Source organism: Paraburkholderia humisilvae (genome assembly GCF_902859855.1).
GTDB lineage: Bacteria > Pseudomonadota > Gammaproteobacteria > Burkholderiales > Burkholderiaceae > Paraburkholderia > Paraburkholderia humisilvae.
In genome coordinates, this window is record NZ_CADIKH010000011.1 from 1 (window position 1) to 57,531 (window position 57,531).

55 protein-coding genes and 1 pseudogene (1 of these 56 only partly in view) are annotated in these 57,531 nt (G+C 60.8%); 8 read left to right on the forward strand and 48 right to left on the reverse strand.

Features of this window, described 5'->3' with window-relative positions; all coding sequences use genetic code 11:
• Positions 1-198: 198 nt before the first annotated feature.
• From HV796_RS13230 to trbB, 18 genes are all read right to left on the reverse strand, one after another.
• Positions 199-2,151 (reverse strand): phospholipase effector Tle1 domain-containing protein, encoded by a 1,953-nt coding sequence (locus HV796_RS13230; protein WP_175226954.1) that lies wholly within the window; start codon positions 2,149-2,151, stop codon positions 199-201.
• 4 nt (positions 2,152-2,155) lie between these two features.
• Positions 2,156-2,644 (reverse strand): hypothetical protein, encoded by a 489-nt coding sequence (locus HV796_RS13235; protein ID WP_175226955.1) that lies wholly within the window; start codon positions 2,642-2,644, stop codon positions 2,156-2,158.
• A 118-nt stretch (positions 2,645-2,762) separates the two neighbouring features.
• Positions 2,763-3,905: a KfrB domain-containing protein gene (locus HV796_RS13240; RefSeq protein WP_175226956.1), complete on the reverse strand. Its 1,143-nt coding sequence runs from the start codon at positions 3,903-3,905 to the stop codon at positions 2,763-2,765.
• A 95-nt stretch (positions 3,906-4,000) separates the two neighbouring features.
• Positions 4,001-4,543, reverse strand: a complete 543-nt coding sequence (locus HV796_RS13245; protein WP_175226957.1) for a KfrB domain-containing protein — start codon at positions 4,541-4,543, stop codon at positions 4,001-4,003.
• Between the two features lie 49 nt (positions 4,544-4,592).
• On the reverse strand, positions 4,593-4,883 hold the full coding sequence (locus HV796_RS13250; protein WP_175226958.1) for a hypothetical protein: 291 nt from the start codon (positions 4,881-4,883) through the stop codon (positions 4,593-4,595).
• A 574-nt stretch (positions 4,884-5,457) separates the two neighbouring features.
• On the reverse strand, positions 5,458-6,588 hold the full coding sequence (locus tag HV796_RS13255; RefSeq protein WP_175226959.1) for a ParB/RepB/Spo0J family partition protein: 1,131 nt from the start codon (positions 6,586-6,588) through the stop codon (positions 5,458-5,460).
• A gap of 20 nt (positions 6,589-6,608) precedes the next feature.
• Complete coding sequence (locus tag HV796_RS13260; protein ID WP_175226960.1) at positions 6,609-6,866, reverse strand: hypothetical protein; 258 nt, start codon at positions 6,864-6,866, stop codon at positions 6,609-6,611.
• A gap of 253 nt (positions 6,867-7,119) precedes the next feature.
• Complete coding sequence (locus HV796_RS13265; RefSeq protein WP_175226961.1) at positions 7,120-7,836, reverse strand: hypothetical protein; 717 nt, start codon at positions 7,834-7,836, stop codon at positions 7,120-7,122.
• A gap of 285 nt (positions 7,837-8,121) precedes the next feature.
• Positions 8,122-9,570: a TraB/TrbI/VirB10 family type IV secretion system protein gene (locus HV796_RS13270; protein ID WP_175226962.1), complete on the reverse strand. Its 1,449-nt coding sequence runs from the start codon at positions 9,568-9,570 to the stop codon at positions 8,122-8,124.
• A gap of 2 nt (positions 9,571-9,572) precedes the next feature.
• A complete protein-coding gene (gene trbG, locus HV796_RS13275) occupies positions 9,573-10,475 on the reverse strand; it encodes a P-type conjugative transfer protein TrbG (RefSeq protein WP_175226963.1) in 903 nt (300 codons plus the stop codon).
• Positions 10,476-10,508: 33 nt separating this feature from the next.
• Positions 10,509-11,114 carry a VirB8 family type IV secretion system protein gene (locus tag HV796_RS13280; RefSeq protein ID WP_175226964.1) on the reverse strand — a complete coding sequence of 202 codons (606 nt, stop codon included), beginning with the start codon at positions 11,112-11,114 and terminating at the stop codon, positions 10,509-10,511.
• Positions 11,115-11,271: 157 nt separating this feature from the next.
• Positions 11,272-12,777, reverse strand: coding sequence for a P-type conjugative transfer protein TrbL (trbL, locus tag HV796_RS13285; protein ID WP_175226965.1), 1,506 nt, complete (start codon positions 12,775-12,777; stop codon positions 11,272-11,274).
• Positions 12,778-13,030: 253 nt separating this feature from the next.
• The gene (locus HV796_RS13290) at positions 13,031-13,705 is read right to left on the reverse strand and encodes a TrbJ/VirB5 family protein (RefSeq protein WP_175226966.1); all 675 of its coding nucleotides are present in this window, start codon (positions 13,703-13,705) and stop codon (positions 13,031-13,033) included.
• A 113-nt stretch (positions 13,706-13,818) separates the two neighbouring features.
• Positions 13,819-14,487, reverse strand: a complete 669-nt coding sequence (locus HV796_RS13295; RefSeq protein ID WP_175226967.1) for a hypothetical protein — start codon at positions 14,485-14,487, stop codon at positions 13,819-13,821.
• 69 nt (positions 14,488-14,556) lie between these two features.
• On the reverse strand, positions 14,557-17,148 hold the full coding sequence (locus HV796_RS13300; RefSeq protein WP_175226968.1) for a VirB4 family type IV secretion/conjugal transfer ATPase: 2,592 nt from the start codon (positions 17,146-17,148) through the stop codon (positions 14,557-14,559).
• Between the two features lie 10 nt (positions 17,149-17,158).
• A complete protein-coding gene (trbD, locus tag HV796_RS13305; RefSeq protein ID WP_175226969.1) occupies positions 17,159-17,494 on the reverse strand; it encodes a conjugal transfer protein TrbD in 336 nt (111 codons plus the stop codon).
• A 12-nt stretch (positions 17,495-17,506) separates the two neighbouring features.
• Positions 17,507-17,947, reverse strand: coding sequence for a TrbC/VirB2 family protein (locus HV796_RS13310; RefSeq protein WP_175226970.1), 441 nt, complete (start codon positions 17,945-17,947; stop codon positions 17,507-17,509).
• 19 nt (positions 17,948-17,966) lie between these two features.
• A complete protein-coding gene (gene trbB / locus HV796_RS13315) occupies positions 17,967-19,052 on the reverse strand; it encodes a P-type conjugative transfer ATPase TrbB (RefSeq protein ID WP_217477908.1) in 1,086 nt (361 codons plus the stop codon).
• 179 nt (positions 19,053-19,231) lie between these two features.
• On the opposite strand from trbB, the gene HV796_RS13320 reads away from it, so the two are divergent.
• A complete protein-coding gene (locus tag HV796_RS13320) occupies positions 19,232-20,245 on the forward strand; it encodes a TcpQ domain-containing protein (RefSeq protein WP_175226971.1) in 1,014 nt (337 codons plus the stop codon).
• A gap of 12 nt (positions 20,246-20,257) precedes the next feature.
• Positions 20,258-20,698 carry a type IV pilus biogenesis protein PilM gene (pilM, locus tag HV796_RS13325; protein WP_175226972.1) on the forward strand — a complete coding sequence of 147 codons (441 nt, stop codon included), beginning with the start codon at positions 20,258-20,260 and terminating at the stop codon, positions 20,696-20,698.
• Positions 20,699-20,769: 71 nt separating this feature from the next.
• Here the strand turns inward: pilM and HV796_RS13330 are convergent, their stop codons facing one another.
• The 17 genes from HV796_RS13330 to HV796_RS13410 form a co-directional block, all read right to left on the reverse strand.
• Positions 20,770-22,782 (reverse strand): acyltransferase family protein, encoded by a 2,013-nt coding sequence (locus HV796_RS13330; RefSeq protein ID WP_175226973.1) that lies wholly within the window; start codon positions 22,780-22,782, stop codon positions 20,770-20,772.
• 199 nt (positions 22,783-22,981) lie between these two features.
• Entirely contained in the window at positions 22,982-24,358 is a 1,377-nt protein-coding gene (gene pilV, locus HV796_RS13335; RefSeq protein WP_175226974.1) for a shufflon system plasmid conjugative transfer pilus tip adhesin PilV, read from the reverse strand.
• Entirely contained in the window at positions 24,355-25,320 is a 966-nt protein-coding gene (locus HV796_RS13340; RefSeq protein WP_175226975.1) for an ATPase, T2SS/T4P/T4SS family, read from the reverse strand. The genes pilV and HV796_RS13340 overlap by 4 nt, the downstream gene beginning before the upstream one ends.
• Before the next feature lie 6 nt (positions 25,321-25,326).
• Complete coding sequence (locus tag HV796_RS13345; RefSeq protein WP_175226976.1) at positions 25,327-25,947, reverse strand: type 4 pilus major pilin; 621 nt, start codon at positions 25,945-25,947, stop codon at positions 25,327-25,329.
• Between the two features lie 63 nt (positions 25,948-26,010).
• A complete protein-coding gene (locus tag HV796_RS13350) occupies positions 26,011-27,087 on the reverse strand; it encodes a type II secretion system F family protein (protein ID WP_343052887.1) in 1,077 nt (358 codons plus the stop codon).
• A gap of 6 nt (positions 27,088-27,093) precedes the next feature.
• The gene (locus tag HV796_RS13355; RefSeq protein WP_175226978.1) at positions 27,094-28,632 is read right to left on the reverse strand and encodes an ATPase, T2SS/T4P/T4SS family; all 1,539 of its coding nucleotides are present in this window, start codon (positions 28,630-28,632) and stop codon (positions 27,094-27,096) included.
• Positions 28,633-28,643: 11 nt separating this feature from the next.
• Positions 28,644-29,150 carry a type IV pilus biogenesis protein PilP gene (gene pilP / locus HV796_RS13360; protein WP_175226979.1) on the reverse strand — a complete coding sequence of 169 codons (507 nt, stop codon included), beginning with the start codon at positions 29,148-29,150 and terminating at the stop codon, positions 28,644-28,646.
• Positions 29,151-29,175: 25 nt separating this feature from the next.
• Positions 29,176-30,549, reverse strand: a complete 1,374-nt coding sequence (gene pilO2, locus HV796_RS13365) for a type 4b pilus protein PilO2 (RefSeq protein ID WP_175226980.1) — start codon at positions 30,547-30,549, stop codon at positions 29,176-29,178.
• A gap of 1 nt (position 30,550) precedes the next feature.
• Entirely contained in the window at positions 30,551-32,248 is a 1,698-nt protein-coding gene (gene pilN, locus HV796_RS13370; RefSeq protein WP_175226981.1) for a PilN family type IVB pilus formation outer membrane protein, read from the reverse strand.
• 2 nt (positions 32,249-32,250) lie between these two features.
• Positions 32,251-32,724, reverse strand: a complete 474-nt coding sequence (locus HV796_RS13375; RefSeq protein WP_175226982.1) for a TcpQ domain-containing protein — start codon at positions 32,722-32,724, stop codon at positions 32,251-32,253.
• Between the two features lie 106 nt (positions 32,725-32,830).
• Entirely contained in the window at positions 32,831-33,814 is a 984-nt protein-coding gene (locus HV796_RS13380) for a nitrilase-related carbon-nitrogen hydrolase (RefSeq protein WP_175226983.1), read from the reverse strand.
• A gap of 251 nt (positions 33,815-34,065) precedes the next feature.
• Positions 34,066-34,914, reverse strand: a complete 849-nt coding sequence (locus HV796_RS13385; RefSeq protein ID WP_175226984.1) for a hypothetical protein — start codon at positions 34,912-34,914, stop codon at positions 34,066-34,068.
• A gap of 82 nt (positions 34,915-34,996) precedes the next feature.
• Positions 34,997-35,644 (reverse strand): DUF6753 family protein, encoded by a 648-nt coding sequence (locus tag HV796_RS13390; protein WP_175226985.1) that lies wholly within the window; start codon positions 35,642-35,644, stop codon positions 34,997-34,999.
• Between the two features lie 3 nt (positions 35,645-35,647).
• On the reverse strand, positions 35,648-36,352 hold the full coding sequence (locus tag HV796_RS13395; RefSeq protein WP_175226986.1) for a nucleotide-binding protein: 705 nt from the start codon (positions 36,350-36,352) through the stop codon (positions 35,648-35,650).
• Between the two features lie 94 nt (positions 36,353-36,446).
• On the reverse strand, positions 36,447-36,968 hold the full coding sequence (locus HV796_RS13400) for a hypothetical protein (protein WP_175226987.1): 522 nt from the start codon (positions 36,966-36,968) through the stop codon (positions 36,447-36,449).
• 234 nt (positions 36,969-37,202) lie between these two features.
• Positions 37,203-37,679 (reverse strand): nuclear transport factor 2 family protein, encoded by a 477-nt coding sequence (locus tag HV796_RS13405; RefSeq protein ID WP_175226988.1) that lies wholly within the window; start codon positions 37,677-37,679, stop codon positions 37,203-37,205.
• A gap of 9 nt (positions 37,680-37,688) precedes the next feature.
• Positions 37,689-38,363 carry a TetR/AcrR family transcriptional regulator gene (locus tag HV796_RS13410; RefSeq protein WP_175226989.1) on the reverse strand — a complete coding sequence of 225 codons (675 nt, stop codon included), beginning with the start codon at positions 38,361-38,363 and terminating at the stop codon, positions 37,689-37,691.
• Positions 38,364-38,498: 135 nt separating this feature from the next.
• Between HV796_RS13410 and HV796_RS13415 the strand changes: the two genes are divergently transcribed.
• Positions 38,499-39,161 carry a YceI family protein gene (locus HV796_RS13415; RefSeq protein ID WP_175226990.1) on the forward strand — a complete coding sequence of 221 codons (663 nt, stop codon included), beginning with the start codon at positions 38,499-38,501 and terminating at the stop codon, positions 39,159-39,161.
• A gap of 29 nt (positions 39,162-39,190) precedes the next feature.
• On the opposite strand, the gene tdh is transcribed toward HV796_RS13415, so the two are convergent.
• Both tdh and HV796_RS13425 read right to left on the reverse strand, forming a co-directional pair.
• Entirely contained in the window at positions 39,191-40,219 is a 1,029-nt protein-coding gene (tdh, locus tag HV796_RS13420; protein WP_175226991.1) for an L-threonine 3-dehydrogenase, read from the reverse strand.
• 39 nt (positions 40,220-40,258) lie between these two features.
• Positions 40,259-41,458 (reverse strand): glycine C-acetyltransferase, encoded by a 1,200-nt coding sequence (locus HV796_RS13425; RefSeq protein WP_175226992.1) that lies wholly within the window; start codon positions 41,456-41,458, stop codon positions 40,259-40,261.
• A gap of 161 nt (positions 41,459-41,619) precedes the next feature.
• Between HV796_RS13425 and HV796_RS13430 the strand changes: the two genes are divergently transcribed.
• Positions 41,620-42,249 (forward strand): helix-turn-helix domain-containing protein, encoded by a 630-nt coding sequence (locus tag HV796_RS13430; protein ID WP_377695208.1) that lies wholly within the window; start codon positions 41,620-41,622, stop codon positions 42,247-42,249.
• A 187-nt stretch (positions 42,250-42,436) separates the two neighbouring features.
• On the opposite strand, the pseudogene HV796_RS13435 reads toward HV796_RS13430, so the two are convergent.
• The 4 genes and pseudogenes from HV796_RS13435 to HV796_RS13450 form a co-directional block, all read right to left on the reverse strand.
• Positions 42,437-44,044, reverse strand: a pseudogene (locus HV796_RS13435) (phage integrase family protein); the annotation flags it as partial.
• 12 nt (positions 44,045-44,056) lie between these two features.
• The gene (locus HV796_RS13440; RefSeq protein ID WP_175226993.1) at positions 44,057-44,461 is read right to left on the reverse strand and encodes a heme-binding protein; all 405 of its coding nucleotides are present in this window, start codon (positions 44,459-44,461) and stop codon (positions 44,057-44,059) included.
• A 48-nt stretch (positions 44,462-44,509) separates the two neighbouring features.
• Positions 44,510-45,121, reverse strand: a complete 612-nt coding sequence (gstA, locus tag HV796_RS13445) for a glutathione transferase GstA (protein WP_175226994.1) — start codon at positions 45,119-45,121, stop codon at positions 44,510-44,512.
• A 137-nt stretch (positions 45,122-45,258) separates the two neighbouring features.
• A complete protein-coding gene (locus HV796_RS13450) occupies positions 45,259-46,245 on the reverse strand; it encodes a LysR family transcriptional regulator (protein WP_246355849.1) in 987 nt (328 codons plus the stop codon).
• 122 nt (positions 46,246-46,367) lie between these two features.
• Between HV796_RS13450 and HV796_RS13455 the strand changes: the two genes are divergently transcribed.
• Positions 46,368-47,762, forward strand: coding sequence for an MFS transporter (locus tag HV796_RS13455; RefSeq protein ID WP_175226996.1), 1,395 nt, complete (start codon positions 46,368-46,370; stop codon positions 47,760-47,762).
• Between the two features lie 50 nt (positions 47,763-47,812).
• Here HV796_RS13455 and HV796_RS13460 read toward each other — a convergent pair whose 3' ends face one another.
• From HV796_RS13460 to HV796_RS13485, 6 genes are all read right to left on the reverse strand, one after another.
• Positions 47,813-48,388, reverse strand: coding sequence for a UbiX family flavin prenyltransferase (locus HV796_RS13460; RefSeq protein ID WP_281369779.1), 576 nt, complete (start codon positions 48,386-48,388; stop codon positions 47,813-47,815).
• The gene (locus HV796_RS13465; RefSeq protein ID WP_175226997.1) at positions 48,385-49,890 is read right to left on the reverse strand and encodes a UbiD family decarboxylase; all 1,506 of its coding nucleotides are present in this window, start codon (positions 49,888-49,890) and stop codon (positions 48,385-48,387) included. Before HV796_RS13465 ends, HV796_RS13460 begins: the two co-directional genes overlap by 4 nt.
• 84 nt (positions 49,891-49,974) lie before the next feature.
• Positions 49,975-50,400: a DoxX family protein gene (locus tag HV796_RS13470; RefSeq protein WP_175226998.1), complete on the reverse strand. Its 426-nt coding sequence runs from the start codon at positions 50,398-50,400 to the stop codon at positions 49,975-49,977.
• A gap of 58 nt (positions 50,401-50,458) precedes the next feature.
• Positions 50,459-51,484 carry a hydroxyacid dehydrogenase gene (locus HV796_RS13475; RefSeq protein ID WP_175226999.1) on the reverse strand — a complete coding sequence of 342 codons (1,026 nt, stop codon included), beginning with the start codon at positions 51,482-51,484 and terminating at the stop codon, positions 50,459-50,461.
• Positions 51,481-52,365, reverse strand: coding sequence for a TauD/TfdA dioxygenase family protein (locus HV796_RS13480; RefSeq protein WP_175227000.1), 885 nt, complete (start codon positions 52,363-52,365; stop codon positions 51,481-51,483). The genes HV796_RS13475 and HV796_RS13480 overlap by 4 nt, the downstream gene beginning before the upstream one ends.
• A gap of 25 nt (positions 52,366-52,390) precedes the next feature.
• Positions 52,391-53,821 carry an aminotransferase class I/II-fold pyridoxal phosphate-dependent enzyme gene (locus tag HV796_RS13485; RefSeq protein WP_175227001.1) on the reverse strand — a complete coding sequence of 477 codons (1,431 nt, stop codon included), beginning with the start codon at positions 53,819-53,821 and terminating at the stop codon, positions 52,391-52,393.
• Between the two features lie 166 nt (positions 53,822-53,987).
• Here HV796_RS13485 and HV796_RS13490 point away from each other — a divergent pair, with 166 nt between their 5' ends.
• From HV796_RS13490 to HV796_RS13500, 3 genes are all read left to right on the forward strand, one after another.
• Positions 53,988-54,902, forward strand: coding sequence for a transcriptional regulator GcvA (locus HV796_RS13490; protein ID WP_175227002.1), 915 nt, complete (start codon positions 53,988-53,990; stop codon positions 54,900-54,902).
• 256 nt (positions 54,903-55,158) lie between these two features.
• A complete protein-coding gene (locus HV796_RS13495; RefSeq protein WP_175227003.1) occupies positions 55,159-55,563 on the forward strand; it encodes a DUF2471 family protein in 405 nt (134 codons plus the stop codon).
• A 107-nt stretch (positions 55,564-55,670) separates the two neighbouring features.
• Positions 55,671-56,681 (forward strand): tyrosine-type recombinase/integrase, encoded by a 1,011-nt coding sequence (locus tag HV796_RS13500; protein ID WP_175227004.1) that lies wholly within the window; start codon positions 55,671-55,673, stop codon positions 56,679-56,681.
• 113 nt (positions 56,682-56,794) lie between these two features.
• Here HV796_RS13500 and HV796_RS13505 read toward each other — a convergent pair whose 3' ends face one another.
• A protein-coding gene (locus HV796_RS13505; RefSeq protein WP_175227005.1) for a DNA-binding protein crosses the window boundary here: on the reverse strand, positions 56,795-57,531 show its 3' portion. The gene runs 469 nt beyond the window's last position; 737 of the gene's 1,206 nt are visible here — the last part of the coding sequence; its start codon lies beyond the right edge, outside the window; its stop codon occupies positions 56,795-56,797.

The following is a 57,531-nucleotide window of genomic DNA, read 5'->3' on the forward strand; positions in this document are numbered from 1 at the left end:
CCGTCGCTCGCAACAAGCTCAAAAGCGCTCAGCACCGACCTTCGATCATCGCCGCGTGCTGGATTCAGGCAACCTTGTGGTGACGTCATGATTTATGGAAAGGTCAATAGTTACTGCTGTTGCGTGTGGCGGTGCCCCTTCCTTTCCTGCCTGGCTCGCACAGCTCAATTTCTTCCACGGAGGCGCAAACAGCGCTGCCTACCGTGTACGACCTTGCGACAGGCTTCTGGTCGCGTCGATCGAAGCTCTGCCTTCGTTGTATTGAACGCGAACGTTATCGCCGCGCTCGATCGCCTGCTTCAGATCGGCAACATTGAATCGCGACTTCTCGTGGACCACTGCCGTTTTCATTCCAATGTCCTGCACGACGTGGTGATCCGTCTCGTGCAGAACCTTGCCCGCGTATCGTCCGGCCTGCACGTTCAACGGCTGCGTCACGCCACCTGACTTCAGCGCCAGATCGTTCGCCTCTTTCAGCGATCGCTCAGCCGCGGCTACCGGCGGGCCGTGTTGTGGAGGCAGCATGCGTTCATCACGGCCGGCTCGCAGTTGTTCATCGCGGGTCCTGCCGGTGTCTGCCACGGCAACGCCAAGCGCGTACTGTCGCCGGACGTCGTCCGGAACCGCCGGCATCTGTGCATGCAGGATAAAGGACGCCTCCGGCCTGGACTTTCCGATCAGGTCCCGGAGCGCTTTCTCCGAGTGGATTCGTCCGTCGGAAGTTGCCGGGGTCAACGAAGCATCGCCGCGTGCGCCTGCTCGTTCACGATCGGGCCTGGATGTTTGCAAGTCGGCGTCAAACTTCTCCAGCCAAGCCGGGAGGCGGTTGACCCAAGGCACGTCCGTGTGTCTGCCAAAGTCCGCTATTTCGCGCGACATCGCGTCGCCGATCTTTCTCATGCTCGCAAGATCCAGCAACGCGTCGAGCGCGCCGATTCTGGCTAGCGTGTTGTCCCGTTCTGCAATGACGCCGCGGCTCTCGACCTCCCTTTGAAAGCTATGGGTCTGAAGCGCCCATTCATTCGGAAAAGGCATCCAGGGGAAGATGCCCTCCGCTGACTTTCCCTGCGGTACGCGCTGATCGAAGTCCCCGACCACTCGCCCTTGCGCCTTCAAGTCCTGAGTTCGCGCCAGCTCCCCATCCTTGATTCTCGAATCGATCAACTGATACCGAACCTTCTGCGCCGCGTCCGCGGCCTCAGCCGGATCCCGGCTGGCAAGCTGATGCTGGATCTGGTCATACTTGTGCAGGCGATCCTGTGTTTCCGCATCCATGGGCCCGAGCTCGACGCCGGATCGCCGCATGTCGGAATACATGCGCGCAAGAGGACCGCTCGCCAGGATATCGTGTCGATACCCTCCGCCAATCTGGCTGTGCGCTCCGATAAAACCGTATTCCCTGATTCCATCGTGAACGTTTCCTCCTAACACCGTCGTGAGCGGAAAGTTCTTCCTGTACTCGTTGAGCGCAACACATTGGGTACTGGTCTCGATTCCCGGCCCGACCCGCAGATCCATGCCGTAGTGGCTATTGCTCACCACGTCATACGAGGCGACGGTGTCGAAAAGCCCAAGGAAGTGGATCTTCGCCTGAGGCTCACCTGAACGATTGGCTCCCGGTTCATCCTGCCGGATCTTCTCGAGATTCGGATACTGCAGGTACGCGTGGGTAGCCTGTCCGTGGGCGTCTAGAACGGGAATGCCTTGCACCAGAATCCGGTTTGCGAGCGCGCGACTTTGCGCCGCACCGCGGCTAAAACCGACGATGTTGATATCGATGTCGCCACGTTTTGCCGCCTCGGGGTTCGCATTGCAAAACTGCACGACCGCATCGTAGGCCTTGTCGATTCGCGCGCCGGCGCCATAGCCGAACGCACCCTCCAGTATCTGATCCGGGCGGTATGAGTGCGGGCTGCTGCCCACTCCGTCGAGATAGACCTTCGCTGATTCACCCTTTTGATACTGTGCCGCATCGAACCGCTCCTGCCCGTCCGGCGAGTTGAAAGCGAGACTGGTTCCTTTGGCCGCGTCGTAGTCGTAAAGACGCGCAACATTGGTTTGGCCGTCTTGGGGTTTCGCATTCTCCTTGTTATTGCCGGTGCCATCGAAATAGATGCAAATGCGCGGGTGCGCAGATGTTTTCGCGGACATCCGGTCACTCCTTCCTGTCCGGATAGGTCTTGAGTCCGGCGAGGTGTTTCCCCAACGCCGTCGCCGCTGTCACGGCTAGCTGGATACGAAACGGTTTCCCCTCGCTCATCAACGGAGAGTCTTGAACCGTCTCGATGACGGCCTTTCCAACCTTCTCTTCGAGGTCTTGAATACGAAAGTCGATTCGAGCGAGCCGGTCTGTCTCGTCGGGAAATTTCTTGCGATCAACAAAATTCGTGATAACCCATTCCGTGAGATCTTTTTCAAACACACGGTTAACCGCCACGACAATGCCATACACCGTCTCGCGTGCAAGCGCATCGTCAATCTTGTGTTCCTGGAGATACTTGCCGGCGGCTTCACCCACCACGCCGCACATGGCCATATTGGTGTACTCGTCCAACGGTGGATTGATATGCGGAGGCAGTTGGGTAACGCCCTTCCGGTAATACGGGTAGTCCGGGTTGGCACCGAATTCGGGAATGGTGTTCATATACGAGCTCCTCGTCAGCGTCTGCGTATGGGCCGGCTGATGGACAGGGATAACGACAGGGAAAGGAATGATGATGGGCATGGCAGGCGCGGCCTCTTTGTAATTAGATCATGCGTTATTAAACGATTTCACGACAGGTCGAACGTTCCGGTTGCGGCTCGCTCACACGCCCGCGACCGTTCTGATAGGCAATTCGCGCGCGATGCCCGACTTTGGGGACTGCGCCCAGATTGCACACGCGGTGCAGCGCAACGTGATCCTTGCCGACGTGCTGCAGCACGTACCGGCCGTTGGCCGCAAGCACGCGTCCGGAGTACGCTTTTCCGTCCGACACATCTGCGTCATGTACCTTCGCGCCGTCGACCCCGTTTACGATCGACTGCATCTGCTCGCGGTCGGCGCGGTCGGCGATAAATTCCTTGCGCATGTCGTCGACGGCGCGCGCCACGAGTGACTTCACGTTCGCGTCAGCCACGTGGACCTTCCGCTCGCGATCGAAGGATGTCCCATCCACACGCTGGATAAGGTCGGAGAGGACCGGATTGAAGTCAAAGCTGATCGTATACGTGTCGCCCTCCCGCATGACGGTCACACCGTCGACGGACTGCCCAAGCGATGAGTCCAGCTTTTCCCCGATCGTCTGCATCGGGCTCACCGTCGCGCGGCCGTCTTCGCCGTAGACGATGCACACCTTGTCGCCTCGGAATACCCGTTCCCCCAGTTCGGCGAGCCGGTGAAGCGTCACGAACGCCGCACCGTCCCGACCATCGAAGCGCGTCAGTTGTTGTGCCGCGTACCGGTCATTCACCGCGATGATCTCGCCGCGTAAAGCTTCGCCGACAGGATGGTAGTCGCTCATACGCGGCAGCAGAGCCGAGTCGACGCCGACTGCCCCTCGACCCTGCGCACCCAAAGCCGCTACGAGCCGTTCGATGTCACTGCGCGATGCCCCATCCAGAACGTATTCCGACCGCATGCCAACCACCGCCTCCAAGAGCGCGTCGTACTGCGAGACCGGCACTTTCCATACATCCGCATCGCGATCGAATCTCGCACCGGCTATCTTGCGTATTTGCGCCGCGAGCGCGGGCTCGTAACTGAAACTGACCGAATAGGTGCCGCGGACATCGAAAACTATCCTCACGCCGTTCTGGTCGCTATCTAGCGGCTTCAACCGTTGCCGCTTCACCTGCGGGTTCACGCGCGCGAGCGAGCGCCGCGGTTTGCCTGTCGGCGCGCCGTTCGACGTTTGGCTGCTCATGATGTTCTCCCGTATCAATTTAAAAAAACCACAATAGAGCGGTTCGCTGTGCAATCAGCGACCGGGCCGGTCCGCACGGCGCGGCGCTGGGTCTACTACCTTGAAATTGATCCGCGATTGACCTCATGACCGCGATCGGCAACGACACCGCGACCATCCGAATAAGTAATTGCAACGCTCCGGCCGACGGGCGGAACGCGATCGAGCTTGGCCAGTTCGTGAATAACGACGCTGCCACGGCCGGTCGACTGCACAAGGTGAAAGTCAGTGCGCGAAATGACCTCGCCGACGGTCTTGACATTCGGTCCGGGCGCCTGGATGTGCGCGTCATCACCATGCTGTTCACGCGCGGACTTGACCGCGATCGCGTAGCTGGCCTCGAGTGCAGCGACGCTTTCAGATACCGCGGGGCGCGCCACGCCCTGCCGCAGTCGGGCCAACTCGGCTTCTTCCATTCGCCGTTCGTCAGCCTGCCGAACTACCTTGACGATCTGGTTCATCCGCTGCTTTGAGATGCCGACTTCGGCCGCCGCAGCAACCTGCTGCATTTCTTCAACAAACACAAGCCGGGCAGCTTCACGACTCACTGCCGACAACCCAGTCTCCCGAATCAGCTCGGCGAACTCTGCTTCTGTCATACCCTTTCCGAATTAGCAAAACCCTTTCGGAATATATACCACCAACTCGTCACTCGGCGGCGCTGACAGTGAATGCGTGTACTACCTTGAGTTTCTCCGACTGCACGACGACGAAAGAGGACTGTTCTTCAAACGCATCCATTCCTTCTTTCCATATGCTTTCAAGCCATGCACGATAAACATCCAGATCTACCGAGCCATCAGGGTTGGTTGCGAACGGCAGCGGCTGACCTGCGAAAACGCGCGCGAGAACGCTGGGAGCGACGACCGCACCAACCGGCGGGACATGACGGCTTTCCTCTTCAGATACCTCTCTCACAACCGACGACGAACCCTTCATCACACGACTCCCATTAGGCAGAACTGCATTCCACACGCCACCTTGCAAGCGACATGATACGCGAAAAATTCCTGAAGTAAATAGCAGTCGCTATTTACTTCTATTTACCCGAATGCCGTGCTTCTGACGTTGGAAGACGGCCGCGAAGGTTGCCCCTCTCGAACACACTTTCTTACTGCAGTTACATTCAGTTACATTGAATGTGGAATTCTAACTTAAATATAAGATGATTAGCTGGTGGACCGCTAACACCAATGCGAACTCTGCCATTGCTTCCAAGGCTAGATATCCGGACAACGGCAAAATCGAGTTAAAGCTTGAGCAGCAAAAATCGTTCAGATACCGAAATTACGGTCGTCGGTCATACGGACATCGATCTGTCTTGTGGCCTGCATTAAACGGCAATGACTAAAGATTGATATATGCCACTTGCATTTCGTTCATCGACCCAATTCACCAACGTCCTGATTGTTGGGTAGTGCGGTCCATCAAACCTGCCAATTCATTTAAATCACGGTAACCAAAAGCAAAAGGCCGGAGGGATACTCCGGCCCGGGACACACCGGCCTGTCGCTTAGCGCGCCGAGCGGTTGATCGCCTCGGCAAGCGCCATCGGTAAGTGCGCGTCATCGGCTGGCAGACCCATGCCTAGCTCCGTGATCGCGTGTTTGATTTCTTCGACAGGCAGCATCAGAGAGACCAGATGCGCCTTGCTCACCAGCGCGCCACGCATCAGTAGCAACTCGATTTGCTGAAGAGTCAGGCGAGCCTCGCGCTTTTCAAGAATAGCGGGGTTCAGAGCGCCCACGCCGGCCGGAATGACAGCGTCACCACCGCTGTCGAAGATCTGCCGCTTCGGAGCCGGCGCACTCATCGCCACCTCACTCGGTTGATATGTCTCGCCCTTCGGAGCCTGCTTCGCAACGAACTCCTGCACTTGCCGCGCGAGAATCGGATCGAACTGCTGTACAGCACGAGCGGGCACTTGTGGCGCCTGCACGGGAGCAACGGCGCCCTTCTTCACCGCGGACTTCGCGGAGCGAATGTCGCCGGATGTCAGCGCGCGATTCTCGCGCTGCGCCGTCTCTTTCAACTCCCGCTGCTTGCTCCTCGGAAGAGCCCGATACTGTTCGAGGAGCGACGCATACGTAATGATTCCCGAGTCGACGACATCGGCCCACTGCGGATCCAGAAGCGCCAGAATGCGAGAGATGTACTGGCTGCTCTGGTTGATCAGCTTCGCAAGCTGCTGCTTCTGCAAGCCGGGGAATTTCTCCAGCGTTTCCTTTAGAAACTTCGCGGTTTCGCGGTCCGATAAATCCTTGCGCTGCAAGTTTTCCGCCAGCTGAGCCAACGCCAGTTGCTCAGCCGTGAGGTCGTTGCGGATCATCGATGGAATCCTGTCCGACCCACGCACGCCGCGCTCATTGTTCAATCTGAACGCTCGCCACCGCCGCTCGCCGATACTGATTTTGTAGCGACCGCCCTCTTTCTCCCGGATCGTGATCGGTTGTAACAGCCCTACCTGTGTGATGCTGTCGGCCAGTTCCACCAACGCTTGCTGCGTCGCCTCGTCAATCACTCCATCGACTGGATAGAACTCTTGCCGCGGCTGATCCGGGTCCGGGTCGATAAGATCAATGTCCACCAAAACAGGCGGCGCCGTCGATGCCTCGAGACTCTGAAGAAGATCCAGCGTGCTCATGTTCACATTCCCTTATGCGTTCAGTTCCAGTACGCGAGCGGAAAACTTCTCCGCTCAACGTTGAAGTTCTCGCCGTGCACGCGCTTCCCCCAAGTCGGCTCGGGTTTCTCCGGCACATATGACACGCCGCTGCTGAGCCGTTTGCGCGAAATCCGCCGGCATCCGCATTTGCGTAGCGGACGAACACGCGAACAGGTCGACCCCATCGGCATGGCAAAGCACGGATTGTCGTGCTGCACGGCTTCGACGGCATCGAAGGTCGAGTGGAGCCCTGTCATTGACGCTGGTTTGAGCAGAATTGTCACCCGCGCGAGGTCCAACCAGAAAAGCGGTGCGGCGATCCCCGGCCCGATTGACCGGGAAGCGACGAAGCTTACGTAGTCGGCGTGATAGGATGATATCAATCCGGCAAATCGGATTCAATATAAGTATTATTTATATAACTTTTCATCTGCAAACAGGCCGCGCGACCATTGCGCGGCCCACTTCAGTCGTCGGAAAGATTACATTCGCCGATGTCGCCGTGCGCTATCAAGCATGCGCGGGCGGTGCGCCTAGCATCTTCGCAGGCGGGTAAATGTACTGAACCCACCAGAAGATCGAGGTGTAACAGAACGCGGCGCGCGATACGCCGCAGGTCGCCGCCGCAGCCTCCACTTCGGCAGCCACATCAGCGGGAAGCTGCATGTTCACCTGCTCCCACCCCGTACGCCCGGTCACCCCACCGGCAAGCGTCACAGCCGTCTTCGGCTTGCGCCAGTGAAGCCCATGCTCCCACGGACGCTCCGCGAGGAACCGGCGCATCATGTCCTCGAACATCGCAGTCAGCGAGCTATACAGGAAAGGCGTGATGCCTTTGAGGTACGTGTAAATCTGCGTCGGACAGCGCGTGGGAACAGCCTTCAGGCCCTCGATGCGCGTCTTGGGCCTTCCAATTCGCCGACCGTGGCTCGAACGCGGCCTTGTTTCCGGCGATGATGCGGTCGCACCGTCGCCGCCTCGCGCTTTCGCGTGAGCCGCGCGTGCGCCGCTGTCGCTTCCTCCAGCGACAACAGGTTTCGTCCGCTTCTGCGCCTTCTTCGATGCAGGCGGTGCAGGCTTGGACGCCTTGACCACCGCCTTGACCTGCTTTAGCGCGCCCGTCCGCCCCTTCGCCGGCGGCTTTGCTTTTGCTGCCGGCTTGACGGATGACTGCGCGCTCTTCCGCGCCGCGGTGGCTTTCGGAGGCGTAGTTTTTTTTGCGTTCATGAATGGATGAACCTGCATTTGCCTTAGTAGAAATTTGCTTCTTAGCCTTCTGCCTATGTTATTTGACTATGAGGCCAACAGCAACGCAGTTCTGACTATAGTCGACAACAAAATGCATTACAGCAACAACACGTGTTCGTATGGAACCCGCTGTCAGCAGCATTCTACAGGTGGTGCAACCGTTCGTGCACTGGGTCGATCGTCGCGACTTCTGACGTTGGAAATGACATAAACGTTGCAATAAAAAAAGGGCACTTTCGTGCCCTCCTTCCCGCGAAACGGTCCTCAGTCACCGTTCGCAGTGAGCGGCTGGGGCCTGTATGCGCTTGGGAACACGATGTCGCGCGTTGCGACGATGTTGAACTTGTAGCCTGGCGAGCGCGTCAGCGTCGGCTGGATGTTCATGCCCTTCTGGATGTATGCCGCACCGGTCTGGCCAAGCTGCTGACCGACCGATTGCGAAAGGACCTGCGAGTTGGTCGGCACGCCATCAGGGTTGACGGTCGTCTTTTGCGTCAGCTGGATCCCGGCACTGAACAGCGCCATAAAGGTCGCGCTGCCGAGCACCTTCAGATAGTGATTGTTGACATCGGCGTCGAAACCGGCATTTCCCGCCTTGTCCTCACCGGGCATGCCGTCGAGACTGATACTGCTGCCATCGGGAAAAATGAGCCGCGTCCACACGACGAGGATCCGCTCCTGGCCGTACGAGATCTGGCTATCGTACGCGCCGATCAGCTTGCTACCCTGAGGGATCAGCAGATACTTCCCGGTTGCGGTGTCGTACACGTTCTCAATCACACGCGCACATGTCTGTCCCGGCAAATCCGAATTGAGTCCGCACTCGAGCGCTGCGGGAATGACCCAGCCAGCCTTGATTTCAAAGGGCGTAGCCGCCGGCATTTTCACTTCGTTCAAGCGCGTTCTGGTGAGGCTGTCGCCGCTCGCGAGGAACTGCTCCTTACGTACCTGCTTGTTCTGATCGTCCTGCGGCAGGCCGCCGATCGCGGGTATCAACGGACTGCCCGCAGCACCGCCGGCACCCTGTGCAGCCGTTGCCGCTTTTGCCGCCTGCGCGAGTTGCGCCAGCAACGGATTGCTCGAGCCGGACGCGGCCAGGCCGCCCGCGGCCGCCCCCATCCCGCCCAACGCGCCCATCCCGCCGTCGCCACCTCCCGCATCAAGCGCCGAGTTGATCGCCTGATTACGTTTCTCATCCTGGTCACGACGATGCCGGTCGGCCTCCTGCTGCTCCGGCGTCTGATATTGCGGCTGTGGTTCCGCGCCCGCCGCGCCGCGTGAACCGAGCGAGACCTTCCCGGCACCCGCGGCGCCGATCGCCGGGACAGCCGGTGACGGCGCGGCAAGCACGGGCGCACCCACGCCGCTTGCCCCAACAGCAAAGGTAGGCCCCAGCGCACTGGTCGCCGCTGCTGCCGAGGCCTCTTGCGCCAGCACAACCGCTTGCCCGGACCCGACATTGCCGAAGTTTGGCGACGCGGGAGCAGTGCCCGTGTCAGCCTGCCGCGCCGCGACATCCGCCCCGCCGTCTTTGGCAACGGCGCCGGATCCGTCGTCATCTGCGCCAAAGATCGCGAACAACACATACCCGACCACCGCCATCAGGATGATCGCCGCGAGCGCTTTGACCTTGCGCGAAACCCTGGTAAGGCCCGACAACTTGCCCTTTAACTGAACCGAGTCGGGCGAGTCAAACGGATCTGCAACCGCCATGCTCAGTTCCCTCCCAAACGCGACCAGAAGGAACGCCTGTTTTTCATCCAGGTAATCGTGACCTTCTTCTCATCGCCGTCGGCCCCGACCACCAGCATCGCCTTGTCGAACAGTTTGTCGACCTGGTACAGCGTCGGGTCCGAAGCGGTGGGACGCCAGTTCACCAGCGCCGGCTTGTCGTCCTTGTCGAGCAAAACGAGCACCGGTGCTTCCGACGTCGTAATCGCGTCAGGCATCTTGATATAGACCTTGAGCCCGTCGTTATAGACACGCTCAGGCCTGAGCGGCGCGTCACCGTCGATCGAATAGGCAAAATCGAGCTTGTCGGCCGATCCCGGCGCCAGTTCGGCAGCAACCAGCCTGTCGTGGGCGCGCTGATCGCGGTCCTTTATTTTTGTTGTCTCATCCCATTCGGCCGCAATCTCGTCCGGGTAGTAAAAGCCGATCATGTTCAGGTAGTCCTTCTCGTTCGGACTCGAATACAGATCGATCTGATAGGTGCGCCGATCGGTCGTAATAATTAAATTGGTTTCGATGTTCGTATCGACCGGCTTGACGATGATATGCGTGACCGCGCTGTCACCGCTGCCGGAGACTCGCTTGCTGAATTTCCATCGAGCGGAGTCCCCCGCGATCGGCTGGCCGGTGGTCAGTTCGCCGGCCTCCAGTTGGATATCGCACGCACGGATAATCGTGCAGGTGAGCTTCGGCATGTACTGCCCGAAGGGATAGTTAATCCGCCCATCATCGGAAATGATCGGCTTCGCGACGCCCGTCTGCCGCCACTTTTGCGCCTGCGCTACCGCGGCATCTTCCAACGTCAGAAACTTCTTTCCGGATTCCGCAACCGCGGCATGGCTGACCACAAGAAAGAGGCAAGCGTTCAAAGCCGCCAACATCTTCATACCGATGCACTCCCGAATAACGCGCATATCGATTTAACCCACGACCTTGGACCACGTGAAGTCCGTGATGAAGAAGCCGGCTCCGTTGCGTTGAATGTCCTCGTCCTTGTCCAGCACCATCGTCTTGAACGTGAACAGGCCCTTCCAGCGTTCTTCGCCGAACACATCGCCGTTCGGCGCGTGCCGGATCTCCGTCCATTCGACCTGATAGGAGTGGTCCGAAACCGGCAGCGCGACCGTCACGTGCGTCTCCACCGTGTGATCGGCAGCCGTTGTAAATGGTTTGCGCTCGTTGTGATAGAAGTTATCGATTTTCTTGTACGCTGCACTGCCTGCCTCGACCCGCGCGTAGACGTAGCGCATGAACGTCTTCTGCGCATCCTGATCGCCGACGACGATCCGCGACCACTCGACCCAACGGATCACCTGCTCCCGCATGGCACGGCGCGAGTCGACCGGATTGGCGCGCGAAGGCTGCCCCACGGACACCACCGTTCCAAGCTTGTCGACAGCCACAACATAAGGAACGACCTTGCTGGTCACCATGTAGTACCCGTTAAACGCGATCGACACGGCAAGCAAAGCCGTCGTGATTCGCCAGGCGACCTGCCAGTTGTACTTCTCCACCGCGAGATTCATGTACCGATCGTCGCGCCTTCCATCTGGCTCCTGAAGGTGCAGCGATCTTTCTTGCTCCACGCTACCCTTCGGGGATTTCGCGCCCCCTGCCGCGGCCTCGTCACCGCCCTTCTTTTTGCGCCCGAACATGTGTGGTTTGCCTTATGCAATACATATATTAGTTACCGGCGTGCTTCGCATCGATACGGACCGAAGCGGGATGCGCAGCATCGTTCGGTACGTATCCCTGAAGATCTCGGATCCGGTTCTGCAGCGAGGTGCCGCCGTTAGCCGGCGGCGGGGCATTTTTGCTTCCCGAAGCCGACGCTGTAGCCGCGGGCGGCGGGGCAGCCGAACTCGAGTCCGCCGACGTTGCGTTGCTATCGGCAGCGTCCTGCTGCGCGCCGGCACCACCATCGCTTTCATTCGACCCAGTCTGAGCCGCATCTGCGCCGCCTTGCGCAGCCGGCGCGTTAGGCGGCGCGGATGGAGGAACAGGAATTCCCGCCGCGCCGCTGCCGCGCGATGCCTCGATGCTGGACGCGATCTTTCCGCCCATGGAGCCGTCCACTTTCTGTGCGAAGGCCGTTTTTGCGCCTTTTATCGCGTCCCCTACCGCACCCTTCGCCAGGCCCAGACCGTGGCCCCCTACTTCTCCAAGTGTGTGCGCCGCCAGGGCCGTGCCGCTCTTGCCCAGGTCGAGCCCGGAGTTCAGCCCGGCGCCCAATGCCTTCGCGAGCCCGGTTGCGCCCGCCGCCGCTCCGGCTGCGCCCTTCGCCGTGCCCATCGCGCCCGACATCGCAGCGCCGCCTACCCCAGCTGCGGCGGCACCGACAGTCATTGCCGCTCCCAGCATGCCGCCCGCGGTCAGGCTCGGACTGCCCGACATCATTGCGCTCGCTATTTGGGGAACCGAGATCGCGAGGTATGCGTAGACGACCGCTTCCCCCATCGCGACGAGCGTGGTATCGAACAGGTGCGCCGTATCGATCCTGAGATTGTCGAATAGCGTCTGGCCGGCCCCTACGATCATGTATAGAACCATCAGCTTGATGCCGGTCGCCACCGCGTATTGCAGGTATTTCGTCGCCATGTCCGTCGTCCACCGCGACCCACCGAAGCCCAGCAGAATCACGCCTCCGCCGATAGCGATGTACGACTCGATCTGGATAATCAGGAGTTGCGCGGCGACGAACAGGAAAGATAAAAAAATGATCAGCGACAGCACCGTGATAGGGATAACGACAGCGATCTTTTCCAGCACTCCCAGCCTCATCATCGCCTCGAAAGCGGCCATCGCGGCATCGTAGCCCGTCGATACGATTCCGTCGGGCGTCACGGCGGAAGGATCGGTCTTAGCCGCAGCCTTTCCAGCGTCAATGCCGGCCGACTTGAACATACCGATGATCGTGGGAATATACGTGTCCGACATCTTCAAAAGCTGCCAGAAAAAACAGATTGTCATTACCTTCTTGATGAGGCTCTTCAGTATGTCCGCAAACTCCAGCTTGTCCAGAACGTAGGTGACGGTCGTCCACCCAAAATCGATCGAGACCAGCAACCAGAACAGGCGCTGCGCATAATCCTTGACCACACGGCCCCACTCGGCTTTGAAGCCCGAAAACTTGTGGTCTATTTCATTCAGGAAGCTGAATTGATAGCCGGCGATGTTGCTCTGTGCCATAGCGGAGATCGACAGACACCACAAGACGGTAACGACAGCGAGAACGGCGGCAAATCTGAGCCACCGCCGTGGCGATGACGGTTTCCGGAATGTCAACTTCAATATGGCGAGCATGACCGGGCTTCCTTCAGTGCTTGATGTACGGTGCTGATGTGCTATGCCTTGTCGGCATCACGCTTCCCGCAAGTGGCAACCGCGGCAACAAGCGCAGCGGCAAACGGGCAAATCACGACGATGGCCATGCATGACTCCCTTAGTTGGACGGCGGCGACGCCTGGGCCGGAGCCGAGGCCGGGCTCGAAGGCGGGGTGTAGGCGGTAATCCGTTTTGCGTGGATGTTGCCGAACACCTGGTCAAGTCCCGACTTGCCGCTGTCGTTCATGGAGGTTTGCATCGAAAGATAGTGATCCTGCGATTGTCCCTGTGCCAGCATGAGTTCGCGCAGCTTCTGGAACTGGCCGATCATTGCAACGCCAATATCGTTAGCGGCCTTTAGCGCCTGCAATTGACCTGTTGCGCTTTGCGAACGCTGCTGCAATTGCTGAACCATCGATTGCTCATTCGCAAAGTCGCTTGTCTGTGCATTGATTACTGCGAGCGAGTTCCCAATCGCATTCAATGTGGTGTCCGACAAGTCCCGATAGCCATGCTGGAAATCAAGCAGCGACCCGTAACCTGGATGAAGATTGCGAAAAAACTGATCGGCGTTCTGAAGCGTGTAATCGATCTTCTGCCCGGCCACGACGATGGTCTGCAAGCTCTTGAACGCCTGCACCATGTTCTGGTCCCTCCAGAGCACTTGCGCCGCTTCCCCGAGCAGTTCACTCGGGGTGATGTCCATCAGGTTTTGCAGCATTGTCTGGTACTGATTGACCTGCGTGACTGCCTGTTGAACCAGCGTTGAGTATGACGCGACGAGTTGCAGCATATTGACAATCTGCGTGGGCTCCGTAGCGCCGGCAACCGCACCCGCATGAGCTCGCGATGCAATCGTGAAGCCGACGAAGAGCGCGATACCCGATCGTTTCAGGATCTTCATTCTCAACCTCCTCCGCCCCGTTGGGGATCACATGCATATGGGTTGGTTTCAACACCGGTCTGGACGTATGCGTACTTGCCGTTCTTCGTCATGTCGGTCTGGATCAACGTACGGCGGTAGTGATCCGGATCAATCGCGGCAACCACCGCGCTCACGCCCAGCGCCGCCGCCGCGCTCGCACTGAGCGACTTCGCCGCATCGATCGCGTTGATCGCATCCTGCACCTGCGACTCATCGGCATCCGATAGCGCACCGTAACCCGCGTACAGGTGCCAGCCGCCGCCCGCCAGCGCGTAGGGCAGCGGCAAAGTGATCGTGGTGCTGAACAGCCCGTTCGTCACTATTGCGTAGACCGGAAACATCCCGTCGGTCCAGTTGCTCCAGGCATTGCCCGTGAGAAACGCCGCGTGCGACATCGACGGATCGTGCATGCCGATGTAGACCAGGCCCGGCCGGCCCTGGTCGGCGCCGTTGATGGGCAGCGTGAACGTGACGTAGGGTTGCAGTCCTCGGCAACTGACCTGTACGCCGGTTACCGCGATGGTCGAGCGGGGTCCAACCTGAGCATGCACGCAGCTGCAACACAGCAAGACCGCCGTCGCCAGACCGTTGAAGATCTTTCGTCGCATCACTGGCCGCCCGATCACCGCGGCCTTCGGAAACACGCCCATGGCATCTTCCATCGAATATAATTGAGTTAATTATATTATTATATTTTATAAATAGATATTGCAGTATCGTCAGGCTGCCTGCGCTACGATTCCGAGCTGGCGCTCGTGGTACGCAATCCAGTCGGTGAGTTGCCCTTTGCCCCATTCCTTGTTCGTGTTGCAATGCCGGAGCCATTCGACAGTCCACCGCTCTCCATACTGCTTGATAAGCTGACGAGCTCGCGCAACATCATCCTTTCCCGATGCGCCGACGAACGCGAGGCACACCGGACCCAACCCCAGCTGGTACTTGCGGCGCCCCAACGGCGACATGTAGTAGTAGTCGAGCTTCTTCGCCATACGGCCGACGATGTCGATCTGACGCTCGTTCAAACCAATCGCACGATACTGCGCTGCCGACTCGTCGTTACCCCGAATCTCCGGATTGGCAAGCAGAATCTTCGTCGGGCAGCTCTCAAATAGCACGTCGCGAATCGCGCTCTTTCCAACGTCAGAAATCGATTGCGTGGCAAACATCACGACGCAGTTCGCCTTGCGCAACACCTTCAGCCATTCCCGGATTTTTTCCTGGAACAGCGGATGACTGAGCATCAGCCACGCCTCGTCGAGCACGAGCAGCGTCGGCGAACCGTCGAGGCCGCGCTCCACACAGCGGAACAGGTACAACAGGATCGGTATCGCGAAGCGGTCGCCCATGCTCATCAGGTGTTCCATTTCGAACACCACGAAGCGATCCAGCGTGATGCTGTCCGACTCGCCGTCGAGCATCGCATTGCCGCCGTCGAGCGTGTAGGGCGCGAGCGCTTCCCGTATCGCCGGATCGGCGACCTGCTGGACAAACGAGGTCATCGACCGGCGATCGGCGTAGCTGTCATCGGCGAGAATGCGCATCGCCTTGCGGATCGTCGTACGGTGCTCGGGCAACACGACAAACTTTTGCAGCGTCAGCAGCGTTTCGACGTAATCTTCCGCCCACGCACGCTCGGCAGGCTTATGGACGCTGCCCAACGGGCAGAAGTTGACTTCGCTGCCGTGCTCGCTGCCGATATCGAAGTACGAACCCTGCAACGCGTGGCATAGAACAAATGACGAGTAACCCTTCTCGAACTTTCGAACCCTGGCCCGCGGATACCGCAAGAAAGCCTGCTCGATCAGTTCCAGATGGGTCGATTTGCCGGCGCCGGTCGTTCCCATCATCAGCGTATGCCCGACATCGTCGACGTGCAGGTTGAACCGGAAAGGGGCGTTCCCGGTCGTCTTCGCCATCAATAGCGGTGGGCTCTTCGGCGGGTAGAACGCGCACGGATTCTCACTCAGCCCGGGCCACGTGGCCGTGGTCGGAATCAGATGCGCAAGGTTCAACGAGTGCAGGATCGGGCGCCGCACGTTCTCGTACCCATGGCCCGGCAGCGTGCCGAGATAGGCCTCGACCGCATTCACGTCCTCGAGACGGCATGGAAAACCAAGGTCCGATATGGCCGTTATGCAGTCTTCGACACTCTCCTTGAGTTGCACGAGGTCCTCGTCCATCAGAAGCACGACGCTCGTGTAGTGGCCGTATCTGACGAGGCCCGAGCCCGCTTCCGACATCGCGGTCTGGGCATCCTCGGTCATTTCGAGCGCATCCTGATCGATTGCCCCGGACGACGAGTTGCTCACTTGATCGCGAAAGCCGCGCACCTTCTGACGCCACCGCTTGCGCAGCTTGCCCAGCAACGACTTGCCCTCCTCCGGATTCATGAAAATAAAACGGGTGTTCCATCGATATGAAATCGGCAGGGTGTTCAGCATGTTAAGAATGCCTGGATAACTCGTCGCGGGAAAACCTTCGATCGAAATCGCCCGCACATGCTTCTTGCCGACGCGCGGCGTGTTGCCGCCGGTAAAGTCCTGGCTGCCGATGATAGTGTCGTACATGACGCCCGCGGGAGGCTTGACGATATGTTGCCGGACCCCGGTCACACAGTAGTGCAGATAGCCTGCAAGGTGATCGATGACCACCGTGGAGCCGTCCGCCCTGCTCTCGACGATCTGATCCGTGATGCGGGTGATGCCCTCGAATAGTGTTCCAAGCCGCGACTGGAGCTGATCGAGTTGATCCTTGAACTTCGCCACCATCTGCTCCTGTAGCGAAACCCGGCTGATGTGCAAGTCCGCGCTCTTTTCGAACATCATCGCCGATGCCTTGCTCTGCAACTGAAATGGCGGCAGGTACGTGAAGATCATTGCGTACACGCTCTCGAAGTGAGCCCCTTCCTGGTTGTACTGGGACTGCCGTTCGAGGTCCATCAGCGCAGCCACGGGAACCGGAAAGTGATTATTTCCCGGATACCCCACCGCGGACGCGCGGATCGCGTCGACATGGACCATCCAGCCAGACCCGAAACGTCGCAGCGCGTCGTTCAGGCGCGCGGCGATCGCTTCCAGCTCACCGTTGCTCGCCGATTCCGTGTCGGTTCCCCTATAGAAGAAACCGGCAATCAGCTCACCACCCTTGCCCAGCAAAATTCCCTGTTCGAGCGGACGAGCGTAGCGCAACAGGTCCGCAAGGCCCTGTGCCTCGTCGCGATATTCCTTCAACATTCCCGCCCGCCCGGCCGCGAGCGCGTACCACAGTACGCCGGCAACCACGAGGCAGATCGTGATCCAGAATCCGTTCATCGTTCACCGCCTATCTGAAATCCGGGTACGAGGGCGTCGGTGCATGCAAACGCCCTCGCGCCGGATAGTACGACCGGTACTTCATCGACCGGCGCACCACCTTGGACATGAGCGGGTCTTTAAGCGCCATGACGCGCATCAGCGAGATCCAGACCGCCCAAGCCCCGGCCCCCAACGGAATCCCGTAGTACACCGAATACCGCATTGACGTGATGAAACCGAGGTAAATGCTGATCAGTAACCCGCCCACGACCAGATTCCGCTCGCCACCCATAAACATCAGGTAGCGGACGCCGGCCGCGTGGATCGTCACCTGTGTTAGTTCGCTCCGATGGTCAGCACTCATCGCAGCCTTCTATCAAACCGAGCACGTGCTGTGCACTGCGCCAAGCTTGGTCGCAACCCAGCCAATGAAGGCGCCGCCGCCGATCGCAAGACACACGGCCATCACGATGTTGACGACCTTCTTCAGGATGCCGGTCAACTCCTCGCCGAACATGAAGCCAAGGCCAGCGGCAGCGAACGCGATGGTACCGACCGCGATCGGTGTCGTACCTTTGAACCATCCGGCCACACCGCACAGCGACGAATCCCACGGTGCGGAAGTATCGGTCACGCCCCCCGCCTGCTGCGCTACGGCCACCCCTGCGTACCCGGCGAGAATGAACGCCGCATACAGGTTCGTGGGTGACAACATCCGTTTCGAGAACTGAACGGAGTGGGTGCTGTTACGCACGAATCGCGCCTTCACGTTGCTGGCCACCGCCGTGGCGCACGATTTGAGGTTAATCGCTTTCATTAATTCTCCTTTTTAAAAATTACACATAGTGAAGAATGTACTTCTGCTTCTCGACTTCATAGCCTTCGACAACGGCGAGCTCACGCACTTTTCTACCCGCGTCGATTTCAGACTCTTTCTCAATGAAGATACAAAGATCAATCGCATTCGCGATGACCTGCGGATTGGCCTTGATGCCTTCGTTTTCCTCCATCAATTGACCGACTCGAACCAGGCCATCCTCGCAGTCGTTCGCGTGAATCGTCGCCAGTCCGCCTGGATGGCCCGTGTTCCACATCTTCAGCAGCGCCAGCACTGCACCATCCCGGACTTCACCGACGATGATCCGGTCAGGGCGCATTCGCATGGTCGCTTTCAGGAGCCGCGTCATGCTGATCTCCGCGTTCGAGCGCATCTGGACGAAGTTATCGGCCGCGCACTGGATTTCGCCGGTGTCTTCGATCAGCACGATTCGATGGTCCGGCGTAAGTTTTGCGATTCCGTCGAGAATGGCGTTGACCAACGTTGTTTTGCCCGAGCTGGTCGAGCCGATGACGAGAATGTTCTTTCGTTGAGCGATGGCAAGACGAATGATTTCTCCATGGGACAGCCCGCTCACTGCTTCGACAAAGGTCGACGTGCGCCGCTGACGGGCGTTCAGCGGATCATCGCGACGGGTGATGATTCCGCGCGTTTCATAGTCTTCGAGCGTGAAGATCAACGACGCCTTTTTCCGAATGGCGAAGGCAGGCGCCGCGACGACCGGCCAGATCAATCCCTCGAACCGGCTTCCGTCGAGCGGCAACTCACCTTCGAGAATCGGTTCCTTGATCGTGACCGCCGTGCGTAGCATCTCAGCAATGCCGTTGAACAGACTCTCCGCAGCCGTCGCTGCCAACTTCTGCCCGGTGTCGAACATGCCACGGCCAAGCTCGTCAACGAATATCCGACCATCCGGATTGAGCATGACCTCGATAATCCTGGGATTCCTCAGTGCTTCAACGCACGTCGGCCCCAGATCCCGACGTAGCCCCGTCATGCGGCGTTCGCGTGCCTGCTCGGACAGCGCGCGCGGCGCACCATCACCCGTCGCTGCGGAAAATCTTGAAGCTTCGGCCTGGTCCATTCCTTTTGTTCCCGATCTTTTGCCAGCGACCCGGCGTGCTGCCGTTCACCCCGCGCTTATCCTACAGCCTTATTTATCATAGTACAATGATACTACTTAATTACTTTCTGGATAATATTTCTGACGTCAGAAGTTTGTCCGGCTAAATGGGCTCCACCACTTTTCCGAGGCTGATGGCTATGAGACTTAAACCGCGACTCGCCGCGCTTCTTGCTGCGCTTTGCTCGAGCGGCGCTGCGCACGCTGCGTTTTATGTCAGCGACGACATTCCGACCGTCACGGCTGCTCATCCCGGGGCCGCACACCGCGAGACGACGTCGTATGTGTCGTTCTATGGGAATCGTCCATCGCGCGCGGGGCGAAGCGCGCTCGACAGTCTGTCGGGCACGGCGCTGTCCGCCGACTCGATTGCGATCAATGCGTATGCAAAAACGCGCTCGCAATTGACGGCTGCAAAACGCCGGGTCGCGACGTTGAAGGACTGGTTTGTCAAACAAGGCGTGCCGGAGTCGAAGATTCAGGCGTGGTCCGAACTCGATCCCGACGACGATCCGATGGACAACGATGTCCAGATCGTGCTCCGATCTTCGGCTACCACGCCGAGCCAGGAGGCGATGGCGAGCGCGACGCTCGCGCCTGCGCCTGCGCCTGCGCCTGCGCCTGCGCCTGCGCCTGCGCCGGCGACGCTGCCGCAGCCCGCACCGCCGCAACGGATCGCTTCCGGCACCGTCATCAATGATCAGGTGCGGCTTGAGATGATTCGCCGGCTGATGGCAATGGCGCAAAGCAAGATGATTTCGCAAGAGGATGCGATGCGCCTCGTGTCCGATCTGCTCGCGCCGAATGCACCGCAAGCGGCCCAGCCGTTGATCGCGGCACCGCAAGATATGGCGGAGATCGCCCCGACTGCGGCACCTCCGACGGCGCAGATCGTTCCGGCAACGGACGTGATCCGCACATGGACACTGGTGGCCAACGAGTCGCTTCAGGACAACCTGCGACAATGGGCCAGGACGGCCGGCTACTCGGAACCTAAATGGGCCGCGTCGAACCCTTATCAGGTGACGTACAGTTCACCGTATGCGGGCACCTTTCTCCAGGTGCTTCAGCAGCTGTCGAGCGCCGTGCCCGGACTTGACTTTCAGGTGTCTCAGTCGCGGCATACGCTACGCGTCGTCGATGCAAAGCGCTAGGCAGAGGCCGCCATGCCGCTCCTGATCGCGCTACTGGTCTTTTTCGCCTTTGCTGCTGACTACGAGGGATCGGTCTGGATTCGCCTTCAGAACGCGCGCGTGTCTCAAGAGGCCAACGCAATGGGCGATAGCATGCGCGTTTATCGATCTTACGTGCAGCAATACGCAACCACCAACCGGGGCTACATAGGTCAGGTGCCCGACAGCGTGTTGCCCACGTGGTACGTCCGCCCGACAACCGTCGGCAACTACGTCAGTAGCGGCACCGCCTACGTCTACAACACGGCGCCGCCGCAAGGCCTCGTGGCGGCGATCGCCACTCGCAGCGCTTACCTCGCCACGGTGGGAACGAACGTCAATGGCCGGCTGGTCGGTCCGGCGATCGGCCCGACCAGCACGCAGGTCACGCTCCCCGCTCAGGTTCCGCAAGGCAGCGTTGTGATTACGCCGTAGGGGTGACTGTTTGTAAGGGCGTCGTATTTCTCAAGCACCTCCGCGTAGTGGCGAAGCCGCGAGGATCGCGCCTACCGGGCGAGGATTGTACTCAGTTCGTTTGGATGCCGGGACATGTACTTGGGAAAAAGCAGCGAGCTGCCGGCCGCGCTCAGATGGTGATAGTCATCGAAGCGATATATCGGACGCCCGTCAAAGTCTAGCGTGCACGTGGTCTCTGTGCACGGGACATCGTACGTATGCATGATGTCGATCTGCGGGTATCGCGCCTTGAGTCTTTCGAGCATCGCCTTTATTGGAGCGTGCTGTTCGCGCGCAATAGCTGCGTCGAATTGGCAGGTCTGGCGACGAACCGGAAAGTAGAGGTTATTGTTAAAGTCGCAATTAATAAGGCTCGTCGGTATCATCGGCACATCGTCCATGAGAACAACGTGCTTTCCGGCGGCAGTCAGTTTTGCGATCGTGTTCCCGAGTTCAGTTTCGAGTTGCATCGGCAAAAAGCCGTGGCCACTCAATTGAGGGTGCGCGTCTGTCGAAAGATTCAGGTAGTTCTGATATGCCCCGGCCATGAAAACCGTCTGAATGTCGGGCCGCTCCATGACATACGCCATTACCGCCTTGTCGTGCGCCACGCAATCAAGATGATCCTTCAGGTACGGCATGTAGCCAGGCTTCGGTGGTTCGTTCTCAATGGGCGGGCACAGAGTAAAGCCGACGTCGTGAACTGCCATGTGCTCGTTCTTGCCCAACTCGTCAAAGAAATAGATGAGGTGATATGCATGTGAATCGCCCCAAAGGATTGCCTTTCGTTCAGCGCCGGCCTCACCCAACGTGCATGTTTGCTCATCGGTGACTGCAACCTTGGACCAGCACTGCTTCCCTCGCGGCATATCAAAAAGGGCGTCACCAGACCACCGGAAGTCGTTGCGGATTTTTGGCGGATAAGCGAACAGAAAGCCGTTTGAGACCTTGCCTGTTCCGGCGAGTGCGCCGGAGGCGATCAGGGGCGCAAACAGGAAAACCAGCAACGCACGGCGCACGGGCATCGACGCACGCCTAGCCTTCTTTTCGACATAAAAGTACGTTAGGACAGAAAGTACGAATGCAGCCGCGATCGCGCACCCATAACCGGTCATTGACGCGAGCTCCAGATGGCGAAGTGCAAAAAAGAGCGGCCAGTGCCACAGATACAGCGGGTACGATATGAGACCGACGAAAACCATTGGACGATTGGCGACTAGCTGGTGCGCCCAAGTCGAGCGCCGACCAGCGTAGATCATGACAAGCGCTCCTCCAACAGGAAGGACTGCCCCAACCCCGGGAAACTGCGCCATCGTGCTGAGGCCAAGCACCCCTGCCGCTATGGCGACTACGCCAGTGAGGAACAGCGCATCGAAAATTGGATGACGTCGCGGCTGCCGCCTGAATTCATAGATTGCCAGAAGCACGCCAATCAGGAACTCAAAGCCCCGGTATTGAGCGTAGTAGTACGCTCCCCGCGAAGCATGATGGGCCGCGACTACAGCGCAGACGAACGAGGCTATGGTCAGGCAGCACAGTACGGGTATCAGCCACGCGCGGGCTCTCCGATGCAGCCAATACAGCAGAAAGGGCAGCGCGATATAGAACTGCTCTTCCACTGATAGCGACCACGTGTGGAGCAAAGGTTGGTCTGCCGCCGCCGCGTCGAAGTATCCGGTTTGCTTCGACAGAAAGACGTTTGACGTCATTGTCGCGATAGCAAGGATATTCTTTGCGATGTGGAAGCTATCGTCCGGGAATAGAAACAGGATGCTGAAAACAAACGTCGCAGTGAGCACGACATAGAGTGCTGGCGCAAGACGCTTCGCACGACGCGCATAGAAACCCCTGAACGAGAAGCTACCGCTCTCCAGATCCTTCAGGATCGATGCCGTCACCACGAAGCCTGAAATCGTGAAAAAGACGTCGACACCGATGAAGCCGCCCGCAAAGGCCGAAAACCCGGCATGAGCTAGCATGACCGAGAGAATAGCGATGGCACGAAGCCCGTCGATGTCGGGGCGGTAGTAGGCAGACTGGTGTGGGAGTTGTGGTCGATTCACGCGGGCACTCGCTTTATTTGCGGCGCAAATAATAGCAGGAGCAAATTGAAGCTTCCCGACGTTAACGCTCGCCACACAGTCAGGAACATGCATATTGAATGCCGGGCCCTTCTTACAGGCAGCGTGCGGGGGGCACAGATCGCGAATGGCACCCCGTCAGCTACATGCGGTTACTTCCGGTAGGTCCCGGCAACCAGACTCAAAAGCAGGCGTACCACACCTGTGCGCCGGCCTTGGAGTTATGAACAGCGAATGTCCGATTGTCCGGCCCGCCATCGGTTTGCAGAAAAACGCCCCACAGGCCAAACCCGTCCGACTGATTGTTCTCGATGCCCTGCATAAAGCACCAGTTGTAGGGTCCCACCACCGCATCGCCCGTCGCGATCCCACTTACGCGCGGCTGCATGGACCCCAATGCTGTCCAGACACCGGATTGACAAAACAGCGGGCCGCTACCCGAGTTGCCGATCGACCCATTATTACAAGGTCTACTACCCTGTACCGCAAAGCCGTTAACCTGCACGAATTGGTTCGCAGTAAGCGTGCTTCCTGCAGTAAGCGTGCCGTTGACGGTCATGGAACCATTAACCTGCGCCCCACCGTCGACTTGCAAACTTCCCGTCGAATGCATAAAGGCAGCAGTCACCGTCCCGTTGGAAGCCCACAGATTTCCCGCTGCAATAACCTCTCTGGCATTGACGTCCGCCGGCGCACCGGCCAGATTTTGAACAGATAACGAACCGTTCTGCCGAATGAATGAATTGGCAGTGTCCGCGGCGTAAAAAGAATTCCCCACCTGAACGCTGTTCCCCGTGGGCGTCACTATCTTCTGCGCGCTGACTGTGCTGGCGTTGTTCAGGTTGTTCGCGTTCATGTCGATGGCCGTTTCCATCTGATTCGCTTGAGGATTCCCCGGCACAACCACCCGCGACAGATAATTCGAAACGGCCGATGCACTCTGGAAAAAGCCCGCGGCGGCAAGATGCCCTCCGCCCGGCGAACCACCGAAATTCGTCATGACCGCATTCCAGCCGCCCATCGCGCCGGTGGCGTTAGCCGGCGTGAGGCTCGACACGTAACCGCCCGCGCCCCCGAGAATCCGGGCAATGCTACGCAGGTCTCCCTCCTTGATGACGCTTCCACCCGTCGTCACCACCATCACGTCAAGTTGTCCGGACGTCGGCTCCTTGAAAACGCGCAGCGAATATTGCTGCCCATACACGTTAGTCTGGCTTACCGTGGTCGTGCCGTTCATAAAGGTGGCCCATGGGTACGTGACCGATGGATTTGCCGCAGCCTGCACAGTCGTGTAGTTCTGGTTAAACCACGTCAACGCCTGCTGAAACACCGTGTTCAGGTTGTCGGCGGCGTTCTGATTGTCTTTCTCATCAGCGTTCGCCTTGATCCACGTACCGACGATGGCCATCGCGAACAACAGCACGCCCATCACGACCACAGCCTCCAGCGATATCACCCCGCTCTGCCGAACCGCATCGTTTGCCGCGCCTCGCCGTGCCTGACGAATCACCCGTCGTTGCCGCGCGATGCCCGGCACTCCACCCTGCGCCCTGTTCATTTGCTCTTCCTCGAAACCCACGCCGAAGCGCTCGCCTGGTGCTCGATGTCCAGTCGGAGCCCCGCGAAGTTCCCCTCGCGAATTTTCGTCTTCACCGAGTCGTTGTCCTTCACCACCAGCATCTTCGACCGCAGCCGCTTGCCGAACTGCCCCGGCCTCGGTTGAATACTGTCGAGCGTTTGCCACACAAAGGCAGCCAGCCCCTTCGCAATCACACTTCCCGCTTCGTCCATCCGCTGAACCGCCAGCGAATGCAGTCGTTCGATACCTCCCTCGATGTCCTCGCAATGCTGAGTCGCGAAGATCAAGTGTCCATTAAGGCCAGCACGCGCCGCCTCGGCCGCGGTATCCGGGTCCCGGATCTCACCTAGAAAGATGATCTCCGCGCCGCTTCTGAGGCCAATGCGGAGTTGCTCCTGGTATCCACCGTTTGTCGCGTTCGCCCAAACCTGAACGATTCGGCCATTCCCGTGGCGCCCTTCGAGGTTCAACTCAGGCGGATCCTCCACGCCGAAGCCAAGCCCGCCATAGCGCTTGACTCGCTCGAGAAACAGCGAACCGGCGGTCGACGTCTTGCCCATCTTCATCTCGCCACCGACCACCACGAGGCCCCGCAAGCCCTTCTCCAGCAAAACATCCAACACCGGATCGCTCAGGCCCAACGCACTGGGCGAGCGCACGTCGGCGTGCGGTTGGCGCAGCGCGAACACCGTCTCGTGGACGCCCACATACATCGTCACGCGGTACAGCACGTCCCCGACTGGAATCGAAAACTCACGCGCCCGATTTGCCTTCGAGAAATGGACGCACGTGGCGCGGAGCGACGCGACGTCGGCCATCAACTCCTCCGGCACAGGAACCAGGCCTTGCACCCCATCGAGACCGGAGATTTCGCTGAAACTCTCGCCGAGATACAAATCGACAAATTCAATCGAATTGATCTTCTTCACGCCGTCCGCCATGTGCCGTTATTTCGTGCTCGTCCAGAGAATCGAGCTCGGATCGCTCGAGCATGCGGTCTGGGCCGTAGCCGTCGCAAGCGGGCCGGTATTCGCCGATCCGCTGTTCACGGACACCGAGTCGAACTGCCCGTTTTGCGACACCGACGACACAATCTTGATGCAGTTTTTTTCCGGCACACCCGGATCGCTCAGCGTGAAGCCCTGACCCGTGCTCTTGATGTCGTACGGTTGCCCCCAGTTGTTCATGATCTGGGCGCCGCTTATCGCCATATTTCCCGGCACCTTCCCCATCGCAATCAGCGTGGGCGACAAATCCGTGCCGGACGAGCCATAGCCGGCCGACGTCTTGATCTCCCTGATCGCACCATAGAGCGACTGGATGTTGCCGCCCTCGGTGGTATTGTCGGTGCCCAGATACAACTGGCCGATTCGCGACCCGCCCCATACGAGAAGAACCAGGATGATTGCGATCACAACAATCGCTTCGATCGAGATCACCCCGCGCGGTGTGCGCCGCCCGCGAATAGGCAGTCTTCTCTTCGCATCGGCGACCGCGCCCGCCGTAGACCCCGACTTCACGGCACCCACCGCACCGCCCTTCATATCGTTCGTATTGACCTGCTGCATGGCTTTGTTAACCCCCGATATCAATATAAATATACTATTCCGAGACACAAGAACCGAACCCAATTACAAGCCGCTGGTAATGCTGTTGGTAATTCCATTCGCGCCGGCGAGAATAAGGAGAATCAGCACGCCGCCCAGACCAATCGCCACCTGTTTGAATCCCGCAGCGAACTGCTCAAGCCGCTCGATTGTTTCGTCCATCCACTCGTCGGCGAACTGCCTCAACTGCGACTCTCCCCCGTCCATGCTGCCGATCAGCTTTACATAGGCAATCGAATCACGGCTCGGGAAGTCGTAGCCACACTCTTTCAGCGCGCCCCCCAGGTCCAGACCGTTCTTGACACCTGCAAGCACGCCTTCGATCCGCTCCTTCATATACGGGGACGCACGCTCCGACATCTCCTCCAGAATCTCGACCTTCGAAACGCCCGCCTCGAGCAACACACAAACGTTGTAGAGAAAGATCGCGCCCTGCACGATCCGATACACGTTCCACGGTGGAATCTTGTCGATAAAAAAGCGCAACCGCCCGGTCAGGCGCGGCATGCTGACAATGGCAAAGACCACGAGCCCGATGCAACCGATCAACAGGGCTTCCCCGTGTGCCGCGACGAAATCCGACATGTACTGCATCGCATACGTGCTCGAATCCCAATACTTTTTCTGTGTCACGCGGAGCAGCTTGGGCATCACCGTGACCGATATCTGGTAGAACGTAATGCCGAGCGCGAGCATGATGATCGCCGGATAGGTCGTCGCGTTAACGACGGCCTTTCGCATCTGCGTCTTCCGCTTGATGATCTCGGCGGCGCGTGCCAGAGCATCCGCTATCTTCCCGCTCGTATCCCCCGAAGCGATGGTCGAATGCTCATCGAACGGCGTCCAGGCTTGCAGGACATCCGACAGTCGGGTTCCTTCCTCGACAGCCACGAGGCAATCGCTTGTCACCAGTGCCTCGATGCGATCGGGTTTTTTGCCCTCGTCGCTATAGACTTCATATTGAGCCTGCAACGCCTTCTTCAGCGAAACCTTGTTCCGCAACAGAAGCGCCATCGATCGATAGAAATTGCGCCTCGCCTTGGCCGAAAACCAAAGCCTGTACCACGCAGCGTTCAGACGCTCAGTCAATGCCCCAATCATTGCCCATCACCCGATCGTAAGCGAGTCTTCATCGAGACCGCACACGGCTTCCTCGCCGAAGTACGGGTCGACAATGCCCTCATTGATCTTCTGGATCAGATGCTGGCACTTCGTGATCCCGCCCATCTCATTGACCCAGTACGTGCGAGCCGCGCTCGATCCACCATCCGCCGCACGATAGACATTCAGGAGCCTCTGGTTCGTCAGGACCACTTCGGCGACCACCGTACGATCGACAACACCGATCCCTCCGCACACCTCGCAATCCTGCTGGTCGCCACGCAGAAACACCGCGGCGGGCAGGCAGTACCGCTCGACCCGCTCCCGCAGGTCGGGCGCCAGTTCCTTCATGTGCTGTTTGAACGGCCGCTTGCACGCTGGACACAACACGGGCGCCAACGACTGGTTGATCAACCCGGTGAAAAGCGCCGCGTCGCCCAGCCGTCGATCCGGCACGCCCAGGTCAGCGAGACGATCGAGCGACGCAAAGCCGTCGCGTGCGTGCGTTGTCGTCCACAGGCCATGCCCCGTCAGCGCGGCATGAATTGCCGCGATCGCCGAAGCGAGGTCACGCAGCTCGCCGACCATGATGTAATCCGGGTCGAGCCGCATCAGGTTACTGATCGACTTCGCCCACGCTTCGGAAATGGCATTCAGGTCGTCCATGTTCGCCACGACGAGCGGCGTCTGCACCGCGCCTTCGATCACATATTCCAGTGGCTGCTCCACCGTCAGCAGATTGATAAGACGGTGATGCAGTTCGAGCAGCATCGACAGAACCACTTGCAGCGACGTCGACTTTCCGGAACCCGTGACACCCGAAAAGATATTCACGCCACGACGGCGAAGCATCTGCTGGATCGCGCTGACTTGCCGGACGTTGTAGCCGAGGTTCGCGAGCGTTTTCTGCTTCTTCATATTGCCGTAGAGCAGCCGGAGGACAAGCAGGTTGCCGTACTCCATCGGCCGCGTCGCGATACGCGCGCCGTTCAGTCCGGCAGACTTCAGGAACTCTCGGGAGAGGCGGCCGTCTTGTGTTTCACGATCGTTGTAGTTCGGCTCGGCAACGTCGGTCATCGACTCATACATACACCGGCACAGCGATTGCCCTTCCTCCGGGCTCAACTCCATCTTCTCGAACAGCAGACCGTGAATGCGCATCTTCAGCACGGTGCGATTGGCGTAGTTCAGGATATGCATATCGCTCGCCCCCTCCTTCACGCACTGCTTGATCAGGCCGATCGCGCGGATCTGCATTTTGCTGTCGGCCTTCTCACTGCTCTTCGCTGCCGCGCCCTCCCGCAGCTTCGCGAATTGTTCGAGGTTCACGAAACGGCGCTCGCACTTCACACCGAGCCTGTTGAGAAGCAGCTCGTACGCCCGCACGCCATGGTCGCTTTTGTACGACTCCACGACGACCAGTGTCCAGTCGGACAGGAGCGCGGCAGCGTGCCGCGCTGCTTCCGGCACTTCGTAAGGCGAACCCTTAACCGAAATCACTCGTGCGTCAGACGATTCGAGTGCAACAACTTCGCTCAAGTCCATGATGGATCCTCCTAGCGTGCCATGACCTGATTCATCGACGGAATCACGGGCGGCCGCATCATCGGGACACCCTGTGCCATGGTCCCTTCCTGTGCGCCTGCCGCGCTGAGCGCCGCGAGCCCGGAGTCTTTCGAAACGGGAATCGTGATGCTTTTCTCGCCCTTCTTCTGAACATCTACCGACGATAGAGCGGGGGAAATGGCAATGATCCTGTAGCCCCCGGGCAAGACGTCTCCCACGCCTTGGTCCAGCTGCCCGTTCGGGTAGACAAAGGTGGCGGTGGCAACGCCGCGCGCCTCGAAGATACCGGACACGCGCGGCAAACCGTTGCTTTCCGCGCTCGCGCCCAACGCACCGTTGATCGTGCTAGCTGACTTCTGTTTCAGATCCTGCCGGGCCTGCTCCCGCGCCGCCTCCGCCTTGAGGATCACGGTGTCCGCAATGACCACACGCAGGTCCCCGGCCGTCTTGACGCGCTCCTCCTGCGCGGCCGCGCCGAACGACAAACCGAACAGCACGGCGATGAGTGTCCAGGAAAAAACGTTACTTTTGCGCATAGATGAACCCCTCGACTTTCCATGTAGCGGACCCGGCCTGAGCGTCCACCGTTTCAGTGATCTTCTCGATTCGAACGCCCTCAAGCCCGGATAGAGCGCCCTTCAATCTGGCGAAGTGATAGGTAGGGGGCAAACCATCCGAGTAGTTGAAGCTGTACTGACGCCACGTCGCGACTGGGGCTGGCGACGGCGGTTGACCCGGCACGTCTGCCGGCTTTGCTAGCTTCACAGGCACTTCCGAAACGGTGACAGGTATCACCGCCCCTTCGAAGTACGAATGAAAGTGCGGCATAAGGTCATCCGGCAGCTTCAGCTTTTCGTCGCCGGCCACAGGCGGTTCAAGCTTCACTTTCACCGTTCCGCTGTTTTGATCCTCGCCGCTGATGTGAGGCTCTTCGCCATACAGATCTCTTGCTTCGGTGATGAACCCGTCGACCGTCAGTCCTTCCGCTCTGGAATACGTGGCAGTCGCCGTGTGTCCATCACACAGGATTTCCGCGAGCGGCCAGCCGGCGATACTGAGCTGGAATCGGTCTTCCGTCGCAACGCAGCTCGTCACGTAGTCGTATGCACCGGCCGACGATGCCCACGGGTGAACGAGCGCCTTGACCCCGAGCTTCTGTCTCGCTTTCGCGTTCAACTCGTCGAGCCTGCGCTGCTGAGCGAGGCGCTGCTGAGCCGCAATACGGGCCGCTTCCTCCGCCTGCCTGTTCGAATACCATGCATAGCCGGCCACCCCGGCAACGAGCACCAGAACCGACGACACCGCTATCGCGAGCTCACGTTTGGTCAGCCCGAACGTCAGTTGCTTCAGACGGTGTTCCTTGCGGACCGTCTTTGCGGTGAGGAGTTGATAGATATCGCGCGAGTGTGACGAAAACTCCAGTTCGGGCGGCGCATAGATCGCGTCGTCGTCGAACTGATGCAGTGTCACGGCGTTGGCGAGGAGCCGCTTCGCTTCTTCCGCGTTGCAGATCGTGTCGAATCCGATGCAGATCATGCGCTCGTACACCGCCGTCACCACATATCGCCCGTCGTTCAACGTGAAAGCGCCGAGCCACGAATCACCGAGCTGCGCAGCGAGCGACGCGGCAAGGCTGTACATCCCCTTCAACGCGGCCGATTTCCTTGGCGCGAAACCTGCCTGGACACGCGTTCCACGACGTACCGCGACAATGTCCCACTCGTGCTTTTTGCCGAGCGTGCGTGCTTCCGCCATGTAATTGCGGGCATTGCTAAGCGGTTGCCAGAACAGATCCGACACGAACGTCCGGTTGTTGATTTCAACCACCTGGACGCTGAACCGGACGGGCGCGGACACGGACGGCTTGCGCCTTCTCGCTTTCAGTACCGAAGCCATGTCAATCGTCCGCGAGAACTGGGGTGATCAGAACGACCAGCATCGTGTGGCTCTTTGTTACGTTCACGCCGCCGCCCAAAGCGAAAAAACTGGCGGTGCCGGCGCCATCACGCGTCGAGTTCTCGTCGTCGTAGTCCTGGCCCGCTAGCATGACCGTATCGCCCGGTTTGACGCGGATCGTATTCGACGTGTTGAGCGGCATCGAGATATCCGGCAGCTCGATCTTCGAATCGCCGCTCGTGACGACTCGCGGCTGCCCCTTTAGGCTCGACAGGTTGATGTTCATCCGCAACTGGATCTTGTTGTCCTCGCGGATATACGGAAACATCGATATGTTGAAACCGGTGTTGATCGTCCCCGGCTGCAGCGAGGTACTCGTCCCCACCTGCGCTGTTTGCGTTTCGGTCGCGCTTTGAAGGTAGCCGTCCTGTTCACCGGTTTGTGTCGCGACGGCGTTCAGATTCATCGTCGGCAGTTGGGTGCTTCGCAAAAGCCGCGCCGAACCCTGCTCGTTCAACGCGCTGACGATCGCTTGCGTTCCGCCCCACGGCGAGCCGGACGTGCTCAGAATGGAGAACGTCGCATTGACCGCATTGGTCGGCGCCGCGAACACATTGGAAACGTTTATTCCATATTTTCCAGTCAACGTTTTGTATAACGCATCCCAACTCACTCCGGCCGAATCCGTGTTCGTAATCGTCACGGAAATCAGTTGCACATTAAACGTGACGAACTTGTCGAAAAGCTTGTTCTTCGCGTCGATGTAACGCCTCGCCGCATCCAGCTTCGCGTGCGATGCGGTCACCGTCACACTGCCCATCGACGGTGCGACGCTTACATTCCCTTTGCCCGCAATTGTTTCGAGGTTGCCCTGAATTTCTTTCCAGAGCGATGTCTTAAGCGCAACCACGGTCGATTGCATGGTCGAGCTCGAGCCGGAACCGTTGCTCGACGATGCGCTGGAGCCGCCCGTCTGCGTCGACGACACCCCGTTTGTCTGCGTGGTCCCGCTCTGAAACTCCGATCGCATATCGGTGTCGCTACCGTCCGTGCCGCTCGCAATCAGGTGAACGGGAAACGTCTGCGTATCGATGCTGTAGATCCTGATCGAGTGATTGTCTTCGTCGGGCCGCCAGGACACGCCGAGACGCGAAACGACCATATCCATCAGCTCGGTCAGATCGCACCCGCGGCAATTGATATCGATCTTGTGATCATCGGCGATCTTGACGTTTGCCGACTGACCGAAGCTCGGGAGCGGCGGCACCATGACAGGTCCCGCCGGGGATGGAGTGGGCGACGGTTGGACCCGGCCGGCCGTCATATCCGGGTTGTATATCGTCGCCATCGCGTCGTCGGTGACGTGAACGGGAATGCCGCATTTCCTGGTGACGACCTGGCCGAACTCAAGCACCGATACCGGCTCGTTCGTGACGATATTCATCGTTCCGCAGTCGAGACGCGGCAGTTTGGCTGCGGCCGATTCAAAGATCGGGTTCAGACTGACCCACTGTTTCGACAGATACTGCACGGTATCGTTGGCGTGGGACTGTTGCTGGGAGACCGCGTTCAGGTGCCCCGCAATCGTCGTTTTGTCATTCTGGGCGGACGTTTCGATATGCGAGGCATGCCGGAAGGTGTCGCACCCGGATAGCAGGAGTGCCAGAAGCGCTGCCGTCGCATTGAGCGTCTTTCTCATGATCAGTTGTTCTTCAGTTGCACGATGAACGCCCGCTGGTCGGGTTGAATAAGCACCGCGAGAGGCTTGCGCGCCTTCTCGTACAGGGAAATGCAGTCGGCAACGACCTGTTCGACCGGCCCCTGAAAACGCAGCGCAAGCACGATCGGATAGTTCACCTGCTTGTCCGGGCCGTCAGGCGCATTCCACACGACATGCCATTGCGCTTCGTCAGCCCACTTCTGGATCGATTCACGTAACGTCGAGCCGGCCGCAGCGGTCCAGGTCTTCGGCGGTTCCGGTGCCGGAACGATTTGCGCCGCCGGATCGATCGGCTCGCCGACGACGACCTGGCCTTGCGACGGGTCGGCGCTTGCCATCGCCGTCGCAGCCGGAGCCGACGCTGCGGGCGCACCCGGCGATGGCCCATCGACCATGACCACTCCTGCCATCGCGATAGACGGCAGCAGGAGCACTGGAATTACTAGACGTTTCATCGTTGCATCCTTCGGTTAGCAGGGCACGCGAGACGTGCCACGCGTCCTCGTGCGAAGCAGTTCGAAACCACTATGATACCTCTTGTATATATTTATATCATAATCTTCATACGTTATGCGCCCACACGAACGGCTTTCCGAACAGGCGAGCCCACGTTGCGGTCGCTTCCCGTTGAATCGCGGGAATGCTTGTGCCGCGAGCCCACCAATCATTGGCCGAGCCGACGAAAATATCGGGAGATTGCGCTGCGCTTAGCAACGCCGGCCATATCAAAAGCTCCTCGTAGCAGATCAGCGCTGCGGCTCGCTTTCCGCCGACACGCGCCACCCCGCCATGTGCCCAGTAGGCGATCGCACCCGTGTTCGAAAGCGGTCTCCACATCGAGATTGGAACCGGCACGCGATCGACCAGAACCTGATCGCGATCCGCACCTATCGAGACGAGCGCATTCACGTAGCGCCGGTTTTTATCCTGCGGAAGATACGCGCCAACAAGCACTGTCTGGCCGTGCGCAGCAAGGTCCACCGCTTCGTGATCCCACCAGATTCGATTCATCGACCAATCGCCGCCGACCAGTTCAGGCAGCACGAATGTCACCGCATGTGGATTTTGTGCACGCGCATTGGCGAGTGCCGCCTTTAACGCCTGCAGACGATCGAATTCTCCAAATGCGTCACGAGCCGAACCAATATGCGTATCGACCGCGATCCATCGGTCGACTGACGGAGCCCGATACGAAAGATTGACGACCGCGGCGAGCAGGACGAATGGGAGCGCGGCAAGCGCGGGCCGGGCATGCTGAGCGAGCACGTAGAGCAACCCGACCGTCAGGGCCAGTCCGATCCAGCCCAAACCAGGGAAAAGGGCTCCAGCGCTCGTCACAGGATTGGCCCATCCGAACACGCCGATTGGCGGCACAGACAGGACAAGCAGCGCACATAAAACCCGCACGCCTTGGCGCGATCTGCCCCATGCAAGCGCCCAGACTACCGCCAGAATGATGCTCGGAACGAGCCACATGAGAGCGCCCAGCAGCCACGCGGGGAGCGCGCTGTCGTCGCCGAAGAAGACGCCTGCTCCATGAAACAATCCTCTTCCTGCTACGAGGTAATAAAAAAGGCAGGGGACAAAGGCTTGCTTTCGTGATGTCGACAATCGCCACACCAGGACCAGTAACGGCGCAGCGATCAGACCGGCAAGCCAGCCAGACCACGCGAGGATGGCGACCAGCGCGCCGCAAATGGCTGGCACCACGTGGCGGCGAAGCGCTGTCGCTCTCACCGTAGACCTTCCGGGATCACGTTTTTCTGACGTTGGAAGCAACGTTGGCAGAACGCTCATCACTGAGCCATCGCCGCAGGCACGAGACGAACCTTGAAGACGTACCCGAGCTTGCGGAGATCCTTGACGAGTTGAGTGCCGTGAATCGCCGACAGATCGAGGGTTTGCGATACGTGATCCTCGATCGCACTCAGCAGCGCCAGCGCGTCGATGTGGCCCGGCGCCGGATCGGCCGCTTCTGGCGCAATGACGGCCTTGACCGGCCGCGCTGCCAGCGCCGCGTTCAGTTGGTTTGTCAATCGCGCATTTTCGCTTTCCAGCCCAGTGACTTTCTGTTCGAGTGCGTTGTTGCGCATGGTCAGGGGGTCGCGCTTCTCGTTCGACTGCTCAAGCTTAGCCGGCGAGGCTGCGGGAGATACCGTCGTTTCGACAAAACCGTGCGGGTCTCGCACCGATGCCGGCGTGTTGCCCGCTACTGCCTCCGTCGGAGCCAACGCCGCCGCAGGCATGGGCATGGCACTGACGCTGAGCGTGCTGGCGGGTATCGATGTCGTCGTCGCACTCATGATGCCCACACTCACCAGGCGGCCAGCGAGCCTCGCCTCCACGTCGTCGTCGCGCGACAACAGGCTGCACTCCGCCCAGCCTGCCTTCTGAACCAGGTAGTTCACGCGCGCGAAGTGGTCCACGGCCTCGCCATAGACGGTGATCGTCTCGCCCTCGTTCTCGATGCGAAGCGAGCAGTCGGCATGCCCTGGATCCCGGGAAACCAGCATCCAATGGCCCGCTTCATTCGGGTCCTCCCGATAGTCGAACTGTTCGAGATACAGCGCCAACTCGGCGGTGCTGCAAAGATTTCCCGCCAGCATGACCAGTTGAGCGCTGGAATGTTCGGGTAACAGTGCCATCTAAAACACTCCTTTTAATAAAGTTAATCGGCTGCCGGCCGGCACGGGGCGTTCGCACGCCGGATACGTCCAATCTCCGACTTCAACGAATGCGCCAGCCGGAACTTCGCTTCGCCTTGTCGTCGTACGGTATGCAGTAGACGGCCGAGCCGTCCTTGCGGGTCTCAAAACCGGCGCAGTCCAACATCGCGCGCACGTTATTGAAGGACGCGAAGGCTTTTGCAGCCCGTCCATCGGGTGACTGAACCCATGCCGCGTCAACTGCGATCTCGCCCCTCGCGGAACGCTCACCGGCCTGGTACGCTCCCCACGCAACCAACCCGAGGACCGGCACGGAAACAGTGAATGCAACCACCAATGCGAAGATGAACTTTCGGCGCAGCTCCTGATTGGCCAGAATCTTCCCGGTCTCGATCGCCTTGTTTGCCATTTCGCGGGACGTCTTCGCAACCGATTCGATGAGGCTTGCCTTGACAGCACGCTCCACGGCTTCGGCCGTGGCTTCGAGCGCGAGTTTGTGGTCCGCGAGAACCTGCCGGGTTTGCTCCGTGATGCTGTTCGGGATGTCTTTGTACAGGATTTCGTAGTGTCCAAAGGCGAGCAGCAAGGCCCACACCGAGTCATGCTCCGAAAATCCGCAAATCTCCTTGATCTTGTAGAACTTCGCGACCTCTTCCGGAGCAGGTTCGCGCTGGATTAACGCGTGAAGGGCTTGGTCAATGGCTTTCATGGGTCACGATATCGACAGCGCGTCGTCGAACGCCTCGAGCAGGTTCGCGCGCCATTCAGCCACCACCACGCGCGCATAGATGAAGTTGCTTTCCTGATCCCCTTGCTGGTCGACGAAGGCGCGGAAGGAGAGGCTGGATTCCCGAACGACCTGCATGATCCGGCCATTCATCGCAGGCAAGAGGAACACACGGTCATCGTGAGCGGCACCGTACGCGGCATCGAAATGTTCGAATTCACGAACCTTGCCAAAGGCCAGATTCTTGACCGGCACAACGTCGGGAAAGATTTGAGCGAGCCGGCCGAAAAAGTGGAGGCCGTCCGGTAGCGTATTCATCACAAAAAGAATGCGGACCTGGAAACCGTAGGCATGGACAAGCCGTATGAAGCGCTCGAAGTGGAGAACGGCACGCTCGTTGATGCCGTCCGGCAGATTGGCCACAACGTGACCGTCCACCAGCACATTGCCCACGTCTGTCGTACAGAGAAAGTCGGAGAAAAGTGGCCAGCCGTCCGCGTCATGCAGATCGAACTCCCGCGTCGGCAAGACTCCGCTGAAAACGCCGCTGACATCCGGCGTACGCGCGTCACCGTCCACGACGGTCACGCGTGCCGACAGGCTAAGCAGCCATTCAATCAGTGCCTTGGCCATGACGGACTTGCCGCATCCGCCCTTGTTGCCGGCAACCAGCCAGACCATCCTGTCCATTCCCGCTCGCATTCTTCACGAATGATATAATAATATCATACGAATCGAACAACGAAACGAGGCTTTAACCAGCGGCAGCTTCCGCGATAACCGGCTAGAACTTGACTCTCAGCTGAAACCCGATCGTAAAAGGCAGATTATCCGAGGGAATGGGCGGCACGATAATAAAGTTCATCCCGATGCGCTTGTATTCGGTCATCACAATCGGCGCGGCGACCGGACCAACCGTATGATTTCGTCCCAAGCCCCAGTTGCCATAGTTGTAGCCGGAGATAATGCCGCCGATCACCGCGAGCCGCACAAAGCCCCAATGCGCGAACTCCGGCGCCCATACGCCGCCGCCATAGTACGAAGGACGGCGCAGCGAGTTGCGAAAGCCGCCTGCGGTGAGCGCCCACTCGTTGTTGAGCCAGCATTCGACGCCCAGACCCGGGTTGAATTCCTCGAAGTGTGTGCCGGGATCGGGATTGATGTGATACGACGCGAACATCGCGTCGACCCAGACACCGCCTGAGCACCAGTCAGCATGCGCGGACGATGCCGCCAGTCCGACCGTCAGCGCCACCATGAAGCGCTGCACATTTTTCTTGATGTTCTTGATCTGCCGAAAACGCATGTCCTCTCCGCCGGCGGTCGGATGCCGGTGTCGTTAAAACTGCGGTCTATTATCGATTTGCTTATCCGTCGCGCACTCTACCCCACAATCTGTAACGATCGTATGGAATATCGCTTCAGCACGACAGTTTCGCGAAGCGGCTTGACCGCGGCAGGCAGGACAATAGCGGAAGGCCGATGACAGAGCGGTGAACGTCCGGCAAGAACGTTCACCGTATGCTTGACGTAATGATGCTCAGAGACCGAGGTCCGACAGGCCCGGATGATCGTCCGGGCGACGGCCGAGCGGCCAGTGGAACAGGCGATCGCTTTCGCGGATCGGCATTTCGTTGATGCTTGCGTGGCGATGGGCCATCAGGCCGTGCTCGTCGAACTCCCAGTTCTCGTTGCCGTACGCCCGGAACCACGTGTTCGAATCGTCGTGAAACTCGTACGCAAAGCGCACCGCAATACGATTGCCGCCGAACGCCCACACCTCCTTGATCAGTCGATAGTCCAGTTCGCGCTTCCATTTGCGACGCAGCAGTTCAACAATCGCCTCGCGGCCCGTGACAAATTCCACACGGTTACGCCAGACGCTTTGCTGCGTATACGCCAGCGACACGCGCTCAGGGTCGCGCGTGTTCCATCCGTCTTCGGCGGCGCGCACTTTCTGGATCGCGGTTTCGCGCGTGAATGGCGGAACGGGCGGGCGGGTTTCGATTTCTGCCATGATGAGCTCCTAAGGTCGGTTACGGTCTCTTGCTGTGGATGACTGCCCGCCGGATGCCGGACGGGCATGCGAGTGATACGCATCAAGTACCTGTTCGGCCGCGGCGCGCGCATCGAGCGCCGCGTCGGGATCGCCGCTGATGAGCGCCACACCAATCGCGCCGTCGATCAGAATCAACAGTTGGCGCGATAACCGCGCCGCACGCCGCGCATCGGCTCCCACCGATGCGACGTACTCGTCGCACTGCGTACGCACGAAGTCGAGCAGACGTTCCTTGTGCTCGCGCGCGACGACACGAATCGGATCGTCCGGCGACGCGATTTCACCGGCTGCGTTAAGAAACGCGCAGCCGTGAAACTCGTCCGAAGCGAACCATTCGCGCAATACGTCGAACATGCCGAGCAGACGCGCATGCGGCCGTTTCCCGTGGCGCAGCGTGCCTTCGATAAACCATCTCATCCAGCGCTCGTCGCGCCGCTCGAGCGCGGCGGCAACCAGTGCGTCCTTCGATTCGAAATATGTATAGAAGCTCTTGCGCGCGGTGCCCGACTGCTTGACGATCGCGTCGACGCCGGTTGCGTGAATGCCGCCGGCGTACACCAGCGCTTCGGCTGCTTCGAGCAGCCGGTCGCGTGCGGAGCCCGAAGCAGAAACGGGCGTCGGGGATTCGTTCGAGGTAGCCATGTGGCACATGGTAGAACGGTCATTCTACCTCGTCAAGTATGCTTTTCCAGAAACGCACGATGGCGTTTGCGGCTTGCGCGACGCTGCGCGTGCACGATCGTGGTGGATGATGCGGGTCGAACCAACGGAGAAGCCATGAAGAATGCCGCTGTCCGCGCGGCCGCCGTGCGCGCACTCTTTCTCGTCGCGGCTGCGACGTTTGTGTCGACTGCGTGTACGCCGCTGGAAGTGGTCACGCATACCGTCAGCACCACTGAATCGCGCGTGCCCGCGGGCCAGTACAAACTCGACGCAAATCACTGGAGCGTGATTTTCGACGTTGACCACTTCAAGTACTCGCGCTTCGCGATGCGCTTCGATCGCGTAACGGGTCAGCTCGACTGGCGCGCAGGCGGGATGGAAAACAGTTCGGTGGCCATCACGATCGATGCGGCAAGCGTCGACACGAACGTGCCGCTGCTCGACAAGATGGTGAAGGGCGATGAGATGCTCGATGTCGCGCGCTATCCGGACATCCGCTTCGTCAGCACGCATTTCGAGCGCACCGGCGAAGCAAGCGGCAAACTGACCGGTGACCTGACGATTCACGGCACGACGCAGCCTGTCACGCTCGACGTGAAATTCAACGGTTACGGCCGCGACCCGCTGACCAAACTGGATACGCTCGGCTTTTCAGCGGAAGGGAGTTTCAGCCGCTCGAAGTTCGGGCTGACGACGTGGTATCCGGCCGTCGGCGACGATGTACACGTTCGCATTCAGGCCGAATTCGACAAACCGCCGGCGGGCGCGGCGGGTTGATTCAAACGGCGCCGACCGGCGCTGCGTGATCAGACGGTCCAGTCGAGGATCACCTTGCCACTCTCGCCGGACATCATCGTCGCGAAAGCGCGCTCGTAATCGTCGACGGCAAAGCGGTGCGTGAGCATCGGCGACAGGTCGAGCCCGCTTTGCAGCATCGCGACCATCTTGTACCAGGTCTCGAACATCTCGCGGCCATAAATGCCCTTGATCTCGAGCCCTTTGAAAATCACCTGATTCCAGTCGATCGACGTTTGCGCCGGTGGAATGCCGAGTAACGCGATCTTGCCACCATGATTCATCGCTTCGAGCATGCTGGTGAATGCGCTCGGCACGCCCGACATTTCGAGGCCTACGTCGAAGCCTTCGGTCATGTGAAGGTCGGCCATCACATCGCGCAACGTCTCGCGCGACACATTGACCGCGCGCGTCGCGCCCATCTTGCGCGCCAGCTCGAGCCGGTAATCGTTGACGTCGGTGATCACGACGTTGCGCGCGCCGACATGTTTGGCGATCGCGACCGCCATGATGCCGATCGGACCGGCGCCGGTAATCAGCACATCTTCACCGACCAGGTTGAACGACAACGCGGTATGCGTTGCGTTACCGAACGGATCGAAGATGGCGGCCAGGTCATCGGAAATTTCTGGCGGAATCTTGAATGCATTGAATGCCGGAATCACGAGATATTCGGCAAACGCGCCTTCGCGATTCACGCCGACGCCAACCGTATTGCGGCACAAATGACGTCGCCCGGCGCGGCAATTGCGGCAAAAACCACAGGTGATGTGTCCTTCTCCCGACACGCGGTCGCCGATCGCAAAGCCCTTCACTTCCTGACCCATTTCGACGATCTCGCCGACGTACTCGTGGCCGACGTGCATCGGCACCGGTATGGTCTTTTGGGCCCAGTCGTCCCACTTCCAGATATGAATGTCGGTGCCGCAAATCGCGGTGCGGGTGATGCGGATCATCACGTCGTTATGGCCGACTTCAGGCTTTTTGACGCGAGTCAGCGTCAGACCCGGCGCGCGTTCGAGTTTTGCCAAAGCTTTCATGGGTGTTCCTGCCAAGGTTCGAATAATGCGAAGCTGCACTCAGATCACGCCGAGCGAACGGCCGACGCGCGCAAACGCGTCCACCGCGCGATCGATCTGTTCGGGTGTATGGGCAGCGCTCATCTGCGTGCGAATCCGCGCGCGGCCGCGCGGCACGACCGGAAACGAAAAGCCGATCACATAGACGCCTTCGTGCAGCAGCGCATCGGCCATCCGCGACGCGAGCTGCGCGTCGCCGAGCATCACCGGAATGATCGGATGCTCGCCGGGCACGAGCGTGAAGCCGAGCGTGCTCATCGAACGGCGGAAATGCGCGCCGTTCGCGCGCACCCGTTCGCGCAGACGGGCGCCTTCGTCGCTCGCGAGCAATTCGAGCACCTTGAGCGATGCGGCTGCGATGCTGGGCGTCAACGTGTTTGAGAACAGATACGGACGCGAACGCTGACGCAGCAGATCGATGACTTCCTGGCGCGCCGCGACGTAGCCGCCCGACGCGCCGCCGAGCGCCTTGCCAAGCGTGCCGGTGATGATGTCGACGCGCGACAGCACGCCGCCATGTTCGGGCGTGCCGCGGCCGTGTTCGCCGATGAAACCGACCGCGTGCGAATCGTCGACCATCACGAGCGCGCCGTAACGGTCTGCGAGGTCGCAGATGCCAGCCAGGTTTGCGATGATGCCGTCCATTGAGAACACGCCGTCGGTTGCGATCAGCTTGAAGCGTGCACCTGCGGCATCGGCCTCGCGCAGTTTCGCTTCGAGATCGCCGAGATCGTTGTTTTTGTATCGGTAGCGCTTCGCCTTCGACAGTCGCACTCCGTCGATGATGCTGGCGTGGTTCAGCTCATCGCTGATGATCGCGTCGGATTCATCGAGTAGTGTTTCGAACAGACCGCCGTTCGCGTCGAAGCAGCTCGAGTAGAGGATGCAATCGTCGGTTTGCAGAAAGGCCGACAGCGCGCGCTCCAGTTCCTTGTGCACCGTCTGCGTGCCGCAAATGAAACGCACGGACGCCATCCCGAAACCGTCGCGATCGAGCCCGTCCTTCGCCGCGGCGATCAGGCGCGCGTCGTCGGCGAGACCCAGATAGTTGTTTGCGCAGAAGTTCAGCACATCGGCGCCGCTTGCGAGCTTGACGCCGGCCGCTTGCGGACTCGCGATCACGCGCTCGGTCTTGTAGAAACCGTCGGCGCGAATCTGATCGAGCGTGCCGCGCAGATGGGTAAAGAAAGCATCACGCATGAATCGAGCTCCTGGTCGAATGAGCGGCCCGCGTGGGCATGAGTGCGGCGACGCGGCGGCCGGTTATGCCTGCTATAGTCGGTTGTCAGCTTTACTGGAAATATTCGATTTTCCGAACAAAAGTTCGATATATCGAACAACTCTAAACGATAGGTCAGCAAATGGCAAGTTCGGAATCCCGCCGTACCGCGCGCGGCGTACCCAGTCCAGCGGCCGCCGCACCCGTCGCGTCAGCGCCGGCGGCGCCGCCGCGTGTTGGCGAGCAGATCCAGCGGCTGCGCGGCGAACGCAGAATGACGCTCGATGACCTGTCACGCGCCGCCGGCGTGTCGAAGTCGATGTTGTCCGAAATCGAGCGTGACAAGGCGAATCCGACCATTGCCGTTGCATGGCGCCTGACGAACGCGCTCGGCGTGAGTCTCGATTCGTTGTTTGCGCCGCAGAAAGCGCCTGAGGCGATCGCGGTGTCGGGCCCGCACGACATTCCTACGTTGAGCGGACACGATGCGAAATACCAGTTGCGCGTCTGGGGTCCGATCGAGCTCGCCGGCAAGTTCGAGTGGTATGAGCTTACGCTTCAGCCAGGCGGTGCGCTGGTGTCGAACGCACATGAACCGGGCACGCGCGAGCACCTGACCGTGCTGCACGGCGCGATCGATATCGAAGCAGCGGGCGCGACGAAGCGGTTGAAGGCGGCGGATACGGCGCGCTATGTCGCGGACGAGCCGCATGCGATCCGAAACGCGGGTAAGGGCGAAGCGAGGGCGCTGCTCGTGGTGATTCACGGCTAGGCCAGTCGTCCGCCGAAGTAATGTTGGTGCGTTTTGCGAAGTAATGTCGAAACTTCGCCGAATTTAGGTGGGTTTGCGCAATTCTGAATAACCGTTTTCTTGTGAAATCAAACGGTTAGGAACATTGCGAAGTAAAGTTGGTGCATTCTTGGGGGCGGGTTGATGGCCATGTCGCCGCTATCGCTAGCGCTTGGGCAGACCAACGCAGGTTGTCGCGCACCATGATCAGCTCGGCGCCGCGCGCGAGCGCATGCGAGGCGTGCGCGTGGCGCATCCAGTGCGGGCTCGCGCGGCGCAGCTTCTCCGCCATCGCGGGCCGCTCATCCTTGATTGAGCCGGCGACTAGCGCGAAAAATCGCCGCAACACGCGTCCGAGCCGCGTGGTTTCGATGCCTGCGCCATCTTCCCTGAGGCTGGCCAAGATGACCGTTGCAGGGTCCCACCTTTCCCGTGTGACTGGCAACCGGCGTTGCGCCAGGTACTGATCGAGCGCCATGCGCGCCAGTGCGGGGAGCGTCACCTTGCCAGTCTTGCAGCCCTTGCCGACAAGGTGCAGCCAGTGATCACCATGCTCGTCGACGCGGATGCCGCCGAGCGTTGCGCCTGTCAGCTCACTGACTCTCAGGCCGGTCGCGTACCCGAAATCCAGCAGGAAACGAAGACGCTGTGCAGCCGCCTCGCTCCAGCCGTAGGACCATTCGAGTCCGTCGGCTATCGTGCGGAGCAGCAGCCATTCGCCCTCAGTGAAGCCGCGGGTGACGTCGAGGCCCGTCTTCACGCGCCCTCGCACCCTGACACCCGCGAACGGATTGGCGAGGACGTAGCGCTGCTCGACCAACCAGCGGAACAGTGCCGCCAGGACGGTCAGCGCGTAGGCGGCAGAGCGCGTCGACAATGGTCCACTGTACGGCCAGCCATTCCACGCTTTGTCGCGGCCGCGACGGTCCGACCCAGCGTTCGCGCGGTGTTGGCCGGCGAAGGAACGCCCGGTAGGCGATCGCATCATCGGTGGTTAGCGAAGACAGCGCACAGCCCCGCTCGACGATCGCCCACAGCATCAGGCGTGCCGCCTCCTTCCGGTAGGCGCGCTGCGTGGCGGCGGATTCGTGCAGGGACAGCCAGGATTGCACGGCCTCGTAGTCGTTCGACGCCTTGAGCAAACATACGTGCGGTGGTGCGCGAAACGGTCCTTGCGAGCCATCAACCTCATGCGGCACGCGCAACTGTTCCCACGGCGCGATCGGCCCTGAAGGTGCTGCCGCAACCAGCGCACGGGCACGTTCGGTCAGAGTCGGATGGGCGGCAAAGAATGCTTCGACGTGACGCGCGCCTGCAGCGCCGAGCCCGGCGATCGCTGTCCACCAGCGCCGCCGGCGCGGAATCCGCACGGTCAGGTCTGCGAGCGTCCGGATTCCCTGCGCCTGCAGAGCGGTCACCACCCGCGACGGCAACCACTGGCCGATGTCGTCGGCGATGTGCGCTTCCGGATCGGCAACTTCCGCAGTGCTTCGATCGCGCGGGTGACGGTGTCGGACGTCGCCGCGGAGCGCTCCCGGAATATCTCCGCCAGGTCGGCGCGGTGCCGGCTCGTCGCGAACGCGACCAGAACCCGCCGGATGCGGCTGAGGACGCCGCGCGCAGACGTCCCCGGCGCCTTGCGGTCGCCCAAATAGCGCGCGACAGCCGTACGGGCATCGAGCCCGGCGTACCACGCCCGCAATGCAGCCAACTCGGCGTCGTTGGGGAAGGCGGCGGATTCAGGAAGGCCCGCCATGAAAGTGTGTCCGCTCTCGATTCAGCGAGTCTCTCAGAGTTCCAGCGCGGCGATTCCGGCACGTGCAATTTCGGCGTCTTCTTCCGACTTCACTCCCGAAACGCTGACTGAACCGACCACTTCACCTGCGACGACGATGGGAACGCCGCCCTCGAGGAAGCCCGTCATCGGCGCGCTGAGGAAAGCAACGCGCCCCTGCTTGACGAGGTCCTCATAAAACTTGCTCTCGCGACGACCCAGCGCGGCCGTGCGGCCTTTTGCGAGCGCCATCTCAATTGAGCTGAGTGTGGCGCCGTCGAGGCGGTTCAGGTGCAGTAGATGACCACCGTCGTCGAAGATTACGATCGTCACCGGCCAGTTGCGGGCCATCGCATGCCGTTCGGCGGCGGCGGCGATTTTCTTCACGTCGCCGTTGGTCAATATGGTCTTGGTTCTCATCGCTAATATGGTGTTGTCGGGGAACGGATGCGCAGTCGAGTGCGCGCTTTATACGACGGGCGTGGCGTCCTCGGCGGCGAGCGCGGCCTTGACCGCGGCGCGTGCGCCGATCCGCTCCATGAAGCGTGCAAGCGCCTTCCAGCGCTTGATGTCGATCGAGAAGTGCGGCAGCCACGACAGCACCGTGTACAGGTAGGCGTCGGCCACGCCGAACTCGCCGAGGAGGTAGTCCTTGCGCGATAGCGTGGTGTCGAGGTTGTCCAGGCGCTTGTAGAACTTCTCCTTGATGATGTCCTTCACGTCTTCGGGAATATCGCTGCTGAACAGCAGGCTGCAGCCGGCATGGATTTCCGAGGTGACGAAGTTCAGCGTTTCCTGGAGCCGCACGCGCTCCCACGTGCCGTTCGCCGGTGCGAGCTTCGCTTCCGGCTTCAGGTCGGCCAGGTACTGGAGAATCGCCGGACCTTCGGTTAGCACTTCGCCATTGTCGAGCACGAGCGCCGCGACATAGCCTTTCGGGTTTACTTCGAGGAAGCTGCGGCCCTCGGAGGTCTGTTTGGTCTTGTTGTTGACGCGTACCAGTTCGAACGGCAGGCCGAGTTCGCGCAGTACTATGTGCGGCGACAGCGAGCATGCATTGGGAGCGAAGTAGAGCTTCATGAGGTTGGATTTTGCAGTGACGTGGAGAAGGGTCGGGCGCAACTGCGTCAACTGCACATTGCGCCGCGACCGTTGGGTGAGCCGATACTAAGGCCCACCAAATCGGCACGTAAAGTTAACATTCGACCGAGGCAACATTAGCTATCTTTATGACCTCGGCAACATGCCCGTTCATCGTCGGGCGTGCACCGCGGGCGGCCCTTCGAATAGCAGCGCTGGGAAGGCCAGCTTGGATCCAGCGGCGCATCGCGGTGCACGGCGAGCCTCACTACGCTGGGCGTGCGTCGCAATTGATCGAAGAAGGCGTGCACGGCCGGTGAGAGCTGGCCTGCCTCGGAGCAGACCAGGCCAAACTCGCGATACATCGGCGTGGCGAGGTTCAGGACGCGCAGCCCCTGGCGCGCGACCGGCAGCATCGATTCCGGCACGAGCGACAGGCCCATGCCCTCGCGGATCAGTTCGAACGCGGTCGACCAGTCGCGCACCGAAATGCGCAGATCGGACAGCGCGTGGCCCGCTTCCGCGAGAAGCCGCCGACTGTTCAGGCGGCAACCGCCGGTGGCGAGCACGTACGGCTCGTCCGCCAGCTCTTCCAGCGAGACGCCGATCTTGCTCGAGCGCCGGCCGAGTGGATGGCCGGTCGGCGCCACCACCACCCATTTATCGCGGCCAAGTACGAACACCTCCCGTTCGGTGTCGGAGTTCATCACCACGCCGATGTCTACCGTACCGTCTGCGAGCCAAGCCTCGATTTCATCGTCGGTGCCGTCGAGCGAGACCACGTTGATGCCGGGATACATCTGCCCGAATGATTGCAGGAAGCTTGGCAGCAAGCTCGTAAAGACCGACGGGAACGTCGCCAGCTTAATGCGCCCGGTATGCAAGCCGCGCGACTCGTCGACCAGTGTCTTGATCGACTCCCACTCGACCAGCATGCACCGCGCGTGCGCAATCACCTGTTCGCCTATCGCCGTCACCGTGGTGCGACGCCGGTCGCGCAGCAGCATCTTCACGCCGAGCATATTCTCCAGCTGGCTTATGGCCTGGCTCGCACCCGATTGCGTGATGCCGACCTGCGCGGCGGCTTTCGAGACACAGCCAGCATCCGCCGCGGCAACCAGCAAACGCCAATGCATCAAGTTCATCATGATCAGTAGTCCGACTTATGGTTGAAAGTTGAACAATTAATTTTCCCTGGCGGCAGGTCGGCGAGTAATGTCGCGATTCGTCAATCGAGCCAGCTACCATGACACGCGCCCTTTCCCGCGATCCGTCCTCCGTTCCCGCCTCCGTCTCGCCTGTCGTGACGCGTGCCGCGCTCATCTCCGTCGCGCTCGGCTCGCTGATGGTCGCGCTCGACGTGACGGCACTGAACGTAGCGCTGCCGAGCATCGGGCGCGCGTTCGCGGTCGGCATCGACCGGCTCCAGTGGATCGCGGGCGCCTATACGCTGCTGTTCGCAAGTCTGTTGCTCGCCGCAGGCTCAACCAGCGACCGGCTCGGTGCGCGCTGCACCTTCGTGGCCGGTGTGGTCGTCTTCATGGGCGCGTCGGTTGCCTGCGGCGGCGCTTCCGGCATTGGCGCGCTGATCGCGGCACGCGCGGCACAGGGCTTGGGCGCGGCGATCATGCTGCCGAGTTCTATGGCGCTGCTCGCCGCAGCCTATCCCGACCAGGCCCGGCGCGCCCGCGCGATCGCGCTGTGGGGCGGCATCTCGGCAGTCGGCCTGGTGGCCGGCCCGGTCGTCGGCGGGCTGCTCTGCGAACTGGCTGGCTGGCGCGCGATCTTCTATCTGAACGCGCCGCTCTGCCTGGTCGCAATCGGAGCCGCGCTGCGTTGCGGCGAGCGGCGTGCCGAGCACGCGCGCGCCTTCGATCCGTGCGGCGTGGCGCTGTCGGCGGTCACGCTCGCCGCCATCATGTTCGCGCTGATCGAGGCGCCCGTGCTTGGCTGGCGCGCACCGGTGATCGTCACGACGTTGGCCGTGGGCGTGACGGCCGCGTGCGCGCTGGTCGCCTTCGAGCGGCGCGTCGCCGAGCCGATGCTGCCGCCGCAACTGTTCGCGTCGCCGGTTTTCGCGGCCTCGGTCGGCGTCGCGTTCCTGCAGACCTTCGCCTATTTCGGCACGCTGTTCGTGCTGCCCGTCGCCTTGCAGGTGCATGGCGGCGAGCCGCTCGCGGTGGGGCTGCAGCTCGCGCCGATGACGATCACCACCGGAGTGGGTGCCACCTTCTCGGGGCGTCTGGCCGAGGCGTTCGGCGTGCGCCGCGTGATGGCGCTCGGCATGCTTGCCGGTGCCGTCGGCGCGCTCGCGTTGTGCCTGTTCGGTGTGACACAGGCGCCGTTCGTGCTGGCCGCCCTGCTGCTCGGTGTAGGCGGCGCGACGCTGCCACTGATCGTCGCCTCGGCGCTCGCCGAGGTACCGGCGCAGCGTACCGGCATCGCCTCGGGCGTGGTCAACGCGGCGCGGCAAAGCGGCGGTGTGCTCGGCATCGCATGCCTCGGCGCGCTGATGAACAACGGCCGGGCCGATGCGCGACTCGCGCTGCTGGTCATCACGGCTGCGTTCTGCGGCGCAGCCGTGCTGAGCTTCGCGTGCATTTATCGCCCCCCGCGCGCGGCAGCCTCCGTCGAGGCCTGACAACAGGCCGCTCGACGAAGGCCGGATCGCCGCGCGCGGCGCGCGCCTCATCACGATCCCCAGCGCCGAACGGTGCCGCTGTCGAGTGCAAGTAGGTCGAGCATGCGGCCCACGCTGTGCTCGACGATGTCGTCGATCGACTCCGGCTTTGCGTAGAACGCAGGCACCGGCGGCATGACAATCGCGCCCATCTCGGTCACCTGCGTCATCGAACGCAGATGGCCGAGATGCAGCGGCGTCTCGCGCACCATCAGCACAAGCGGGCGCCGCTCCTTGAGTGTGACGTCAGCGGCACGCGACAGCAGGCCATCGGTCACGCCTGTGGCGATCTCGGACAGACTCTTGATCGAGCACGGCGCGACCACCATCCCCATGGTGCGGAACGAACCGCTGGAGATGGCCGCGCCGATGTCGGTCGAGGCGTAGTGGACGCTTGCCAGTTCCTTGACCTGCTCGGCCTTCCACGGCTGTTCGTGGGTCAGCGTGACGTGCGCAGCGCGCGTCATGACGAGGTGAGTCTCGATCTCGAGCCGCCGCAGGCATTCGAGCGTGCGGATCCCGTACAGGATGCCACTCGCGCCGGTGATGCCGACGACCACGCGCCGCACGGACGTGCGCGCGCTCATGCTTCACCATCGCCGTCCATAGCGTCGAAACGCTCGACACGGGCCGGCTCGCCTGGCAGCCCGAGTTCGCGCCAGCGTTCGGCAACCTGCCGGTAGACCGATTCGCGCAGCAGCGTGCGGCGCGGGAAGGTCTTGATGTGACGGTAGTCCTTGCAGGCGTTGATGAGCGCCTTGGACCCGTACAGCCGCTTCTCGGGCGGGTTCTGCGAGGGATCGAGCGGCGAGCCGCGCGTGTTGCGCAGGATGTCGATGTCGTCGGCCGGATTGCTGCGCGTGCCCATCGCCCACAGCACCTGATCCATGTCGGTCGGGTCGACGTCGTCGTCCACGGCGATGATCCATTTCGTGACATAGGCGCCGCCGGGTACCTGGGCCGCGAGCGAGAGCGCCTGCGCGGCGTGGCCCGCGTAACGCTGTTCGAGACTGATGACGACCAGCGCGAACGCGCCGGCCGCAGCCGGATGCGCATAGACGCCCTTGATACCCTGAATGCCGAGCTTGTCGAGATCGGCCCAGATCTTTGCGGAGCGGATGGTCGAGAAGAACGCGCTCTGTTCGTTCGACGGATAGTCGGCCATCAGCGCATTGGTCAAGATCGGCCGGTGGCGGAAATGCAGAGCCGTCACCTCGATCAGCGGGCAGTCGATGTCCTTGGTGCCGTAGTAGCCCGTGAATTCGCCGAACGGACCTTCCTCCTTCGTCGCGCGGGGATGGATCAGACCTTCCATGACGATCTCGGCCGCGGCCGGCACCAGCAGGTCAGATTGTGTCGCGCGAACCACGTCAATGGCGCGACCCTTGATGCCGCCCGCAAAGCCATATTCCGACACGCCCAGCGGCAGCGATTGCGAGCCCGCCACCATCAGCAGCGGATCGACGCCCCAAACCGCCGCGACCGGCAGCGCCTCGCCGCGTGCCCAGGCCTGGTGGATATGGCGCAGGGCGTCCTTGCCCGGCGCCAGCGAAAGGCCGACCTGGCGCGGCCCCTGGATCATCATCCGGTAGGTGCCGACGTTCAGGTAGCCCGATTCAAGATCGCGCGTGATGACGGCGTCGGCTGTGCCCGCGTAGCGGCCGCCGTCGCGCGGCCAATGCTGCGGAATCGGTAGCTTCGAGAGGTCGATGTTGGCGCCGTACAGGCTGTTCTGGTAGAGCGGCGCCTCGGAGGCCGGCCCCTCGCGCGGGTCGATCGCGACGCGCAGCTTGTCCTTGGTGCGGCGGATCAGTTCTAGCGCGGGCGTGGCCGGATCTTCCTCGAGCGTGATCGCGATGCGCGCGACGCTGGGCCCGAACAAGTTCCAGAGATGGCGAAAGCCGTAGGGCTTCGCGTTGGTGTCGAACAGCACGGCGGGTGAGGTTTCGGTCTTCGCGAGCAGATAGGTGATCGCGCTCATTTCCTCGCGCGCGTCGACAGCGGCGTCGATCCGTTGCAACTCGCCCGTGCGTTCGACGCGGGCCAGCCAGTCGCGCAGGTCGGCGACCGGTCCGGTGTTGTCAATCATGCGGGACTCCGTATTCTTTGGGAAAGATGGGCGGAAGGACGATGCTTCCACATCGTCCTTTCGTGCCCGACAAGGCGGGTCGCCTTATTTGCCGTCGATCGAGTATTTGCCTGGCCCGAGCGCGCACAGGAACAGGAAGCCGGCCGAGATGCTGATGTTCTTGAAGAAGTGGACGAAGAAGGCGTGATGCTCGGCCGGATTCGTCGAATTCCAGAACGCGTGGCCGATGATGCCTGTGCCGATCGTGTAGACGGCGAACAGCGCAGCGAGCGGGCGCGTCCAGAAACCGAACAGCAGCACGAGGCCGCCGAAGAACTCGATGACGGTTGCGACGATCGCCGTGAATTCGGGCACCGGTGCATGGACCGAGCGCAGGTAGGCGAGCACCGTGGCGTGATCGGTCAGGTACGTCCAGCCGAAATAGAGGTAGATCGCGAGGATCATGATCCGCGCGAGCAGGATCATGGCGTCGCGCTGGTTTTCCAGGAAGTCGTAGCGAAGCGTTGTCATTGTTGTGCTCCTGTGCTTGGGTAAGGCCCGGTCCGGCTGCCCGCCGGACCACCACGTGTCAGGCCGTCGCCAGCGTGGCAACAGCGTTGCGATTGACGGCGTTGTCGAGTTGCGGCTCGCCGTCAAATACGCTCAGCGCGTTGACGACCGCGATCTGCGCCATGCGTTCGACTGCCTCACGCGTGACGCCCGCTAGATGCGGCGAGCAGATCACGTTCGACATCTCCAGCAACGGGTTGTCGGGCACTGGCGGCTCGGGCAGGAACACGTCGATGGCCGCGCCGGCGAGATGCCCGTTCGACAGCTTCTCGGCCAGCGCGTTTTCGTCGACAATGCCGCCGCGCGCTGTGTTGATGAGGAACGCGCCATGCCGGAAGCGGGCTAGGCGCGCTGCGTCGATCAGGCCGATCGTCTCGGCCGTCTTCGGGCAGTGCAGTGTGACGAACTCGGCGCCCGGCAATGCCGCATCGAGATCGGCGACCGGGTCGACACCGGCCGAGCGCATCTCGTCGTGGGCCACATAGGGGTCGTAAACGCGCACCCGCATACCGAAGGCCTGACAGAGCCGCGCGACGCGCGATCCGATCCGGCCGAATCCGACGATCAGCAACTCGCGGCCGCGCACTTCGCCCGGCAGATAGCGGTAGCGCTCGTGCCAGTGGTTCATCCGCACCAACGCGTCGAGTTCGTGCACGCGCTTTGTGAGCGCGAGCATTGACGACAGCGTGTGCTCGGCAACTGTGTCGCAGTTCGCGCCGGCGCCGATCATGACCGGGATGCCGGCCTCGCTCATGGCCGGCACGTCCACCGCGTCGTAGCCGACGCCGATCCGCGACACCACCTGCAGGCCGTTTGCGGCTGCGAGTTCGGCGCGACCGAAGGCGGTCAGGCCGAGGATCACGCCATGCACGGCCGGCTGTGCGGCCAGCAGGGTGCGAAACTCGTCCTGACCGATCGTGTTGGCGAACTCGATCACTTCGACATCCTCGCGAGCGACGAGGATGTCCTTGCCGGTCTGGCCGAGAATGTGCGCGACCAGCAGCCGTTTCTTGCCGCGGTCGGCGTTTGCCTGGGAAGCCGTCATGCTGTCGCCTCCTTTTCCTGCGTGGCGAAGAATCCGCCGTCGTTGATGCCGATCCGGTGCATGACGCGCTCCGCCTCACGCGGCAGATCGGTCGCGCAATGGATCACCGAGCGGTTGTCCCAGATCAGCAGATCGTTCGCGTCCCAGCGGTAAGCGAAGATATGCTTGGGCTGGAGCACGTGCGCGAAGATCTCGTCGAGCAGCGCGCGACTCTCTTCGTCCGAATATCCCTCAATATGTGTCGTGTAGCCGGGGCTCAGGTAGAGCGTTTCGCGGCCCGTGTGGCGGTGACGCACGATGGTCGGATGCGAGACGGCCGGGAACGTTGTGGCAAGGCGCTGGAAGATCTCCTGCACCGATTCACCGAGATCGCTCTGCTTGACCTTGTAGGTCCAGCGCACGTCGTGCTTCGCCTGACGACCCTCGATCCGCTCGCGCAGACGCGCCGGCAGCGTAAGCAGCGCCTCCTGCATGTCGACGAACAGCGTGTCGCCCTGGCCCTCGCCCTCCGGCACGCGCTGCGCGTGCAGGAAGGTGAGCGGCAGCGGTTCGGTCAGATACGAGGAATCGCTATGCCACATGTTGCCGAGCTTGCGCGCGCCAACCGATTGCCTGGTGGCACCCCCGTTCCGGTTGTCGATCACGAGGATGTTCGGGTAGTCGGGGTCGTGATAGTTCTTGAGCCGGAACTGTTCGGGTTCGCCGAAGTGCCGCCCGAAGCCCAGATACGCGTCGCGATTCATCGGCTGGTTCTTCAGCGCGAGGACCTTGCGCGAATACGTCAGCTCGCGGATCGTGGCGACGTCGCGGTCCGTCGCCGCGGCGATGTCGAAATCGACGATCGCCGTGGCAAACGATTGACTCAGATCGATCTGTTTCAAGTGAATACTCCCGAAACCGACCGCGTCAGACGAGCGCCGGTGCGGCTTCGTCGGAGCCCACGACGGCCACGCCGTTGGTCTCCACCGCTTCCTCGCCTTCGCGTGCGCGCAGCAGGGCGGACAGTTCGCGGATGTCGTCCGGATCGTGCGCGGCTGTGACAGCCATGCGCAGCGCAGCCTCGCCGCGCGGCACGGTCGGGAAGAACACCACCGACACATAGTGGCCGCGTTCGAGCAGATATTCGCCCGTCGCAATCGCGCGCTCCTCGTTGCCGATGCGATAGATGCGGATCGGCAACTGGCTGCCGATCGTCTCGGTCGGGATCTCGTGGTCGAACAGCGCCAAGTTCTGGTGCAGCGAACGTTGCAGCATGCCGAGTTCCTCGCTCATGTGGATCTCGGCCGAGGCCAGCGCCGCGCCCACCGAAGCCATGCTCGGTGCGCACGAGAAGCCGTAGGTCGGCGCATAGCGGCGCACCGCGTTTTCGATGTCGTGCGAGCCGAGCATCAACATGCCGCCGGCCGCGCCGTAGCCCTTGCCGAGCGAGGCCGCGACGACCGTGCGGTGATCGAGTCCGCTGAGTTGCGAGCGAACGAAACCTTCGCCGCGCTTTCCGACGACCGAGATGCCGTGTGCGTCGTCGAGATAGACGAACAAGCCGTACTTGTCTTGCAGCGAGCGCAGTTCGCGCACGGGCGCTGCGCCGCCCATCGAGTAGGCGCCGTCGCCGACGTAGGCGACCAACGGATGGCTCTGGCACAGGCGCTCGAGATGTTCGAGATCGTTGTGCTCGATCACGATTACATCGGTTTCCTCACGTAGCACGGGGATGTGATATTGCAACGTGACGTGGGCGAAGCGGTCGAACACGATCAGCGGCTTGACGCCACCCGTGAACAGGCCCGCCGCGAGCAGCGGCAGCGCGCCCATGTTGGCCGCTGCAACAGTCGGGAACACCACCACGCCGTTGACTTGGAACAGGTTCGACAGCGTGCTTTCGAGACGAGCCAGCGGCTCCGCCGACAGGCGTGTGCGCGCCACCGAGAAGTGCACCGACTTGATCTCGTCGGCCGCGGCGCGCGCGGCGGCGAGCACGCGCGGATGACTGTCGAGGTTCAGATAGCCACAACGCGTGTAGTCGACCACCTGCTGCCCGGTGGTCGCGATTTCTATGCGACGATAATCGCCCACGCGGCACGATACGCCCATCAAGCCTTTCTCATACGCCGCGTTGAAATGCGGTCTGCTGATTTCCGCCATTCGTGCTGCATTACGTGCCCTCGGCTTAGCCAACGGACCGATGCCAATATCATTGTGAAGATTATTCACTTTTATACCGTTAATTGAATGCAAAGATTGCTGGTGATTTACGGCAGAGAAACGGCGAGAAGCATCGCAAGAAACCGGTTTCGTGGCAAATGAGATCTTGCGTGTTAGGATATGAGAAAATTTCATGGGCCTATCATGGGCCTATTCTGACGTATCGATTTCGATTGTTAATTCATTCAAATTGTATATTTTTTTATAAAAATAGGACTTGTCCGAAATTAGTTAATGGTGATCAATTCGCCACTACTGCAACTTCGCTTCTTTTCTAATAGCCACTACACGCTTCGATCCAATGGCAGCAAAACTTCCATCGCTGAACGGTCTGAAAGTATTTGAATGTGCTGCGCGCCATATGAGCTTCACAAAAGCGGCCTCCGAGTTAAATGTCACGCAAACGGCCGTTAGCCATCAGGTGCGGCGTCTCGAGGATGAACTGGGAATCCGCCTGTTTCACCGCTTCAAGGAACGGCTTGAACTAACTGCCTCGGGGCACGCCTATCTGCAGGGAGTGAGCCTCGCGTTCGATCAGCTGCGCTTTTCCACTGAGCAAGTGCTCGAAGGCTGCAATGACACCACGCTCACCATTTCCACGCTCGCCACGTTTGCGTCGAAATGGCTGCTGCCGCGCCTAGGCTCGTTTCGTCTCGCGCATCCCGAAATTGACCTTCGCGTAAGCGCCTCCACGGATTTCGTCGATTTCGTGGTCGGCGGCGCCGACAGTGCAATTCGATACGGCAGCGGTGAATGGAAAGGGTTGCGCGCGGACTGGCTGATGGCCGATGAGATTTTCCCCGTATGTAGTCCGACACTGCTGACCGGCAATCATCCGCTCACGAGCCTCGACAATCTCACCCATCACACGCTGCTCCAGGTGAGCGGTGTGACCAGCAACGACTGGAGCATCTGGCTCGAGGCGGTCAGCCTACCGGCTAACTTGACGAGTGGCGCGCGCCTGACCTTCGATCTCGCGCTGATGGCCGTGCAAGCCGCCGTGGATGGTCACGGCGTATGTATCGGCCGGCGCGCCTATGTCGAGGACGATTTGCGCGCCGGCCGCCTGATCGCGCCGTTCGGCAAGTCGGTAACAACCGATCGCGCGTTTTATCTCGTCACGCCGCGCGATCTCGCCAACTGCGCGAAGGTCGTGGCGCTACGCACCTGGCTCATCGACGTGATCGGCAATGCCGAAAATCGGCATACCGCTTAGATTACCGATCTTCACGACGAAGTTACGCAGACGACGCGGCGCTAGGGCAAACGAGCGAATGACCTCGGCAAGGACCAGAGCGCCGTCGGTGAGTGATCCCGAGCGTCCACTGTTTAGTCTGCAGCCGACGGATGGGGAACGCCTTGACCGGTAATCCGCATGCGTTAAAAGCGGGGGGATTACCCGTCGACAACGCTTGCAGTCGATACTGTATGTTTGTACAGTATACGGCCTATCGACCGCGACCGGAGCCGACATGAACAGCCCGTCCACCGATTCCGATGCCGCGTTGGCGGCGCTACGCTACCGGCATGCCGCGCGCGATCTCGAGCACATTGTTCGGCATATCGCGTCGCGCTATATCGCGCAGCAAGTTCCGCTTACGTGGCGGCTATTGCATGCTATTGAAGCGGAAGCGCTCGCGGATCTCGGGTTCGCGAGCCGGCACGACGCGCTGATGTTGGGCCTGTTTCAGCGGCCAGCTGATCTGCCTTATCCGGAATCCGATGATCCGGTGAGTTTCGGCGCATCGAATGCGCTGCCCGCGGTATTCGCATTTGCGGTTGTCGCGTATGAACGGGCGCAACAGGAAGCGACTCAACTTGCCACGCGCAATCATCCGGCGCGAAGCAGGCGCTGGGCGCGCGCTTGGGGCGGATAGCGATGTGAACCGTATACCGACGCAGGCTTTTCGACACGCGAGGGTTGAGCGGTTGAAAGAGCAACTCGCCAGCGTCTATTATTCGCGCAACTCTCGGAGAGACAGGCGTGGCTTCCCCCCCACACTCATCGGGCATCGGCGACCTGTTCGATCGCGAACGGGAAGACTGGCTGCGCGATCCCGCCATTGCGTTTGACGCGTGGCTCGCCACCCAGCAGTTTCGCGCTTCGTCGGCACAGGTCTATCGCGCGCAGTGGGGGCTCTTTCTCGATTGGCTCCATGCGCGGCGCAAGACGCTAGCGACCGTCGACCGACGCGCGATCGCTGACTTCGTCGCGGGACTGTCGATCCGCAAGCCGCAGCGTGCACGGTATCTGCGGTTGATCGAACGTGTCCTCGATCATGTTCGCTATATCGAAACCGCGTCGACGAATCCCGCGCGGTTCATCGCGCAGGATGGCGAAGCAGGCTGGCGCAACGCACGCGACAACGAGCCCACCGGGTTTCTTTCCACCACCGAGCGCGCAATGCTAGTGGCTCACCTCGCATCGCCTGTGTCAGGCGTATCCGGTGCGCAGCGATGGCGGGAATATCGCGACCGTGCTCTGGTGGCAGTATTTCTTGGCGTCGGACTGAAAACAGGCGAGGCGATCGCTTTAACCCTGCGCAACATCAGCCCCAACACCGCGTGGCTCACAGTCGACGGCGACCATCCCGGGTTGTCACGTCACACGCGGGTTTTGCCCTTCGCTGTCACGGTGCTTGATACCTGGCTCGACGTGCGTGCAACGGTAGGACTTCCAGGCACGTTGGTGTTTCCTGCGTCATCGTCCGGAAGGCCGATGCACAAGGCAACCATGTTGCGGTCCATCGATACTTTGATCGACGCTGCCGGAATTGCCGCATCGCGTGAGGCGCGTGCGAGCCCGCAGACGTTGCGTAATTCGTTCGCGGCCGATCTGTTTGAAAGTGGTGTCGACCCCGAACTCGTCGGTGAATGGCTCGGCTTCGTGCAACCGGTTTCGGCCCATCGGCTACACCGAGCGTGGGCAACGTGGCGCAGTCAATACATCGCGGACCAGACGGCCGACGGTGAGTCGAAGTCCGCCGAACCATGAACCGGTGATGCATATCGGCGCCGATACTCACCGATTCAACACATCCCGTAAAGGCTCACCTTAGCCATCCCGGACAAGCTCACCTTACCGGAAAAGCCTTGCGCAACATGGGGTTACGTTGACGCAGAGACGGCGCCGGCCGACAGGAAGCGCGTCACCGCTTCGAGCCGCGACGTCCCGGTTCCTGACGAGTGCTCGCACTCCGGACAGGACAGTTCATACCGGTGATCCACTTGCGACAACTCCGGCTCACCCGCTTCGCATTTCGGACAACGCGCGGGTAACGCGACATGTCCATCGACTGCGGTGCCGATCGACGCCAGTTCACCGGCTGTCAATCGGCCAGCCGTCGCGAGCGCGCACAGCAAAGTCGCGACCGAAGGATCGATGCCCTGTTGCGCGCGTATTGCCGCAACCTGGCGGGTCATCACATCGAGTTCGTCAGACTGCTCGCGCAGTTGCGCATCGAGCCGGTCGCCTCTTGCCTTGGCCGCCGCGAGTTGCTGGATGAAATCGAATTCCTTGCGGCTCGCGTCGCGTACGCCGGACTGATAGGTGGCGGCCATACTGCGTAGCGAATCAAGTTCGACCAGCATCGGCTTCACGCGACGCTCCGCTTCGGCCACCGCGTCCTTGATCTGTTGCGCGTAGTGCTCCGTGCTCTCCCGCATCTGCTCGTGCAGCGTATCGACCCGATCGCGTAGCGCGGCGTTGGTCGTCTGCTCGGCCTCCACGCGTTTTTGCAAGGCATCGTTGTCCGCATCGAGCCGACGCACCGATGCCTGCAAATGTTCGTGATGCGCGCTGCCGTGCGTCGATGCCGCAGACAGTTGCGCTTCGAGCGTTCGTA

Excerpts from the sequence above, each read along its gene's own strand:
- HV796_RS13440 (WP_175226993.1), bottom strand. The coding sequence starts at position 44,461 with ATGAGAACCAAGACCATATTGACCAACGGCGACGTGAAGAAAATCGCC.
- trbB (WP_217477908.1), bottom strand. The coding sequence starts at position 19,052 with ATGGACCAGGCCGAAGCTTCAAGATTTTCCGCAGCGACGGGTGATGGT.
- HV796_RS13265 (WP_175226961.1), bottom strand. The coding sequence starts at position 7,836 with ATGAACGCAAAAAAAACTACGCCTCCGAAAGCCACCGCGGCGCGGAAG.
- HV796_RS13355 (WP_175226978.1), bottom strand. The coding sequence starts at position 28,632 with ATGGACTTGAGCGAAGTTGTTGCACTCGAATCGTCTGACGCACGAGTG.
- HV796_RS13340 (WP_175226975.1), bottom strand. The coding sequence starts at position 25,320 with ATGGCGGACGGCGTGAAGAAGATCAATTCGATTGAATTTGTCGATTTG.
- HV796_RS13310 (WP_175226970.1), bottom strand. The coding sequence starts at position 17,947 with ATGAAAGCGATTAACCTCAAATCGTGCGCCACGGCGGTGGCCAGCAAC.
- pilN (WP_175226981.1), bottom strand. The coding sequence starts at position 32,248 with ATGAGAAAGACGCTCAATGCGACGGCAGCGCTTCTGGCACTCCTGCTA.
- HV796_RS13260 (WP_175226960.1), bottom strand. The coding sequence starts at position 6,866 with ATGACAGGGCTCCACTCGACCTTCGATGCCGTCGAAGCCGTGCAGCAC.
- HV796_RS13255 (WP_175226959.1), bottom strand. The coding sequence starts at position 6,588 with ATGAGCACGCTGGATCTTCTTCAGAGTCTCGAGGCATCGACGGCGCCG.
- HV796_RS13405 (WP_175226988.1), bottom strand. The coding sequence starts at position 37,679 with ATGGCAGAAATCGAAACCCGCCCGCCCGTTCCGCCATTCACGCGCGAA.
- pilV (WP_175226974.1), bottom strand. The coding sequence starts at position 24,358 with ATGAACAGGGCGCAGGGTGGAGTGCCGGGCATCGCGCGGCAACGACGG.
- HV796_RS13490 (WP_175227002.1), top strand. The coding sequence starts at position 53,988 with ATGGCAGCAAAACTTCCATCGCTGAACGGTCTGAAAGTATTTGAATGT.
- pilM (WP_175226972.1), top strand. The coding sequence starts at position 20,258 with ATGCCGCTCCTGATCGCGCTACTGGTCTTTTTCGCCTTTGCTGCTGAC.
- HV796_RS13430 (WP_377695208.1), top strand. The coding sequence starts at position 41,620 with ATGGCAAGTTCGGAATCCCGCCGTACCGCGCGCGGCGTACCCAGTCCA.
- HV796_RS13375 (WP_175226982.1), bottom strand. The coding sequence starts at position 32,724 with ATGAAACGTCTAGTAATTCCAGTGCTCCTGCTGCCGTCTATCGCGATG.
- HV796_RS13235 (WP_175226955.1), bottom strand. The coding sequence starts at position 2,644 with ATGAACACCATTCCCGAATTCGGTGCCAACCCGGACTACCCGTATTAC.
- HV796_RS13485 (WP_175227001.1), bottom strand. The coding sequence starts at position 53,821 with ATGAAATTTTCTCATATCCTAACACGCAAGATCTCATTTGCCACGAAA.
- HV796_RS13345 (WP_175226976.1), bottom strand. The coding sequence starts at position 25,947 with ATGCAGCAGGTCAATACGAACGATATGAAGGGCGGTGCGGTGGGTGCC.
- HV796_RS13425 (WP_175226992.1), bottom strand. The coding sequence starts at position 41,458 with ATGCGTGATGCTTTCTTTACCCATCTGCGCGGCACGCTCGATCAGATT.
- HV796_RS13395 (WP_175226986.1), bottom strand. The coding sequence starts at position 36,352 with ATGGACAGGATGGTCTGGCTGGTTGCCGGCAACAAGGGCGGATGCGGC.
- trbD (WP_175226969.1), bottom strand. The coding sequence starts at position 17,494 with ATGAGTGCTGACCATCGGAGCGAACTAACACAGGTGACGATCCACGCG.
- trbG (WP_175226963.1), bottom strand. The coding sequence starts at position 10,475 with ATGAAGATGTTGGCGGCTTTGAACGCTTGCCTCTTTCTTGTGGTCAGC.
- HV796_RS13455 (WP_175226996.1), top strand. The coding sequence starts at position 46,368 with ATGACACGCGCCCTTTCCCGCGATCCGTCCTCCGTTCCCGCCTCCGTC.
- trbL (WP_175226965.1), bottom strand. The coding sequence starts at position 12,777 with ATGGCACAGAGCAACATCGCCGGCTATCAATTCAGCTTCCTGAATGAA.
- HV796_RS13320 (WP_175226971.1), top strand. The coding sequence starts at position 19,232 with ATGAGACTTAAACCGCGACTCGCCGCGCTTCTTGCTGCGCTTTGCTCG.
- HV796_RS13240 (WP_175226956.1), bottom strand. The coding sequence starts at position 3,905 with ATGAGCAGCCAAACGTCGAACGGCGCGCCGACAGGCAAACCGCGGCGC.
- HV796_RS13280 (WP_175226964.1), bottom strand. The coding sequence starts at position 11,114 with ATGAATCTCGCGGTGGAGAAGTACAACTGGCAGGTCGCCTGGCGAATC.
- HV796_RS13415 (WP_175226990.1), top strand. The coding sequence starts at position 38,499 with ATGAAGAATGCCGCTGTCCGCGCGGCCGCCGTGCGCGCACTCTTTCTC.
- HV796_RS13465 (WP_175226997.1), bottom strand. The coding sequence starts at position 49,890 with ATGATTGACAACACCGGACCGGTCGCCGACCTGCGCGACTGGCTGGCC.
- HV796_RS13245 (WP_175226957.1), bottom strand. The coding sequence starts at position 4,543 with ATGACAGAAGCAGAGTTCGCCGAGCTGATTCGGGAGACTGGGTTGTCG.
- HV796_RS13460 (WP_281369779.1), bottom strand. The coding sequence starts at position 48,388 with ATGAGCGCGCGCACGTCCGTGCGGCGCGTGGTCGTCGGCATCACCGGC.
- tdh (WP_175226991.1), bottom strand. The coding sequence starts at position 40,219 with ATGAAAGCTTTGGCAAAACTCGAACGCGCGCCGGGTCTGACGCTGACT.
- HV796_RS13290 (WP_175226966.1), bottom strand. The coding sequence starts at position 13,705 with ATGCTGCAACTCGTCGCGTCATACTCAACGCTGGTTCAACAGGCAGTC.
- HV796_RS13270 (WP_175226962.1), bottom strand. The coding sequence starts at position 9,570 with ATGGCGGTTGCAGATCCGTTTGACTCGCCCGACTCGGTTCAGTTAAAG.
- pilO2 (WP_175226980.1), bottom strand. The coding sequence starts at position 30,549 with ATGGCTTCGGTACTGAAAGCGAGAAGGCGCAAGCCGTCCGTGTCCGCG.
- HV796_RS13300 (WP_175226968.1), bottom strand. The coding sequence starts at position 17,148 with ATGAACGGATTCTGGATCACGATCTGCCTCGTGGTTGCCGGCGTACTG.
- HV796_RS13400 (WP_175226987.1), bottom strand. The coding sequence starts at position 36,968 with ATGCGTTTTCGGCAGATCAAGAACATCAAGAAAAATGTGCAGCGCTTC.
- gstA (WP_175226994.1), bottom strand. The coding sequence starts at position 45,121 with ATGAAGCTCTACTTCGCTCCCAATGCATGCTCGCTGTCGCCGCACATA.
- HV796_RS13350 (WP_343052887.1), bottom strand. The coding sequence starts at position 27,087 with ATGATTGGGGCATTGACTGAGCGTCTGAACGCTGCGTGGTACAGGCTT.
- HV796_RS13390 (WP_175226985.1), bottom strand. The coding sequence starts at position 35,644 with ATGAAAGCCATTGACCAAGCCCTTCACGCGTTAATCCAGCGCGAACCT.
- HV796_RS13230 (WP_175226954.1), bottom strand. The coding sequence starts at position 2,151 with ATGTCCGCGAAAACATCTGCGCACCCGCGCATTTGCATCTATTTCGAT.
- HV796_RS13295 (WP_175226967.1), bottom strand. The coding sequence starts at position 14,487 with ATGGGCGTGTTTCCGAAGGCCGCGGTGATCGGGCGGCCAGTGATGCGA.
- HV796_RS13385 (WP_175226984.1), bottom strand. The coding sequence starts at position 34,914 with ATGGCACTGTTACCCGAACATTCCAGCGCTCAACTGGTCATGCTGGCG.
- HV796_RS13250 (WP_175226958.1), bottom strand. The coding sequence starts at position 4,883 with ATGAAGGGTTCGTCGTCGGTTGTGAGAGAGGTATCTGAAGAGGAAAGC.
- HV796_RS13495 (WP_175227003.1), top strand. The coding sequence starts at position 55,159 with ATGAACAGCCCGTCCACCGATTCCGATGCCGCGTTGGCGGCGCTACGC.
- HV796_RS13470 (WP_175226998.1), bottom strand. The coding sequence starts at position 50,400 with ATGACAACGCTTCGCTACGACTTCCTGGAAAACCAGCGCGACGCCATG.
- HV796_RS13410 (WP_175226989.1), bottom strand. The coding sequence starts at position 38,363 with ATGGCTACCTCGAACGAATCCCCGACGCCCGTTTCTGCTTCGGGCTCC.
- HV796_RS13475 (WP_175226999.1), bottom strand. The coding sequence starts at position 51,484 with ATGACGGCTTCCCAGGCAAACGCCGACCGCGGCAAGAAACGGCTGCTG.